This window comes from Vibrio sp. 2096, assembly GCF_033339595.1.
GTDB classification, from domain to species: Bacteria; Pseudomonadota; Gammaproteobacteria; order Enterobacterales; family Vibrionaceae; genus Vibrio; species Vibrio alginolyticus.
In genome coordinates, this window is sequence record NZ_JAWOUX010000001.1 from 723,051 (window position 1) to 763,686 (window position 40,636).

The following is a 40,636-nucleotide window of genomic DNA, read 5'->3' on the forward strand; positions in this document are numbered from 1 at the left end:
AAAACCGCTGCTTTTTCGCTGCCAATCTTGCAAAAAATTGTTCAGCAAGACGAATCAAACAATCGCCGTGGCAACTTCGTTTCCCACCTGATTTTAGTACCAACTCGTGAGTTGGCATCACAGGTGGCATATAACGTCAAATCTTACTCATACCATCTCAGAGATAAGATCAAAACGGTTGCCGTATTTGGTGGTGTATCGGTGAACCCACAAATGCTGGCGCTTCGTGGTGGCTGTGACATCATTGTTGCAACGCCGGGTCGATTACTTGATCTGGTATCCAGTAACGCGATTAAGTTGGACCAAGTAAAAACGCTTGTTCTTGACGAAGCCGACCGTATGTTGAGCCTCGGATTTACCGAAGAACTGAATAAGATTCTTGCGTTACTCCCAGAGAAGAAACAGACGCTGTTATTTTCTGCAACTTTCCCTGATAAAGTGACGACGTTGGCTCAGCAGTTGCTCCGCGACCCTGTTGAAGTTCAGTTGCAGAGCGCAGAAGCCAGCACTTTGGTGCAGCGCGTGTTTAGTGTAAATAAAGGTGAGAAGACGGCGGTACTCGCGCACTTAATCAAACAGCATCAGTGGCGACAGACTCTGATTTTTGTGAATGCTAAGAATGCCTGTAATCATTTAGCTCAAAAGTTGTCAAAACGCGGTATTACCGCTGAAGTTTTCCATGGTGATAAAGGGCAGGGCGCTCGTACTCGTGTCCTTGACGGTTTTAAGTCTGGCGAGATTCAAGTTCTTATTGCCACCGATATCGCAGCACGCGGCCTTGATATAGAAAAACTTCCAGTGGTGATTAACTTCGATCTTCCGCGTAGCCCTGCTGATTATATGCATCGAATCGGTCGTAGTGGTCGTGCTGGTGAAGTAGGTTTAGGGTTATCTCTTATCGATTACGACGACTACCACCATTTCAAAGTGATAGAAAAGAAAAATAAGTTCCAACTTGAACGCGAGCAGGTAGTCGGTTTTGAAGTGGAAGACGATCAGAGTGAAGCCTACTTTTTACCAATGAAGCCGCGAGCAAAGCCGGCAGGTACGGGTAAAAAGAAGAAAAAGCGTAATCAATAGAAAACGTAAACTACATGTGAGTTTACTTACGGGAGTTGTTAGAGAAAAGGAATGCTCACTAGCTTGAGTCTTCGCTTCTAGCCATTCCTTTAAAGAACAATAGAGCCCTGCTGGAGCTACCAGTAGGGCTCTATTGCTTTTCAAGATAGTGTTATTGGCGACGAGCAGGGCGTCCGCGAGGTGAACGCTTTTTAAATGCAGACGCTGCTTTGGCTTGTGACTTAAGAATAGAGTCAACGGTTAGCGGCATTGGCTCTTTAGGTTCAAGGCCATGAGGGAAGGTACGAGCTCTTGGTGGTAAGTTGTATTCTTCTTCGCTCGCGCGTGGCATGCGCTTAAAGCGATAAAGGTAAAAGTTTTCTAATTTTTCTCTCGCCCATTCGGTTTTCTTTAAATACTTCACGCTACTTGCAATCGAAGGCTTAGTGTTAAAGCAATTAAAACGCATTGCTGTATCTAGAATGTCCCAGCCGTAAAAATCCACTAACTCTTGCAACATAGTCTCTAGCTTTAATCCGTGCAGTGGATTGTTCTGTTGCAGCTCGATTCTCTCTTCGTCAGTCATCATTTTTAAGGGCCTTACTCATTAAAGGGCGGAGTTTAACAAAGTATACAATGTAGAGATATCGATAGTTACTTTGCGATGGATGCGAGCACAGTGCTCTCTACCTTGAAAGTATAAATCGGAATTAGCCGTTCTACTTGGCTCTCTGCTCAAAAATGACTCATAAAAGTTCAAGCGTCCTAGCTCGATGTTAAATTATTGTGTAATAAGTGAGATTTTTGTTGTTCTTTTACTAATGTCTAATATTCCTACCCATAGCAACACATGCTTAATAAGATCAAAATCAAAATTGGTTCATGCCGCTTTCTTAGTATGGCCTAGAAGTTTGATGTGGGTGTTGTCTCGTATTGGTCGAAGGCCTGTCTACCAAGCGAAACTCTAGTTGACGTAGTTCAACGTTGAAACATAAAAGGATGACTCAATGTCTGACAAAAGTAAGACTTTTTACAGGGATGTGCGCAAAAAACCGCATGAATTTGAAAACCGAGAAGACTTTCTAAATCATGATTTAACCGTCATGAGTTTCCGTCGCTGGGGAATTCATTTGCCCTCACGTGATTACAGTATTGAAATCGAAGACTGGGTACCGGCATTAGCAGCAACCATTGGTAAAGTGGTTATGGTCACTGCCATGGTTTCCGCTTTTGCTGCTCAGTTTGGTTTATCTCCGGAATTCATTGCAGAAAACGTGCGTTACGAATTACTTATCGCTGGAGCCCTGTTCGTCATCCTGTTTTCTGCCATCCTAAACCCGAATGCAAACTTAGCGGGAACCCATGGCCCAATGATACCGCTGATTCCTATGATTGCAGCTGCAGGAGGGCACCCTCTCGCGCTAGGTTTGATGGTATGTGTTTTTGGGTTAATTCTCGCCTTAACCAAAGGTGGCTCTAAACTCATGACTCTGACTGGTATCGGGGTTCGAGGAGGGTTGTTGATCTACCTTGGTGCCGTTGGGTTGCTCGGGCAAATTAATAAGACGGAAGCGTGGGCTGCAAGTACGGACCAAGGTTACATTTCGTTTGTGGTCATAGGCCTAACCGTTATGGTTTACGCTTACTTAGCCAAGATCAATAAACGTTGGCTCGCTATCCCATTGTGCTCTGCACTCGCGGGTATTGTTGCTTATTTGATGGGCGCTGAGTTTGCCTTTACCACAGAACCGGGCCTGCCTAATTTCAGTCCATTCTACTGGTGGGGTGAAGATACAGGCTGGCAGCTAGGCTGGCCAACCCTAGAGCACTTTATTGCCGTGACTCCATTTGCTCTACTGGCAGTCGCTATGTGGTCCCCTGATTATCTCGGCCATCGTGTGTTTCAAGAACTTAACTACCCAAAAGAAGCGAAAGGTGTACTCATGGATGTCGACGACACGATGGTCGGAGCATCTGTTCGTCAGGGGGTTGGTTCACTCTTAGGGGGCGGAAACCTAGCTTCTTCTTGGGGAACGTACATGATTCCTGCCGCAATTGCCAAGCGTCCTATTCCAGGTGGCGCTCTGTTGACGGGTTTCATGTGTATTGCGGCGGCGGTAATTGGCTACCCAATGGATCTAGCAATGTGGGAACCTGTTCTGCGCGTTGCTTTGATTGTGGGTGTATTCTTACCACTCCTTGAAGCGGGTATGCAGATGATCCATAAGCATAAAGATTCACTCAGTGCAGGTATCTGTATTTTTGCCTGTGCATTCGTTAATCCAGTCTTCGGTTGGGCAATCACGATGCTGTTGGATAACCTCGGGCTTATCGGCGACCATGAGCGTGCTAACGAACTATCGCGCAAAGATAAATATCTGATTCCTGGCACTGCGTTTATCGTTTGTGCAGGCTCCCTTGCTATTGTTGGTCAGCTTCCAGGCATTCCAGCTCTTATCGGTTAATCGAATTATGCTCTAAAGGTATAGTGAGAGCAGTGAGTAAAGGGACTTGCTTCTTAAAATAGTAGACAAAAACAAAAAGCTACCTAGTACCAGGTAGCTTTTTGCATGTAGGGTTAGGCTACGGAGTTAGGCTATATGAGTGATTCAATGCCGTATTTTGCGCCGTAGTGTTCAACGACAAAATCAATGTCTTTGTCACCACGGCCTGATAAGTTGATCAAAATCGAGCCGGTTTCTCCTTGCTGTGCGAGTTTAATTGCGTAAGCGACAGCGTGTGAGGATTCAATAGCAGGGATTATTCCCTCTTCACGAGACAGCTCAAAGAAGGCATCAATCGCTTCGTCATCACTGATTGAGCCGTAATTGACACGGCCAATGTCTTTTAAGTAACTATGCTGAGGCCCAACCGATGGGTAATCCAAGCCACTTGCTACAGAGTACACTTCCTGAGGTTCGCCTTGCGCATCTTTAAGCATGTAAGACTTAAATCCGTGCATGATACCTGGCTCACCGAGTGTGAGTGTTGCAGCATGCTCGCCAACCTTTTGCAAAGAGCGGCCCGCAGGTTCAACGCCGTGAATGGCGACTTGTTCATCCTCTAAGAAAGCAGTAAATAGCCCCATCGCGTTAGAACCACCTCCAACGCATGCGACGAGATTATTGGGTAACTTGCCGGTCATTTCTTTGAATTGAACTCGTGCTTCGTTACCGATAATTGATTGGAAATCTCGTACCATTTTAGGGAATGGGTGAGGGCCAACGACAGAGCCTATCGCATAAAGCTGTGTATCAGGATCTTTCAGATAAGCTTCGAATGCAGAATCTACCGCTTCTTTGAGGGTTTTGCGCCCATGAGTGGCAGGAATGACATTAGCACCAAGGATTCTCATGCGGACGACATTCGGATGTTCTTTGGCGATATCAACTTCACCCATGTAAATATCGCATTTCAAACCAACCAATGCCGCGGCTGTAGCAAGCGCAACACCGTGTTGCCCTGCGCCAGTTTCTGCAATTAGTTTCTTCTTACCCATCTTTTTAGCGAGAATGGCTTCTCCTAAGCAGTGGTTAATTTTATGTGCGCCTGTATGGTTTAAGTCTTCGCGCTTTAGGTAGATGTCTGCTCCGTATTTTTTAGACAAGTTTTCCGCATGGAAGATTGGGCTAGGTCGTCCAACAAAGTGCTTATACAGGCGAGCGAGTTCCGCTTTAAATTCAGGATCTTTGCTGCATTCCTCATAAGCTGCGTTGATGTCATGCATGATTTGTTCAAGCTCAGGTGGAACAAAGCTACCACCGTATTCACCAAAGTATCCTTCTTCGTTGGGCATAGTGAGATCAAACGAGTTTTTCATTATTTACATCCTAGTTAACGAAAGTATTGATACTTTTATACCCAAAATTTAGAAGTGGTTGTGTGATCAGTTGCTTAAATCAGAGTTCGCGATCTAGTGCACTAGTTAAAAAGTACAGCTTGTGTAGGGGATAATAGTTGTGATGTAGAATCAGGTGGTTTGAATAGATGCAAAAAAGCCTCGAGAGATCCTAGGCTGTCATAAGAACCTCTCGAGGCAAACAGAATGCTGGAAATACACTCTGCGATGGTGTCTGGAAACAAAAATTAGATTCGTTTCCTTTGTCAGATATTAGGGTTTTAGAATGAGTCGATGTCAGCGAAATGTCACAAGTTAATTGCGGTATTAAAAGCTTATTTTTTATTTTTGATTAATGGATTAGAAAGTAACCTAAAACAGGCTAACCTACCGCGTGTTCCGCGTCTTTTAAGTTGGACATGATCTTTCTTTGTCTCTAATCGGCGTCTTTAACCAACACGTGCACTTTGGTCCCTAAAGTAAACGTGGCGCTCTGGCTGGAAATTTTTTGTTTGACTGCATCAAATTCGAACTCACCATTTTGGAAACTTGATAAAGGAATGAGACCTTCGGTTCGGTTCCTCTAACTCAACAAATACCCCGAAGTGTGTGACTCCACACGCTGTCCCTATGAAGTGTTGTCCGATAAATGGCTTCATGTAATGACATTTCAGTGCTGACTCAACCTCTCAGCTAGGGATTATGTGCTCGTAGTTATTAGAATTTATTGATTGAGCAGATATATTTAATTTCATTTTTTCTCTTATATTCGCCAATCGCTTTTATTTTATAAACTTTATTTTTATGAGCAAAGCATGAGGCGAAGTGATTCAGATATGAATGAGATTAATTTAATTCCAAACTGGAATTGCAAGGTAGGTTGTGTGATTACCTAAAGATGTATACCAAAGTGACTTTATTGAAAGTGATTAATGATGGTGTGGGAGAGGTAAGTGATTTGGCTATATAAACTTAGATAGAGAATAGTAAGGGCAGTAACAAGTGGAAGGGGATTGTGGCACCAACAACATTGATGCCACACAAAGAATTACAGTGCAGTTACTTCAGCTGCTTGTAAACCTTTGTTACCTTGTTCAACAACGAACGATACTTTTTGGCCTTCAGTAAGAGTTTTGAAGCCTTCAGAAACAATAGAACGGAAGTGAACGAATACGTCATCACCGCCATTGTCTTGAGAAATAAAACCAAAACCTTTAGTTTCGTTGAACCATTTTACTGAACCAGTTAATTTATTAGACATAGATACCTCTATATTTGATTGTTTTAAATATTGAATTTTTAGCTAATATCAAGTGCTACTATATGATTTTAGAGATAACTATTTTGTCGCAGGAACGTAAACGAGGAATTCGATGTGGAACTGAGAGAAACTTTGATCTTTAATTACATTAATAGCTCTTTCCGTAAGAGCTGATGTGCAGTATACCGACAAAATTAATAAAGGCTAGCCTTTTCTTTTTTATTTTTTGAGTACACCAAGCGCATTGCTTTCAAAGCATACGCTTGGTGTATAAGACGGCGTGATGTTATAGGTGGCGTCGAGCGCTTAGTGTTTTCTGGTTGGGCCGTTACGAACGATGTCTTTACCATTGTCATATACGTGCTGCGAAACCCAGCGGCCAAGGAGCAATTGGTGCTTTTCTCCTAATACGGCAACAAATGGACGACCATCGGTATTAGAGGTGGCTAGCGCAACGCCAGTGACACCTTCAAGGCCAAGAGCGCCGCTTTCTACTAAATGCAGAAATGCCTCTAACTCTTCAATCGTTTCGATTACATGGTTATCAATATTCATTGTATTCAATCTCTTCGAATTGCATTGCGGTCGCGTACTCTACCTAAGTTAAGCGTGGAAACCAAGCTTCTACGTGCGTCATGTAATGAGAGAACCTTGCCCTGCCACTAATCATCAATAAGTTAGTCTCGATAGTCCGGAACTTGCCTAGATTCAATGAGGCAGAAAACACTCTCTGGTTAGACATGAGTCACATAATGTTGTCTGGTTTATCTCATCAATACTTTTGCTATTGGATGGGGTGAAGGGGAGTGCAATAATTTGTGAAACTCTTTTCCTAAAGGCTGTTATGAAGAAAGTCCTGATTACCGGTTTTGAACCTTTTGGTGGTGACGCCATTAACCCCGCCTTAGAAGCGGTCAAGCAATTAGAGGCCGCGGCCATAAAAGGAGGTGTGATAGTTACTTGCCCAGTCCCCGTAGTTCGATATGACTCGGTGAAAGTCGTTATTGAAGCAATAGAAGCGCACCAGCCAGACTGTGTGATTACTGTAGGGCAAGCGGCCGGGCGTAGCGCGATAACCCCAGAGCGTGTCGCAATCAATGTCGATGATTTTCGTATTCCAGATAACGCTGGTCATCAACCGATTGATGAACCCGTGGTGGCTGATGGTCCTGATGCTTACTTCTCGACACTACCGATAAAGCGTGTTGTGCAAACATTGCAAACGCAGGGTATACCTAGCCAGATTTCCAACAGTGCTGGAACATTTGTATGTAACCACCTTTTTTATGGCATCCAACATTACTTGAAAGACAATCCGATTCGTCACGGGTTTGTTCATATTCCATTATTGCCAGAACAAGCAGCAGATGGCAGTCAGCCTTCTATGTCTCTGGAGATGATAGTCGAAGGGCTAAGGCTGGTGGCGCAAGTTTGTATTGCCAATGAAAACGACATATTGGTCAGCGGCGGGTCGATTTGCTAGTAAGTGTTTTAAAATCCAGTAAGTATATGAAAGATAATAATAAGCTCGTCGTTTGATGTTGTAGTAAATGTTAGCTTTGTCAAATTTCACAAGTAGCGAAAGGAGTAGCATTGAATAGTCAGGTTGGATGTTGTTCAAACTGACATTCCTCTAGTACAGGAGGTGTTAGGGGGCTAACTTTACGAAAGGCGAGTTATTATGAAAAGCAACAAAAGTAAGTCAATCGCACTTATCTCTGTCGTTGTTTTCGCGTTGGCTATTGCTGCGCTTAAATTCGAAAACACGCTCGGAGTTCTTCCCATCGTAGTCGCTATTATCGCGTTTTTTACCTGCGTTATTTATACCGGTAGGTACTTGTCCGATATGAAGCGTTCAGAGTTGATAAGTCAACCCAAACAAGCTCGAAAAATGTGTGCCAACGCATCACGCAATGAGCTTGATGAGTGCGATAAAAAGCGTTGAAGCGAGTCACATTCTCCGTATACTTTGCTGGAGCATTAATGCACTAACGTGTCGGAGATAAGCATGTCAAATCGAGTACCAACCAACATACTGACCGGATTTTTGGGTGTCGGTAAAACGACCACGATTTTAAATCTACTGAAGAACAAACCGGAAAAAGAAAACTGGGCGGTTTTGGTCAATGAATTTGGTGAGATTGGCATCGACGGTGCATTGATGACCGACCAAGGCGCGCTGATTAAAGAAGTGCCAGGTGGTTGTATGTGCTGCACTGCGGGTGTGCCGATGTCGGTAGGTATCACCGCATTATTGCGTCAAAAACCGGACCGTTTATTGATTGAGCCAACAGGCCTTGGTCATCCAAAACAGGTTATCGCGACGCTTACCTCACAGCAGTATGAACCTTACGTTGATCTTAAAGCGACGATTGCCTTGGTTGATCCGCGTAACTTAAGTGATGAAAAGTATCTTTCTAACCAAAACTTCGTGGACCAGTTAGACAGTGCAGATGTGGTTATTGGTAGTAAGGTTGACCTATGTTCCAGCCACGATCTTGATGTGTTTAATGACTGGGTGACGGACCAATCCCCTTCAAAAGTATTCAGTAAGCTTATTCATGACGGTGAGTTACCGATAGAAGTCTTGGATATCGAGCGGGTTTACGGCAGCGCTTCTTCCCATATCGAGTCACATCATCATGACCACGCTCATCAAGAGCCTCAATTCCAGTTGGCGCCTGGTGAAGCCTTTGTGCGCAAAGAGAACAAAGGGCAGGGTTATTTTAGTTGTGGGTGGTTGTTTGGGGCAGAGTATAAGTTTGATTTTGAAAAGCTTTTCTCTATGCTTTCGGACTTGACCGCAGAGCGTGTTAAAGCAGTGGTCAATACGGATCAAGGTTGTTACGCGTTTAATGTTGCCAACCGAGTCGTGTCGGTGAATGAAATCAGCTTAGAAGGGTTTGAATCACGATTAGAAGTGATAGATTCTCAGCTGTTGCCATGGGATGAGCTTGAGCGAATTCTCCTTCAGTTATCTGGCATCAAACATTAAATTGCGCAAAGGTTAAACGAAAACGGTGAACCACTGATATATCTGTGCTCACCGTTTTTTCTTTTGTAGGATTTCAATGAGAAAAGTGAGATAAATCACTCAAATTCGGGTATAGTGCACGGCTAAATTTTTAAAGCTATTTTTAGTGGTTTGTTTAAGGAATACGCTCAATGTCATTTTCATCTCAAGGTTTTGCGCCAGAAGTGGTTAAAGCACTGGCAGAATGCGGTTATGAAAAGTTAACGCCAATTCAGCAGAAGGCGATTCCAATGGCTCGCAAAGGCCATGATATTTTCGCTACAGCACAAACAGGCACTGGTAAAACGGCTGCGTTTTCTCTGCCTATGATTCAGCAGCTGCTAGACAGTAACCGTAGCGCTTCTCGTAAGACTGCTCGCGCACTTATCTTGGCTCCAACTCGTGAGCTTGCTGAACAAATTGCTGACAACATCAAAGCTTACACGAAGTACACGAACCTGTCGGTGGCTGCGATTTTCGGTGGCCGTAAAATGTCTTCTCAAGTAACGGCATTAGAAAACGGTGTAGATATCCTAGTGGCTACACCAGGTCGATTGGAAGAGCACATTGAACAAGGTAATGTCTCGGTCGCACACTTAGAGTTTTTAGTGTTTGATGAAGCAGACCGTATCTTGGACATGGGCTTTATTCACGCAGTACGTAAGATCATGCTAGATGTGGATACTGATCCGCAAATTATGATGTTTTCCGCAACGACTTCGAGCCAACTAAATCTGTTAGCAAAAGATATCCTGCGTAAGCCTAAGCGTATTGAAGTTGAGCGAGCGAATACGACAGCACAGACAGTTGCTCACGTGTTATATCCAGTTGATCAAGAGCGAAAAACGGAACTGCTTTCGGAGCTGATTGGTCGTAAGAACTGGAAACAAGTGTTGGTATTTGTGAACTACAAAGAGACCGCAAACGAAGTGGTAAAAGAGCTGAAACTTGATGGTATCAAAGCGGTGGTTTGTCATGGTGACCGTGCTCAAAGTGCTCGTCGTCGTGCGTTAGAAGAGTTCAAGTCCGGTAAAGCACGTGTCATGGTGGCTACCGATGTCGCTGCTCGAGGTCTAGATATTGAAGATTTACCTCACGTTGTGAACTATGACATGCCTTTTCTAGCGGAAGATTACGTTCACCGAATTGGTCGTACAGGCCGTGCAGGTAAACAAGGTCATGCCGTTTCATTTGTAAACCGAGATGAAGAGCTCACGGTTGTTCAGGTTGAAAATCTAATCCAGCAGCGAATTCGCCGTATTGAGCTTGCAGGCTATGAACCAAAACAGCGTGAATCTTACATTGAAAAGCTGCACTCAAAACCAGCGTTTAAGAATCGTCAAGGTCGTCGTAATAACCCGAACCAGTCGGCAACAGACCAAGGGTCGGCAGAGCGTCGTCTTGCTATGGTGAAGCGCCTGAAAGCGCGTCGTGGCGCAAAGTAAATTACACAGTCTGTGTGAAAAGAGCCCCTCAATTGAGGGGCTCTTTTTGTTTTGTCGTTTCGCGTTAATTTAGGCCAAGCATATTCGGTTCACCACGATAAATAATGCGATCGTTTCCTCGGTGAATACCAAACGTAACAATGACGGGTGGGTTTTCCTCTTCACTTGTAGAGCTATCCCAATCGTATTTCAGCCAAGGGATGCGATTGCCTGAGCTGTCTAAATCTAGGTGGAATTGTATTTGCTCGCGCGCTGAGTCAATTTGGCTTGCAACGATATCGGTTATCCTGCCGATACTCATCGTTCCAAGGCCAGAAAGCAGGGCGTTGTTTGCAGGCGCATGCGACCAAATTGGCGTGCTGAAGTAATATTCACCATTCGCCGTTGTTGAGCTGTCATCGAAGTTAGTCGTAAATCGACCGTTTTGCCAAATTTCCACATCAAGTGGCACTTTGATCACCATGCCTTGGTTGCCACCTACATCTTGAAAGTTCAAACGACCGAATCGAATGTCTGGTTGTTTTGTGAGCACTTCGCTATCGTCGAAGAAGTTTACCTCATCAACGGCTTTTACTGAGACTAAACCTATTTGGCTGCTGTCACTATTAGTCTCGGTATTGAATGGACCATCAGGATATTGCTTATCTGTCGTGTTCTTTTTCCAGCATGGGCTATTGTTACAAGCCGCATTGGTCGAGGGCTTCTCTATAACAAACGTTCCAACACTCGCGCTACCCAGTAGTTTCCAGTCTACCTTCTTAGGCTTAGGCGGCAAAAACCGATCGGAGTATGAGCTTAGCTCGCCTAAATCGAAATGTTGTTGAAGGTTAGACGAAAAGTGGACGTAATTCTTCACGTTTTCCTTATTCGCATTGAGTGCGACAACATCGTAAGTGACTTTCTCAAAAGGTTGATTCATGTAAGCAAAAGTTTGGCCATGTGGGTAGTGCCATTCTTGGTCTTGCACTTGAAAATATTTTGGGTAAAAACGACCAACGTAACGATAGCCTTCGTTCACAGTCATACCTAGATATTTACTTTCTAGGTTTGCTTTTACTCTCAAGCTCCCGACTTCTTCCCAATATAATCCATTAAAGAAGAATTGATCATTCTTGGCTGAATTATGCGCCTGAGCCAGTGAGTCACTACTTTTTAGCAATTTTGAGGTTTGGTTCGCTGTCTCTGATGGCGTATGTTGCTCACTCGACAAGACAACCGATGCTGCTGGAGCGTCATCAAGCGTAAAATTACGGGTGATAGAAGCATCACAATAGCGTGCTGATTCAACAGACCCACTTACAGAGCCGTCAGGTTGCCAAATGATTGGTTTCACCGTTAGAGAGAAAAGTTCTCCGGCAGCAAGAAACCCTTCTCCTTGTTCAGAGGTGCCAGAAGGCAAAGCACGTTGGTTGTCACAAATAGCGAGTGTCCATGGTCGCGAGTGCACATTAAATGTTCCTCTCACTTCCACTTTGCCTTTTTCTGGGCACTCTTCAAATCCCTCACATTCAAAATGATCGGACAGTGTCACTTCAAATATGCCGGATTCGTTCGTGATAAGGCCATGTTCAGACAAGCCATCTTCAAACTCTGCTGAATAGCTAAAGTTTCCTTCACTTCCTCCTAATGGTTGAACCAATGGATGAAAAACTTTAGGCGTACCATTGTAGTTGCTTGCTACTACAGGTTCGCCTGTGGAGGCACAAGCCAGCAATCGCGTATGCACGTTTTCTGGTTTACCTGCAATAACGCGTATTTCATTTAAAGTGGCGCTTTTCGTCTTTGAGTAGGCCTCAAACATAAATGGCGTAAACATAAAGCTAACCGTTTGATGCTTGCTGGTGTCTTCTGCCATAGTGAAAGTCAGCGTGTAGTTAGTACCTAACGCGATGGTATCAATATCGTTCGGGACCACTCGAACAACGAGCTCACCATTGTCGTCAGACATAAATTGGTTTGCTTTTAATGTCTGCTGACCTTTGATCACCTCTAAAGTGAATAAGTCAGGGTGTGATAGGACGGCACTGACTTTTGCGCTTACAACTACTCGATTATTGGTTGTTGTTACTGTAAATTGCGGAAGATCGTCGCCGCACATCAGTGCCATGTCGTCCGATGGTGTGACGCTGAGGTTTAAGTCGTTCTCCGATGGAGGCTGCATGCTGCAATTCGGAACATCTTGAGGGGTGATTGGACAGACTTGGGAAGAGTAGTGACAATCAGCCTCGCCCAATCCACAGTATTGCGTGTATTTGTTGTCTTGTGCTTTCGTTTGTGCACTTCCTGGCGTTTGTTGGATTTCACCACAAACTTGACTAGGCTGATTTGGAGCGTTGTTGAAGTTCAATGTTTGGAAGTATTTAATTGCTGCGGTGGAACTATAGAATGAGCCACTTAATGTAGCTGACGATCCTACAGATTCAGCCGTACCATAGATCGACATATCTTTTATAATCAGAGATTTGTGCGCAGAAACATCACCGACGACAAAATGGTCTTGTAAAGGATGGTTTGTTTTTAGGTGTAGTGTTTCGCCTTGTGATTCGACCTTACCACAGATGTTTGTATTAAATATATTGGTCGTGCTGTGAGTCAAAATGTCACCAATAATGGTGTTGTACTCACCATTAATATGAAGGGCCTCACCTGTTAGCTCTATATCCCCATCGATGAGAACGTTATGCAGCTTTGTTGGATAAGCCGATAGAAGATCACCATAGATAACAGTGTGCTTGTTTTGGTAATCGTCAATGCTTGATGCTTTCTCATTGTTAACCGTTAATCCGGTAGCGAGTGCGTGGAGAGAGATACGCTTATTGGGTTCACCAATCGTATTGTTCCCCTCTAACACAATTCCATAATCTGCTTTTAACGTTATCTCTTTGTCCGGTAATGAGGAGACAATTTTATCACCAGCGGGTAGGACTAGTTTCCCTGTACAGCGATAAGTCGTGCCATCGCTTTCGATACTAAAACTCTTGTGTGAGCAAAGTTGACCTAACTCAGATAGATCTTTTACGTCATAAGTGGTGGCGTGTGAGGTTAGCGGTAAAAAAAGAACCGCAGTGAAAATACTGCAAAGACGCATCATCAAATGTCCTAATGAGTGGAACAAGATGGCATCAAGCGAGCGTGAGCAAATGCTCACTGAAATTGGAATAGCTGCGGTACTTTTTGTTTTGAAGCCGCTTAGTTATTGAACTTTGGTTGTTTTTTATTTCGTATGTCATACCAAAGTTTAGCGGCCTTATTACAACGTAAGTGTCAGGTTAGTTCAAGAGGCAAGTGTGATGTGTGTCGATTTATATGTGTAACTATTTGTTAGTTAAGGATAATAAGTAAGCATGTTGGTTCAGAATCAGGAAGGACGCGATCCTGATTCTGAATGTTTATAACGCTAGGCAGCGTGAACGATGAGTGGAGCCATCTGATATAACTCTTCTAGTATGGCTTTCGTTTGTCTCGAATAGACCAGGCAATCTCGATCGCCAACGAGCTGAATTGCTCTCACTTTACCTGCAACCAAACATTGCCTAATCGTGCGTAGAACCATTTGGATATCAATTTCTGACGCGCCATCAAGGCTGTTTTTGGTTTTTAGAGATCCAAGGTCGATACTAATGATTATTTGGTCGCAGTGGTCTAGGTAATTGCCGATCTGTTGCTTAACATTATTGCGATGACGAAAAGAAAACTCTTTATCGGTTACCCAGTCACAACCTTGATCCTCCGCGTATTCCCACGTTTCTTGCTTTGTATCTTGTTCGCTAACACCAGCAAAAAATAATCGCACGTTTTGATAGCGAGAAAGAGCAAAATGGAATGCCGAGCCTAAACGTGGTTCAAGTGTTGGTTTCAAGTTCATGTCATGTCCAATATTTACCACACCCACTTCGTCTCGATAGGACACGACCACAGGTAACATGGACAAGATTGCCTCGGTACAGTTAGTTACTAAAACAGGAATTGAGTGGCGAGAAAGCGAAAGGCTTAATGCTTCCTGAAACTCGCCATTTTCCAGCTTGTCGTGGTTGAAGTGACCAAAGTTTTCAGCGGTTTCATGATCATGCTGTTGGTATAGCCAATCGCTAGCATTTTCCAAACTTTGATCAGCTAATTCAAACGCGCCCTTAGACATGGGTGGCAAATACTCACACACTGTCATAAAAGAAAAAGGGTAATGCTGTGGCTGTTTCACGGTGTGGTGGAGTTTATAGCGTTTGAAAAAGCTTAACATGATGAATTACCTTTCTGGTGGTAGTGCCCTTGCCGCTTGCAGTACATGTAAAATAATGCGCTGCTTATCCTTTTCGACTCGGTGGGCCGGAGCCATCACCGAGACTGCGCCAATCAGTTTGCTTCCTTTCATTACCGGTGCGCTAATACCTGAAACACCAGGGTCAATCTCAGAAGTACTGACGGCATATCCGTGTTTACGGATGGTTGTGAGCTCTTTTTCCCACTCGTCACGTCGGTGATCTTGATTAAAATATCTCAAGATTTTCTCGCATCGACTTTGAGGCATAAAAGCAAGCATCACTTTAGATGAGGCACCGCGCAGCAGAGGTTGACTTTGACCCTGGACGAAGCTGCAACGCAGCGCCTGCATACTTTCTTTCTGTCTGACACAAAGCGCACGATAACCCGCTGGTACCATATAAGCGGCCATTTCCCCGGTTTGTTGTACCAACCTAGCCAGTATGGTTTCGACCATGTCGAGCCCATGTTGCGCTGTCTCATAGCTGTGCATGAGTAATAATGCCGCCGGACCAACTACAAATGTCTTGTCGTGAACGCTTTCTTCGATCAAGTTCCACTCTTTAAGCAGTTTTAAGTGTCGGTAAAGGCTGCTTAAAGGAACGTTCAATTGCTCGCTTAGCGTTTTCGCAGAAACTGGGAACGGACTAACTGCAACTTGCATTAACAACTGCAGTGATTTTTCGTTTACCTGGTTAGCATTAGCTTTGTTTGTCGTCATGAGAGTGTTGTAACGTGTTGTAGGAGTTACGACAAATATAATTCTTAATCACTGAGAAAAGAAAAATAATTTTAATGGGTAATTCTTACATGATGAGAAACAGACAGGTAAAGACTTTCGCAAGTACCGATAGACATAACATGGTGTCGAATTAAAGTCTCAGGTTTGAGGCGCTTGATACTAAATTGGAACAGGAGTGAATAAGACATTGTTTAGTTTGCGGTATTACTCAGCGTTTCGCATACTGAGTTAATCCAAACAAATAATGTTAAAAAACGTGAGTTGCTAGCGGGTATCGGAATCGAGGTACCATCTCAGTAAATCGGTTTTATAAAAGGTTACTTTTATATGCTGAATAAGGCGATTTTTAAAAAAGCCATCATTTTCCTTCTGCCTATTCCCTTGGTTATTGGAGAGGTTTTGTATTTAGCTCGTGAAAGCGTGCAAAACAATCTCAATCATTTATTAGAAAAAAATGTGCAAATTGCAGATGAAATTTTATTCCAAATAGAGACAGAAAACCGCACGGCGTTGCTACACCCTGAACGATGTGAAGAGCTCCAGCAAAGCTTAATGTTTGAACGAGATATTGAAGAAATGCTCATTGTGAAAGAGGGAGTCATTACTTGTTCTTCGAAATTGGGAAGTATCTCTAAACCGTTAGCTGAGCACATCACCTTTCCTAAGGGACAAACGCTAGCGTTTGGTAGTGTTGATAGCTTGTACGATCAGTTCTTGCTTGTGGTAACGGAGGGAGAGCGGGGTTATCAAGCCGTAACGATTATCGATCATGACTACTTTAATGCGACAATAGGGTTTAACAACGATTTACGCCTAAAACGCTCTGCGCTGTTTATCCATGATCAAGTTTCACCTGAAGGAGCATTAAGAGCGGGAAGTAATCCTATCGGTATCAAATCGTCGCAAATGTTTGAGTATGAAGCTTTGAGCGAAGCCAGCGATCTTTTCGTCAAACAGAGAACACTTTCCTATTTTTTGTACTCAATTCCAATTATTTTCGTTATCTACCTTTGCTTGTATGCGTTGAATAAGTTTATTGATCCCCATCGCAATTTGATACTGGATCTTAAAAGAGCGATAAAAAGAGGAGAGTTGACCCTGTATTACCAACCGCAAGTTAACGTTGATACCGGCCAGTTATTCGGGTTTGAAGCGCTTGTGCGATGGGAGCATCAAAGTAAGGGGTTCATTTCTCCGGATGAGTTTGTCCCTGCGGCAGAGCAAAGTGGATTGGTTTTTTTACTTACTGATTTCGTTCTGGATAAAGCGGCAGAGGACTTCAGTAAATTAGGCTTTGACCAGCCTGTCCACCTTGGTATTAACGTGCCGCCTGGTTATTTAGTCGGACCAAACGCGATCAGAAAAATTCAATTGCTCGACAGACAGTTGAGCCGAAACAAAGTCTCATTAGGGGTAGAGATAACGGAGCGTCAGCTCATTGATTCAGAGGCGAGAAAATGCATTGCAGCGCTGCGAGTGCATGGTATTGATGTGCTGATCGATGATTTTGGAACTGGCCAAACCTCGTTAGCATTTCTACAGCACATGCGCATAGATTACTTAAAAATCGATAAGTGTTTTGTCGAAACTATTGGTATTCCTAGCCTTAGTGCTTCTGTCTTAAAAGCGATGGTTCACTTCGCGGAAGAATTACAAGTACAATTGATCGCTGAAGGCGTGGAAACCATAGCGCAAGCTGAACACTTAAAGCAGATGGGAGTGAGATATCATCAGGGATACCTGTACTCCAAACCATTACCTTATGAGCAGCTTGCGCAGCGAAGTCATTATGATTGGTAGACGTTAGCTCTATAACACTGAGCATTTTCATCAAACACAAACTCTAACTCATTTTTGATGCTATCTAAGCGGTCTTCTTGGTAGTGAGACACATACAATAGTTGGCTTAAATTCTCTCTAGCGATGAGTTCAAGTGTGTTCTTAACTAACCGTCTACCCAAAAAATCTAACCCTTGATACGGCTCGTCCAAAATCAATAATGTGGGTTGTTTCACGATGGCTCTTGCAATCAGTAACAGTCGCTGCTGGCCGTACTCTAATTGCTTAAATGAGGTTTTTTTGTACTGGCTCATATGTAAGATATCGAGCCACTCGTTTGCAATATCCATTTCTTTGCGAGTTGGCTGGTTATACAACCCAATCGAATCGTAAAATCCTGACAAAATGACTTCTAATGCGCTGCAATTGACTCGATATTGGAGGTGTAGCGCTGAAGACACCATACCGATATGCTGCTTAATTTCCCAGATTGTCTCGCCAGTACCACGCTTTTTACCAAAAATATCAATGTCATTGCTGTAGCATTGCGGATGATCGCCAAAGATCAATCCAAGTAAGGTACTCTTTCCACAACCATTTGGGCCTTTGACCTGCCAATGTTGGCCCTTGTCTATGCGCCAGTTCAAGTCAGTAAAAATCTTCTTATCGGTGTATTCAACAGTCCCATTCTTTAGTTCAAATATTGGGTTGTTGAATGGTGTCGAGTGCTGATGCTGACGTATCAAGCTCATCATTTCTTCACTCTGTTGCTTTGACTGAGATTTAATTTGTCCAATGATTGGATGATTATCCCAACTGGACTTATCCATTGTACTATCAAGCTTTCCTGCACTGAAAAGCGCGATGCTATTGATCCACTCAGGCATGTCAGATTCGCGAGAGAAGGTTATGAGTAGTTGCACATTTTGAGAAAGCGAGTGTAAATAGCGAGCGAGAGCAGCTCGGTGCGCAATATCTAAGCCAGTAAATGGATTATCGAGTAATACTAAGTCAGGTTGTGTGGCTAAAGCTCGGGCGAGCATTACTCTTCTGGTTTCTCCGGTAGAGAGAACACGGAAGCCACTATCTCTAAGATGACTTAGGTCGAGATCATTAACTAGCTGTTCAGTTAAGTTAGTGTCTTGGCTCTGTTCTAGGATTAATGAATAAACAGTGCTTCCTTGGTCGATACGATCAAGAAAATCCGTATCATCTTTTTCTAATTCTCTTTCCAGTAATCGCTGTTGCTCTGATAACGACACTTGCGCAACGGACAGCCCATTTAGCTCAATTTCCCCACTATTTGGTGATATTTCATCACAAATAAGGTCTCCAAGCAGAGAGCCAATATCTCCATCCGCGCTGAATATCCCCCAAGACTGCTGAGTGTTAATTTTCCAATCGTCAATAAACAAGTGTGTCGTGTTTCTCTTAGCTGCAAGCTGACGAAAGTGAATAGTCATTGTGTTTGTCTTCCTTGTTTTCGTTTTAGTGGATTACTTATAACAATTTACGAACTCAGTACGGAAGCGCTTTTGTGTATTAATTTTGAACAGTGCTCAGTCTTGTGCATATTAACGAAGCCTTGTATTAGAGGATAAAAATGCGACTAGAGTCATTAAGTAACAAGTAAGCTTGTCAATAATTTTGTTTTATTTTTGAATCAACCTATCATTATGCATGTAAATGTTATGCTGATAAATTCATATTTGCCGTTTGTTAATTAATCAATGTAAGGACACATGTTTATGAGTGAAACGGAATACGATTACCCTTCGAGTTACAGCCTAGTTTCCATTACCGATACCTCCAGTTACATCAAATATGCCAGTGAAAACTTTAATGAAGTAGCGGGGTTTGATGAAGGGGAGCTTATCGGTAAACCCCACAATGTTGTGCGTCATCCTGATATGCCAAAACAGGCTTTTAAAGATTTATGGACTCACCTGAAAACTGGCAAACACTGGATGGGAATGGTCAAAAATCGACGTAAAAACGGCGGCTATTATTGGGTTGACGCGTTTGCTTCTCCTATAAAATCTAATGGTGAAGTTGTGGAATACCAATCAGTGAGATTTAAACCTGAGCGTATACACATCCAGCGAGCGGAAAAAGCGTATTCGAAGCTTCGAAATAATCGTAAGCCGTGGAAAATGTATCTTCCTCGTACACGTTTGTGGATGAGATCGGCCTTCTTCCTTTTAATTTCAAACCTTCTTGGCTTACTCATTCTACAAATGAATCAATCACCAGTGATAGCGTTTGGCGTTGTTGCGTTACTTTCCGTTTTCTCTATTTATGTATTAACCAGACCAGTTGAGAAGCTCGCTAAACAGGCTAGGCAAGACTTCAACAATCCACTCATGGAATATATTTATTGCGGAAGAATCAACGATCTGGCTGAGATTGAGCTGGGTATGAAGATGCGTAAGCAATTTGCAAGTGCGCTATTGGGGCGCGTTGGCGTGTCTGTAAAAGACTCTTGCGAAGAAACGCGCGCAAGTGCTAACAGTGCTGCGACAAATAGCCAGCAAGTGACGGAGAACTTAAGCGCACAGAAAGTGGAGATTGACTCGGTCGCAACAGCGGTCAACGAGATGCAAGCCTCTTCATCTGAGATATCAAATAATGCTCAAGCGACCGCCGAGGCTACGTTAGAAGCGCAAAATACGATGATAGACAGCCGTAGCGTTATCGATAATGTTAACCAATCGGTTTTAGAGTTGGTGGGTGAGCTCGGCGAAATATCTAAAGTGGTCATACGTTTGAACCAACAAACCGAGCAAATTGGAACCGTTGTTGAAGTCATCAATGGTATTGCCGAACAAACTAATTTATTAGCGTTGAACGCTGCAATTGAAGCCGCGAGGGCAGGCGAACAAGGCAGAGGGTTTGCCGTTGTAGCAGATGAAGTGAGAACCTTAGCTAAAAGAACTCAGGAATCGACAACAGAGATTAAATCGGCCATTGAAGGGATTCAAAATGGGAGCAAATCAGCGGTTTCTGCGTTAGAGAAAGGTAATGAAATGTCGACCGGAACGGTAACATTGTTAGGTACTGCTTTGGATAGCATTCAACAATTGGAATCCCTTGTTCAGGACGTCGTCGAACGAAACCAACAAATTGCGGTCGCGATAGAAGAGCAGGTTTATGTAACGGATGAAATAAATGAAAACATCCAGTCGCTTAATTTAAAGTACAGTGAATCGTATGAACTGATGACTGAAACGAATCATATGAACACCAAAGTGCAAAATTGCACCAATGACCTGTCTGAAATGATTAAGAAGTTTGCTTAAACTTTAGAAAATCGAAGTTAAAAGCCCGCTAAACATTAGCGGGCTTTTAACTGGAATATAGTGAAGTGCCGGATTCGTTTACGAGCGAGGATTTCTAAATCTCGTTTTTTAAGAGCTAAAACGACGAAAGCTCGCAATAAATGCGAGCTCTCTAAATAAGTGGCGGAGAGATAGGGATTTGAACCCTAGATACGCTATTAACGTATGCCGGTTTTCAAGACCGGTGCTTTCAACCACTCAGCCATCTCTCCGTTGTGGGCGGTATATTAAGGAGCATAGTCCGACTTGTAAAGTGCTGAATTATAATAGAAGTACTGTTTGCTTGTTTTATGATCACTGATGTGATGTTGGACAGTTTGAAAACGGAGTGAAAAAGGGACAAAAAGTACCAATTTATAGAGTTTTTACTTTATATTGGCGCACGTCAATAAAATGGTGTTTTATTGTTATCTTGCTGATATATAAGACATAACATGCTTTTAGGGTACATGTGTTCGCCCGAAAGTATTTGCAAGACTTTGTGAACTAATTCAAAATTAACTGGTATAGCCAGTTGTGCTTAGAATTCTTAAGGGTGTTTATGAAGGTCACAAATCTATTTAAAGACAAAGTTGATGCGATTTCTGCTCATCAATCCGAGTTTATGAATTGGATGTCTCCAACGTTACGCGATTATTGGAGTGACTTTTTGGGGAAAGCTCAAAATAGCTTTCTTTTCTCAAAAGTTCGTGATCACCAGCAGCCAGCCGTCAACGAAGAAGTTGCACCTCAACCTGCACCGATCGTAATGGCACCTGAGGCTCAAAAGCTTTATGACGAGTTAAGTGAAAAAATTGGCGAAGTTATTCACACTGGTGATTGGGTTCATGTGTCTCAAGAACGTATTAACCAATTTGGTGCGGTAACGGAAGACATGCAATGGATTCATACTGATCCAGAGCGTGCTTCAACTGAATCTCCATTTAAGACAACTATCGCTCATGGCTTTTTAACATTAGCATTGCTGCCTAAACTGACGGATTCAGTCGATCCAGACAAGCCAATGTTCCCAACAGCTAAAATGGTAGTTAACTTGGGTTTAAACCAAGTCCGTTTCCCTTACCCTGTCAAAGCAGGCAATAATGTTCGTGCAGTCAGCACGTTAACAAAAGTAACGCCAATCAAAAAAGGTTTGGAGATTGAGCGCGAAATTAAAGTGGAAATTGAAGGTATTCGTCGACCTGGTGCGGTTGTGGTCTCTGTAATTCAACTGCATTTCTAATTCCGAAACCGGATAGAACACGACATAGTAAAAGAGAGCATCAGGGTGCTCTCTTTTTCATTTTTACTGATTAAAGTTTTTTACTGGTGTATAACCGTAATCTGCAATCGCTTTTTGTCCCTGCTCTGAACGAAGGAAAGCGATAAAACCTTTACCTGCATCGCTAATCTTATCTACTTTGTATAGCACTAGGAATGGTCGCGCCAACTTGTACTTATGATTGCTAATGTTTGTCGAGGTTGGGTCAATACCATCTAACTGAATCGCCTTGATCGAGCGATCTACTGACCCTACAGAGATAAAACCAATGGCGCGAGTGTTATGGTTAACAATGGTTTTTACCATGCTGTTGCTGTTTACAACCAAGTTGTTTGGGCTGATATCCGAGACAAGGCGATCATTAACGATTTTGGTCAGTCCCAGCAAGCTTTCGAAGCTGTAACGTGAACCTGAAGACGCTTCTCTAGTAACCACCGCGATAGGCTGATCTGCGCCCCCGACCTCTTTCCAATTCTTAATCTTACCTTTGTAAATATCAAACAGCTGTTGCTGAGAAAGGTTTTCTACAGAGTTGGTACGGTTTACAACAACAGCGAGGCCATCATAAGCGATAGGGTATACATTGAGATCTTCACCTTTTTCGCTTTCAGTCAGATAGCGAGAGCTCATGCCTATTTCGGCTACTCCTTTATTGACCATGGTGATACCAGCACTCGAACCAATGCCCTGAACAGCAACGTAATCGTCTGGGTGTGTTTTGTTGTATTCCTCAGCAAGTACATCCATCACACGAGCAACCGACGTTGAACCCGAGATGTTGATTTCTTTTGCAATGGTAGGGAGGGAGACTGCTATGGCCAATAACGTCGCCACAGTAAAACGTAACATATTAAACTCCATATACGGGATAAAGCAGAGTTTATGATATTGCGTTCAGGTTACACTTTTGTGAACTGTTAGCGCTAAACAGGGGAATTGTTTCTAGTCAAGAGGTGATGGAGCTAGCGTTTCCAAGTGGACTGAGATGATAATCTGGGCAAATGATAATATAGCTATCTTATACTTGAGTTAGGTAGATAACTACCATCGGTGATGATGTAAAGGTTATATACTAGGATCGACAGCTCTAACTATCATCCATCGGGAGAACGTTGATGTCAGTGTCCCAAATGGCGACAAGTCGTTTATACAAATCAGTTCAATCGCTCTGCTCTGCGCGTAATGCTAACTTGCCTGTCGAACAGGGCAAGTGCCTCTATGAGCTAGTAGAAAATGGCGTTGAGCTTCATCGGGCGCATTTTCTCCTCGACTCCCAGCATAGCGAGTATACTTCTCCCGTCGCGAAGATCATGTTTGATGAGGAAAACCAACTTTGGTATTTCTATGTTCCCACATATCACAACGAGCTGTTAAGGTGGGTGCCTTATAAGCCACTTCCATTTAGCCGAATGCTTGAGGACTTACTCAACGAGTTGGAGCGCGATCCTCAAGCGTGTTTTTGGGAATAGGGCGAGCCCAACGGATGCGAATGCCGACATGATTTATACTTTAGGCCTAACAACTTGGTTTCTAAAGTCTTTGGGGGTCATGTTGTAAACGGATTTAAATGCTGTACTGAAATGCGCTGCACTTTTAAAGCCAGACTCAAACGCTATTTCTGTTATTGATTTTTCTGACTTGCGCAGTTGGGTTGCTGCGAAGTTTATCCGTTTCACCTTTAATATCTGAGAAAACGAAAGATCATCTGCGGCGAGGCGACGTTTTAAGGTTGCGATGGACATGCTCATATGAGCCGCTAAGCCTTCTAGCGTGATGTCTTTTTCAATATTACCCTCAATGTACTTAATGGCTTTTTGAGAGTCGCTCAGGCTACTTGCATCATCTATGATAGATAGGATGTTTGGCTCTACCTCAACCATCAACGACAGCAATGCCATTGCGATATGGCTTTGTGTGTAGTCTGGAGCATTGCGACTCGCTAACTTAACCAACATGTCCTTCAATTGTGCTACTTCGCTACTGGATTGCGTTGAAAAAGGATAGAAGCGCCTTTCTTCCGTTTTGGAACGTAGCATCGGGTGCGCTTTCTTAAAGTCACAGAATATATTTGGATTGAAGACTAAAGCCAGTGCTTTAAAGCCTCCGTCACTAGAGACGGCTTCTGCACTGCTCAGATCTGCGGAGTTATAGAGTGTGAAATCTCCGGCTTTAAGTTCAAATTGCTCGCCATTAGGTTGATGAACTAATAGGGCACCTTCTTCAACAATATATAACCCATTATGTGTTGCAGTGTAACGCTCACTTTTGCGCGCAGTGAAGTGATTAAAGCGAATGATCTCAATGTTCGGCATACTCTTTCTTATCGTTTTACATAACAAATAAAAAAGGCGCTCAATAGAGCGCCTTTTAACTTCATTCGGTATTACTCACTTACAGTCTGTTCTGTTTGTGCTGCTGGCTGTTCAGCGAATACCTGGGTTGGCTTTGCAACTAAACTGCGGTTTTCTTGGTTTACGTCCGTAAGGACAATTTCCAATGTATCCCCAAGTTTGTATACGATCTCTTTATCGATAGAGATGGTACCGTTGTCGCCATTGCACTCAATTCTTTCTTTATTATCAAGAATTAGTGCACCAGGAATAAAGGCTGCTGCGCCATTTTCGAGAAGTCGGACACGTGCGCCTGCACGATTAATATCGAAAATCTCACCTGTGAAACAAGTTTTCTTACTCGGCTCATCAGCAAGCGTGCGTGCATATAGCCAATCTGAGACATTTCGCTCAGCGATTTTATGATGTTTACGATGTAGAGCTAGCTCTTCGCCTACTTGGTCATCTGGTTTTTGTACGGGTTCTTTACCAAGGATGACGGCCTTCAACATACGGTGGTTGATCATATCACCGTATTTACGAATTGGTGATGTCCAAGTTGCATAGATGTCTAAACCCATTGCGTAATGAGGCAGAGGCTGATTACCCACCTCACTGTATGCTTGGAACTTACGAATGCGGTTATCTAGATAAGACGTTTCTTGAGCTGCCAACCAGCGGCGCAACGCAGCAAAGCCTTCTAGCGTAGCAATAGACTCCGCTGTGAACTCCAACTGGCCTTCTGGATTGACAAGTTGAACCACTTCTTCAATCTTCTCGTTCTTGATACCTGCATGCGTATTGAAGACACCTGTTTCAAATTTATCGCGTAATGTACGACCTGCACAGATGTTTGCGGTAATCATGGATTCTTCAACAAGACGGTTTGCACTGCGGCGCATGTCTGCGTGGATAGCGATTACATCGTTATCTTCACTGAGCTCAAAACGGTAGTCAGGACGATCAGGGAAGACCACTGCGTTTTTCTCACGCCATTCAGCGCGAGCAAGAGAGAACTCATAAAGATCACGAACGATGGTCGCGATCTCTTCAGATGGCGTCCATGCTTCAGAGCTGCCGTTTTCTAACCAATCAGACACGTGATCGTATGCTAGGCGTGCATGTGATTTGATGTTTGCCGCGAAGAATTTAATATCGTCGCCAATCACACCATCTTTACTTACCGTTACGGTACAGCAAATAGCAGGGCGGGTTTCACCTTCAATCAGAGAACATAGGTTGTCCGCTAAATCGCGAGGTAGCATCGGGATGTTGCGTCCTGGAAGATAGATAGTATAGCCACGCTCACGCGCTACTTTATCCATTTCATCTTCAGGTGTGATGTAAGCGGTTGGGTCCGCAATAGCGATGGTGAGTTCGAAATCGCCAGATACGGTTTTCTTCGCGTACAGCGCATCGTCCATATCTTTAGTCGATTCACCGTCGATAGTGACGAATGGAACATGAGTCATGTCTACGCGTTCTAGCTCCGCGTCGTCTTTCAGTTCCCAGTTATCGATGCCTGCTGGCTCAGAGTTTGGTAGATCGTTTTGAGCAAGCGTTACCCACCAAGGCGCAATTTTATCATTCGCGTCAGTGATTTTTTCAGAAATTTCTACGAAGAAAGAGTTATCGCCTTTTAGAGGGTGGCGAATAAGATGTGCGACAACCCAATCACCTTCGGCGAACTCGTCAGGTTTTAGACCTTTCTTTAGTTTCGCTTTAAGAGATAGCTTTTTAAGCTGTGGGTGATCAGGTGCTACGTTGAGCTTGCCTTTGAACATTTTTACTCGACCAATAAAGCGAGTCACGGCTTGTTCTAGCAGCTCTTGTGGCTCTGCAACTTCGCGTTCATTTTCGGTGCGGATAATGGCGATGACTTTGTCACCGTGCATGCACTTTTTCATGTACGCAGGCGGGATGAAGAAGCTCGTCTTACTGTCCACTTCCAAAAAGCCAAAGCCTTTATCTGTGGCTTTTATTGAGCCTTCTTTTTTAGGCAGGTTTTCTTGGATTTGCTGCTTAAGCTGAGCGAGTAGTGGGTTATCTTGAAACATCTTTTCTTAAATTACCTATGGAGTTGGGCACACTATAATCATTGCGAGCTATTATTACTACCTGTGGAGCGTAATTTCGCCGTGAATTTTGCCAATTTAACCACGAGAAATTGGCTTAAATATTGATGAAATTCTCATCTGTGAGTTACGCGAATCTACGGGGAATGGTAGGGTTGGTGGAAAAATATGCTAAAAATACCATTGTTGAGAATAAATTGTGATGTAATTCAATTTTTTCTGGATTTTTTTATGCTTTTAAGGAATAATCCGCCTCCCTTAGTCGTCCCTAATGGCTTATCGCGGTTGTGTACTGTGCTGTGTTCCCGTCTGAATGGAATCAGTATCTGGATGGATCAGTATCGAATTGGAAGAGCATATGGGACTGTTTTTTTGTTTAATTAAGTAGGATCCCAATGCAAGATTCTGTTATTCAATTCAGTGATTTATCTCTGAATGATTCTATCCTTTCTGCTCTAGACGGAATGGGTTTCGTGTCACCAACTCCAATTCAGGCTGCGGCAATCCCACACCTATTGGAAGGTGCTGACGCGCTGGGTAAAGCTCAAACAGGTACAGGTAAAACAGCAGCGTTCTCTCTGCCTCTTCTCAACAAACTCGATCTAAACCAACGCAAACCGCAAGCGATTGTACTTGCTCCGACTCGTGAGCTGGCAATTCAGGTTGCAGCGGAAATGAAAAACCTTGGTAAAAACATCAAAGGTTTGAAAGTTCTAGAGATTTACGGTGGCGCATCTATTGTCGACCAAATGCGTGCTCTTAAAAGTGGCGCTCATGTAGTTGTCGGTACTCCAGGCCGTGTTCAAGATCTTATCAATCGCGAACGTCTACACCTAGACGAAGTTAGTACTTTCGTTCTTGATGAAGCAGACGAAATGCTAAACATGGGTTTCGTAGATGACGTAACTGCGATCATGGAGCACGCTCCAGAGTCAGCACAACGCGTTCTGTTTTCTGCAACTATGCCTCCAATGCTGAAGAAGATCGTTGAACGTTTCCTTCGTGACCCTGTAACGGTTGACGTTGCTGGTAAAAACCACACTGTAGACAAAGTTCAACAACAGTTCTGGGTAGTGAAAGGTGTAGAGAAAGATGAAGCAATGTCTCGTCTTCTTGAAACTGAAGAAACTGACGCGTCAATCGTATTCGTACGTACTCGTCAAGATACTGAGCGTCTGGCTGACTGGCTATCTGCACGTGGCTTCAAAGCAGCTGCACTGCACGGTGACATTCCTCAGTCTCTACGTGAACGTACTGTTGATCACATCAAACAAGGTGTTATTGACATCCTAGTTGCAACTGATGTTGTAGCTCGTGGTCTTGACGTTCCACGTATTACGCACGTATTTAACTACGACATCCCATTTGATGTTGAGTCATACATCCACCGTATCGGTCGTACTGGCCGTGCTGGACGTAAAGGTAAAGCGATCCTTCTAGTTCGCACTAACCAAATTCGTATGCTTCGCACTATCGAGCGTGTAACTAAGTCATCTATGGAAGAAATCCAACTTCCTCTACGTGACCAAGTTGCTGAAGCTCGTCTAGCTAAGCTAGGCGCTGAGCTTGAAGCAGAGAAAGAGCACAAAGCACTAGACAAATTTGCTGAGTTGGTAGAGAAACTACAAACTTCTCTAGACATCGACCCTGCAACACTTGCTGCTATGCTTCTTAAGCGTCAGCAAGGCAAACGTCCTCTGTTCTATATTGGCGAAGACCCAATGGTTGAAGCAATTGAGCGTGACAAGCAACGTCGTAAAGAGCGCCGTGAAGGTGGTCGCGACGGCGGTCGTAACTTCAACAACCAAGACTGGGATACTTACCAGCTTCAAGTTGGTCGTGAGCAAGGCGTTCAAGTTAAAGACATCGTTGGCGCTCTAGCAAACGAACTAGGTCTAGGTAAAGGTTCTATCGGTGCGATCAAACTAGCTCAAGGTCACACATTCGTACAGCTACCTAAAGCAATGACTTCAGACGCGGCGAACAAGCTAAGCAAACTACGTATCCGTCAACAAGATGTTGGTGCTGTAGTATGTGACTTCGATGATTTCCGCGAGTCTCGTGGTGGTCGCCGTGACGGTGGTCGTCGCGATGGTGGTCGTCGTGATGGCGGTGGTTACCGTGGCAACCGCGAAGGCGGCAATCGTGGTGGTGATCGTCGTGAAGGCGGTCGTCGCGAAGGTGGTTTCCGTGGTAACCGTGACGGCAACCGCGATGGTAATCGTGAAGGTGGCGAACGTCGTTTCGATCGCAACCGTGGTGGTGATCACCGTGGTGCACATCGTGGTGAACGTGGTCACGGTCGTGGCCGTCGTACAGACGCATAATCACGAGTGATTAAAGCGACGGTTTAAGTTGCTACAAAAAGAATTGAAAGCCGAGCAAAGCGCTCGGCTTTTTTATGCGCGTCTAATACGGTTTTGCTTTTCATCGTGTTTGTTTACCCAACTTATTACTTCGTCTAAGGGCAGGGCAGAACAAGTAACCCTGAATGATGTCACAGCCTCGACTTCTCAAAAAATGCAGTGTGTCCATGTCTTGAACGCCTTCTGCTACGACCGAATACCCTAATCCATGTGCTAGCGCAATCGTGTTCTCAACGATAGAGCGGGAGCCTTCAGTGCGGCTTGCTGTGAAAAGAAATTAACCAGCTTACCTTGAAACGTATTATCAATCTTTCGACGTTTTTGAGGTTATCTCATAATTTGAATCAGTCATTGGCCTTCAGGTTGTGTCATGTCTTCGATAGACTCAAAGTAGTATTTACGATAAGGGAGCCCAGTAAGAGCGTCATGGACGGCATTGCGCTTCTCTCTTTCAGCAACAGTATGAAGCTTTAATATCGAATCGTTGCTCCACTTAATCACCAGCACGACAAAGATACTGCCGCCAAAAAGTATAAGAGAAACCCCCGTTTCTAAGAGAGAAGTAATAGTTTTTTGCATGATAGCGTGCAAAAAAACGGCATAAGCAAAAATGAAACAGCTGATTAACAATAATAGGAAAGTCCACCCGGTTACGTCAGTTTTCGAGCAGATGTTTTTTGTCATCTGCCATCCCCAGCAGAGCAAAATCAAACCTAAGATCACTAATAGAAATGCAATAGTGGGCACATTATTACCCCGATTTATTGATTGGTTTGTTATTTTTGTTCACCCAATAAACAACGTAGCTTATATATCTGACTTTGTACAAATTGACCTATTCATAAATTATGTTTAACAAGTGATATTTTTTAGTCTTCAAATAAAATCAAAACTTGCTACAGATCAACAAAATTTGTTCAATCAAATCGCTTTTACTAAAAGATTGTTGAAAGATTAAAAAATTATTGAATAATAGAGGGGCAAACAAGAAGTACGCAGCGCACAAGCGCTATTACAACCTCTGCTCTACAACAGGATAACTATTTCATGTCTAATTCGTTTGTACTGGTGATCAACTCTGGTAGCTCTTCATTAAAATTTGCTGTTATTGATTCTGAAACCGGTGAAGCTTTGGTATCAGGTATTGGTGAGTGTTTTGGCCTACCTGAAGCTGAAATCAGTTGGAAATATCAGGGAGAAAAAACCGTTGAAGCAATTCCAGCTGGCGGTAACCATCATCAGTACGCTGTTGAGCGAGTGGTAAAACTACTCGAAACTCTAGGTTTGAGCTCAAAATTTGTCGCTGTAGGCCATCGCATTGTCGCAGGCGGTGAAACCTTTAAAGGAACTGTGAAAGTTGATGAAACAGTTATTCAAGAAGTAGAGCGCCTTGCTGAACTTGCACCACTTCATAACAAAGCGAACGCTGAAGGCATGAGAGCGGCAATGGCGGCGTTCCCTTCACTGCCTCAATTTGCTGTATTCGACACTGCTTTCCACCAAACAATGCCAGCCAAAGCCTTTATGTACGCACTTCCTTACGAGCTTTACGAAGAGCATAAAGTGCGTCGTTACGGTGCTCATGGCACAAGCCACTACTACGTAAGCCGTGAAGCAGCGAAAATGCTAGATAAGCCGGTTGAAGAAAGCAGCTTTATCACTGTGCACTTAGGTAACGGTGCATCAGTGAGTGCGGTTAAAAATGGCGAATGTGTTGATACAAGTATGGGTTTGACGCCGTTAGCTGGCCTAATGATGGGCACTCGCTGTGGTGACCTCGACCCAAGTGTTATCGAGTTCCTTTTCCGTAAAGGCTGGGAAAAAGACGAAGTGTTCGAGATGATGAACAAGAAGTCAGGTTTCTTAGGTGTATCTGGTGTGACAAGTGATGCTCGTGGCGTACTAGAAGCAATGGAAGCGGGGAATTCACGTGCGAAGTTGGCATTTGAGATCTTCACTTACCGCGTTGCGAAATACATTACATCCTACCTCGCGGCTCTGGATTCATTAGACGGCATCATCTTCACTGGTGGTATTGGTGAAAACTCACTACCAATTCGTCGTGAAATCTTGAAAAACCTAAAACTGTTAGGTTTTGTTGAAGATCAGAAAGGTAACGAAGATGCAAGATTTGGTAACGCAGGTGTTATTGCAACATCTGAGTTGTTAGGTGCCAAAGCTCTTGTTATTCCTACTAACGAGGAATTTGTGATAGCCAAACAATCGGTTGAGCTATTGTAATATATAACGAAAACAGAAAGTTAAAAGCGAGCCTCGTGCTCGCTTTTTTTACTTAAAGCAATTTGACAATTACTCTTTGGGTTTCAGAGCTTCGCGCTTTTCGATTAAAAAATCCATCAAGACGCGGATTTTTTTCGGCATATGCTCTCGTGAAGGTATATACAAATAAAACCCTGGAAACTCTTTGCACCAAGGTGTCAGAACTCGGGTCAATCTTCCCTCATTTATGTGCTTTTCCACCCATAAATCAATATGCTTCACTAAACCCACACCCTGTATTGCAGCTTGTAACATACTATAGTCATCATTAAAAATAGCATTGCCTTTAGGCTCGAAAACGAGGGTGCGCTTTGCAACATCTGGAGAGGTTAGCGACCAATGATCAATTGTTCCGCTAGAGGTAAAACGATAAGCAAGGCAATTGTGATCTTCTAAATCCTCAGGAGTTTGAGGTAGTCCATTTTGCCTAAAGTATTCAGGAGAGCTCACTATTGCCGTTGTTAACGGCGGAGTAATAGGGATCGCAACCATATGTTCATCTAAGCTTAATCCTAAGCGAATGCCAGCGTCAACGCCTTCTGCGACGATGTTAGAAAACCCATCATCCATGATTAGCTCTAGGCGTATTTTAGGATAACGAGAGAGGAACTCACCTAGATAGGGCTCAATAAGCAGCCGAGCAGCGGTTCTTGATACACTGATACGGATTAATCCCGAAGGCTCAAGATGAGAGTCGTTCAATTCGTTAACGACCTGCTCAATGTTCACCAATGAAGGTTGCAAAATATCAAGCAGACGTTGGCCTTCTTCCGTCAGCGACATACTTCTGGTGGTTCGATTAATTAACCGAACTTGTAGCTGTTGTTCTAACGCTTTTAGGTGTTGTGATAAGGCAGCACGGGTTACCCCCATTTCTAAGGCTGCTTTAGTGAAACTGCGATGGCGAGCAATATGTGCAAACCACGTCAGTGATGAAATTAAAGAAGGTTCTATTCTCATTTGTTAAGTATAACTAAACAGTCATGTAGATAAAACGATATTTATCCGAAACAGTGTGTTGACTAATATTACATCGAAGCTTAGGTCAGCCTGAGATGAACAGTTAACCTCTAATGGAGAATGTCGCTATGTCTAAAGTCACTTTCAAAAATCTCAATGGTCAAGGTATTGAGATTTCAGCGGTTATCAACTTCCCTACAGATTTTGATGCAAGTAAACAATATGCGGCGGTTGTTGTTTCACACCCAGGTGGTGGCGTAAAAGAGCAAACCGCAGGCCTATATGCGAGTAAACTTGCAAAAAGCGGCATAATTGCCATTGCGTTTGACCGTTCGTATCAAGGTGAAAGTACAGGTGAGCCTCGCCAAATGGAAAACCCTTACACGAGTACTGAAGACGTGAGCGCAGTCGTCGACTATCTGACAACGTTAGAGTACGTCGATAACGATAAAATTGGCGCAATGGGGATTTGTGCTGGTGCGGGCTATAGTGCAAATGCAGCGATCAATGATCGTCGAATCAAAGCACTGGGTATGGTTAGTGCCGTAAACATTGGCCAAATGTTCCGTAATGGTTGGGATAATTCGGTTAACGATGCTGACGCTGTTGGTTACTTAGAATTTGGTTCGAATGCTCGCACAACCGACACGAATGGTACAGAATTCGCGACTATTCCTCTAGCTCCGATGCGTGAAGAAGATGCCTCAAATGCAGAGCTACGCGAAGCTTGGGAGTATTACCACACACCACGTTGTGAACATCCAAATGCGCCGGGTTTTGCTCTAACTCGTAACTTAAACCAGATCATTACTTACGATGCGTACCACAAAGCGGAAGCATTCCTAACTCAGCCAATTCTTGCTGTCGTTGGTAGTGACGCAGGCAGCAAATGGATGAGTGATGACCTGATAGAACGTGCAGCGAGTTCAGATAAAACCTTGTATGCCATTGATGGTGCAAACCATATGTCGCTTTATGATGTTGCCGAATACGTCGATGACGCAGTATCCCAACTCGCATCGTTCTTCCAACGCACTCTTTAATATTCCCGATGAAAGGCTCAATTGCTTCGAGCCTTTCTGCTCTCAAGGCTTTTTACTCTTAAGGTATTGATTATGAATATGCAAAAAATCACTTTTAGAAATGCTGATATGGCTTGGGATATGTCTGCATTAATTTTATTTCCAGAAGGCTTCAATGAATCGAAACGCTACCCAACAATGATAAGCGTTCATCCTTTTGGTAGTTGTAAAGAACAAACATCCAGCGCTGTCTATGGTAAAGCCCTTGCTGAGTTAGGTTACGTCGTGATCGCATTTGACGCGAGCTTCCAAGGAGAATCGGGAGGATTGCCTCGCTACGTAGAAGACCCAAGTCAACGTGTTGAAGATATCAGTCGCGTTATCGACTATGCAGTAACTTTACCATATGTCGATGAGAATAGAATTGGTGGACTCGGTATCTGCGGCGGTGGTGGTTACATGATCAATTCAGCCCTAACCGAAAAGCGCTTGAAAGCTGTCGTAGGTATTACGCCTGTTAACTTAGGCCGCTTGTTCCGTGAAGGCTTTAGTATGTACGACCCTATCGCCAATCTTGAAGCTATGGCTGCACAGAGAACAGCCGAAGCTCGCGGCTCAGAGCTGAAAATCGATGAACTTCTTCCTCCAAATATTGAATTTGCAAAAGAAAATGGATTAACAGAACGAGACGTGTTCGAAGCTACTGAATACTACAAAACATCACGTGGACAAACCGAAGGTGGTGCAACTCGTATGCTGTTTTCACATGCACAGAAAACACTGAGCTGGGATGCCTTTGCATTTGCCGAAACGTTATTGACTCAGCCTGTTATGGCCGTGGTAGGGCAAAAAGTCGGGGCGTTTGGTGCTTATCGTGATGGGCAGGAAATTTATGGCCGCTCTGTTCAATCAAAAGACCGACAGCTGGTTAATTTGGAAAATTGGTCTCACTATGAACTGTATGACCATCCAGAAGCAGTCGGCATTGCAATGGACAAGGTTTCTGCATTCCTTGAAACACACTTAAAATAATCTAATAAGTTAGAAGCGTTTTGTAGAGTTGCAAAGCGCTTATTTTTAACAGCGTAAGATGTAGTTCGAAGCGAGTAGGTCGGTAAATCTTCGTGCGAATAACCTCATCTACAGGCTATTGACTAAATACCACTGCCAAATACTGTTTAAGACAATGTAGACTGAGACCTAATTAAAGGCGTTAGATAGGAAGGCAGTTTAATTCATGCGCAAATCAGATAAGAAGGTCGAGAATCTAATTAGAGAAGTGTTGACCGAAGTTTGTGAAGATACGCTAAAAGGCTACGATGGCTTTCTTTGGGTGACTCATACCGTCAAATTCTCTTCTTTTCCACAAAGTTTAGAAATAGTCTGTGTATTCGAAACGAAGCAAGATCGAGCTAACTTTTTTGAAGGAGAGGGCCGCCAGCATGTTTCCACAACTATTCAAAAGGCATTTAATAAGGTAGGAGTGCAACTAAAGAACGTCAGTAAGCAAATCAGTTACGATACAAAACAAAAGCATTAGCGCAGGCAGCAATGGTCCGTAATAAAATGGTGCTTGGCTACCTTGCTATAAAAATGCAAAGGGCACTGGATGGGCAATTAAGCTTCAGCTCACTTAGATATACATCGGTGTAACTATGAGTTATGGAGTTATGGAGTTATGGATTGTGAATACGGTTGGTTTTCTAATGTTGCCTTAAGAGGCCATGATTAGTCGTTTACAATGAGTAAAGTACAAACTTCTGCATGGTGGATATCCGCAGAAAATTATTGAAAAGAAAGGCTCTAGCTGGAGCGGTCTATCATTTTCTTTGGGTTACCTCGACTATGAATAGCTTAATTGCTATGTTTCGCAAAATATATGGATATTCTTCTGCTCGTTATCTTCAGATGCCGTGCAGAAGAATGTGTTTGCCGGCTGAGGGAAAAATGAAAACCAAAATAATAATGTCTTTTCTACTCGCTACATTATGTGTCAGTGTCAGCGCCAGTACGAATGAGCCGAAATACCATTCTGCGCTAACAGTCAAAACGGGATTCAGTGAAGACAGAGACAAGCCTGTGGAAGTCTATTATTGGTATCCCACAACGAACGAAAAAAACAACTTCTCGTTTGGTAGGGGGAACATTTTTAAATCAGTCGAAACGCAGTTAGATGCCCCTTTAGCAAGTGGAAAATTTCCCGTTGTGCTTTTGTCGCAGGGCGGAACACGGTCAGCGTTTTCCCACAGTGGTTGGATAGCCTCGAGCCTGGCGCAACAAGGTTATGTCGTTGTGGTACCAAAGCCTCCTGCACCGAACGAAATCAATGCAGAAATGGCTGTTGATGAAATCACATTCAGAACCAGTGATTTGGTGCTTGGGCTGAACGAATTAAGTTCGGTCGGGATACTGTCCGGAGGCGTAGATACTGATGCAGTGCAGGGGGTCGGCTTTTTTCTGGGCGGCACATCTATGCTGATGCTCTCCGGAGCGCAAATAAGCCCGGAGAAATATCGAACATCGTGTCACAACGCCACCAATGTAGACTGTCATTGGTTACGTGAAAATAACGTTGATATTACCAGCATCCCGGATCAAAAATTTCCCCGATTTCAGTCTGAAAACAAACTGAAATCGGTCGTCGTTATCAACCCTGAGCTAACGAAAACTTTTGTCCCTGAAACTCTGGCCTTGATGAACAATGCTATCACCGTGGTGGCGCTCTCTGATCGGCTATATCCCGCACTGACACCAGCCGAATCACTTGTTGCTCTTCCCAATGTAACATTTCAAGAGATCCCCAGTGCGAGTCAGTTTAGTGCGTTCGCAGAATGTACTGAGCGTGGCATTAAAATTCTCGCATCAGAAGGGGAGGAAGCACTTTGCCAGGAGCGTGACGAGGTTTCCAGAAAGGACAATCATCAGCACATTTTGGATGTAATTCTGGCCAGGTTAACAAAGTCATAAGAGTGCAACAATGAGGAGCTTTCTTACACATTGTGTGCTTGGACCAGCAAAGCGAGAAGTAAGTTTTTGCAGGCTTATCCTTTCACCATAGTGCAAGGCCTACTAGTGACCGTGTTATTTGCTCTAACTAAGTACTTGTACCAACATTTTGAAACTTAGAAGAACACACAAAATACCAACGATTTTCTTAAGAACTTTATTTGGGAAATACTCTGCACAACGCACGCCGAGGCTAGTAGTTAAGTAGCTACTAATGGAGAAGCTGAGCATTGCAGGAAGGTATATGTATCCTAAGACTAAGTTGTTCCAATCTGTATTTTCCCATCCGTTTAACATGTAACCGAGGCTTCCTGACAGCGCGATAGGGAAACCTATCGCAGCAGAGGTTCCAATAGCACGTTTTACTTCAAAATTTTGCTGGACAAGATAGGGGATTATCAACCCCGCACCGCTTATAGAGACAAGTGCTGATACAGAGCCAATGACCGAGCCTACAGTGATATTACCGATAGCCCCATGTGGGTTAGGGTTGTACTCATTTTCAGTGTTGAGAAACATCTTATAAGCAACATACAACATGAATACGCTGAAAAAGCCTGCCAGATAGACTCCTTGTAGATACGATGCTACGAATGTGGCGCAAAATGTTCCGACTAGAACTCCGCTCAACATTTTTACTACCATTGTCGAGTCTACATTCTCTTTTTTGTAGTGAGCGCGCATGCTGCCCAATGTTGTAACAATCATCGAAGCCATTGATGTCCCCAACGCAAGATGCACTACTTCCGTATTAGCTATTCCCTGTAGTGAAAATAGAAACGCAAAAATAGGGACGGCCATTCCACCACCACCCACACCAACGAGTCCTGCGAGAAAGCCAATGCCCAAGCCTGCCGTAATGTAATAGATAATAAAGATAGGTTCGTTCATGATGGTTCTGCCTTCGATAAAATGGTCGTTGCTAAAATGTTACTCGAACGCTAACTTGCTATGGTAACGTTAAGAGGACAGAAAATAATGAATAATGGCCAAAATGGAATTGAGTAAATAAAGTGACAAACTCTGATTACAGCGAATGGAAAAATGGCGCCGCACTGATCGTTAAGGAGTGGCAGCATGAAAGGAGCGACTTCAACCATTTGGATCAACGGTCACATAATTGGCACAGTCATCATCGAGGCCAGTTACTGTGTATAGATGAAGGGCTAATTCAGGTCAAAACCGATGAAGGAACGTGGATACTACCACCTCACCGAGCTGGTTGGATCCCCCCGGGTGCGATGCACAGTGTTTATTTTTGTGGTTCTCTGAAAGGTCGTTCATTACTGTTTACTCCAGAGAGTTGTGAGCGGTTTCCAATGAGACCTTGTGTTATCCAAATGAGCGATGTGTTGAAAGCCCTATCGGTTAGAGCATCGATATGGAGCAAAACAGACGATCTATCCATACAGTCTTTACGTATTCTTGCCGTAATATCCGATGAAATCGTCAATAGCCCTCATGAGTCACTCCACATCCCACTGCCCAGAGATCCGAGACTGCAAAAAGTTACTCAAGCAATTTTAATAGACCCAAACAGCAAGCATTCTGTAGAGCATTGGGCCAATATTGGGGCAGTCTCATCTCGGACGTTAAGACGATTGATTCGAAGTGAGTTAAACATGAGTTTTAGTGAATGGCGGCAACAAGTACTGCTAATACATTCATTAGAAATGATAGCTAGAGGGGAATCGGTGGGAGATATTGCACATGCTTTGGGTTATTCGACGCCCAGCAACTTTATCGCGATGTTTCGTCGGGTCTATGGCGATTCACCTACGCGTTACTTTTCTAATCGCGGAATATAATTTCCGTGCTCGCATGCTCATGATGTTCCCCTAATTATTTTTAATCAAAAAAGGTAAATATTGAAAAGATCAATTGTTATGTTATAACATTGCTTTGCTTGGGGCTACAATTTGTTGTTTAAAGAATTGATCTCACAACCAGTAGTCTCCTATTGAGAGAGAGTAAACGTTGATTTCTTCACAAGCGTTGTCTGACTTGACTCTACATGGGGTGGGACTGTGTCAATATGTCCGTGAACTAGAGCGAAATCGTAACGATTACTAGGTCTCATAGCCGTAGAAAATCAACGTTATTAAAACCTTTACCTGACCTTTTTAACGCTTGGGAGGAAGATATATGAGCATTGATGTAGTTGAGAACCCGCTTCGTGTCCAAACAACATCATCGTTGGCGATATCGACATCAGCGAACATACTTAGCGACATCTACAAACCAGAGCACAATATTGCCATATGGCAGCGAACGCTCTCGAAAGAGTTGACGAAGGACATTAATCTGATGCTGGCACAGGAGCCTAGATTGGCACTGGTACAAAGTGTCACGCCAGATGATGCTGCACAATGGGTACGAAGCAAGTTAGAGGGCTATGCGTGTGCTGATGCGCTGAGTGAAGATGTTGCTTTAATCGTCGATATGTTCTGCTGTTTGTTTGAGGTTAAAGAAGCAGGTTTGAGGCTAACTCGCCTAGACAGCCCGATGTGCCCGAAATTTCACTTTGATCGTGTGCCTTGCAGACTTGTCATAACTTATACCGGCCGAGCGACCGAATGGTTAACCAACGATACCATTGATCGCACTAAACTCGGTGCCGGTAGTCTTGGTCAACCTGATCACCTATCGGGATTATACGACTCTGAAAGTGCAATACGACGAATGCAGCCTGGCGATGTTGCCCTGCTCAAAGGAAGTGGTTGGGAAGGCAATGAAGCCACTGGACTTATACATCGCTCTCCACATGTTGCAGACAATGAACGTCGCTTACTACTCACATTGGATTTCATCTAGAGATATGAGAAAGCTCAAAACGGTAGATGACGTCATGAAGCAGGTAGAGAAAATCTGCCTGCTGCGAGGTAAACAACTTACTACTAAACGGAAATTGATACTGACTTCACTGCTATATGCGGAGAAGCCGCTTTCTGCCTACGAACTAGTTGACTACTGCAATCACAACTTTTCTCAAAACATTCAAGCGATGTCGGTTTATCGAATACTCGATTTCCTTGAAGCAGAGCACTTTGTCCATAAGCTCAATACATCTAGTAAATACGTCGTTTGTTCTCAAATCGCGTGCGATCAGGAGCATGGCGTTCCACAGTTTTTGATTTGCTCTCAGTGTGGAAAGGTTAGTGAAATAGCGGTTGAAGCCAATGTTATTTCTAGCGTATGTGCGAAAGCCATACAAGAAGGCTTCACTGTTCTTAGCCCACAATTTGAGATTTCCTGTGTTTGCGATGAATGCGCAAAGCGCCCGCTATGAGGCGGACACACGATTTCCCCTTATAGCTTCACAAGGTGACCGAGTATTAGCCACCTTTTCAAATTATCTAAAGAATGAATTATGTCAGCAACATTGATTAAAAACGCTCGGGTGGTCAACGAAAGAGCCATTACCGAAACAGATTTACGTATTGTTGATCAAAGAATTGACAAGATTGCTACTAATATATCCGTACAACACGGAGATATTGTAATTGATGCTAAAGGGGCTTATTTACTGCCAGGCATGATTGACGATCAAGTGCATTTCCGAGAGCCAGGGCTGACACATAAAGGCACAATTGCAAGTGAGTCGCGGGCAGCGGTGGCCGGCGGTATTACAAGCTACATGGAAATGCCCAATGTTAGTCCGGCTACAACGACTATTGACTCGTTAGAGCGCAAGTTCGCTCTCGCTAAAGAAAGCTCGTTTGCGAATTATTCTTTCTACCTCGGTGCAACCGAAGACAATCTTGAACAGATTAAACAACTTAACCCCAAACAACATTGTGGTGTGAAAGTATTTATGGGGGCATCAACAGGAAATTTGTTAGTCGAAGATCCGCAAGCGTTAGAGTCAATTTTTCGTGACTCTCCAGTACTCATTGTTACTCATTGTGAAAGTGGGACTGTTATTAAACAAAACCAGCAAAAGCAAAGGCTTAAGAAGCCAGGTTTCACTATCGAAGACCATCCCATTTTGCGTGACGAAGAGGCCTGTTACGCTTCATCTTCTTATGCGGTAGAACTTGCCAAAAAGTATCACAGCCAACTGCATGTGCTGCACATCACAACGGCGAAGGAGCTAGCACTTTTTGACGAGGGAGACATTCGAGATAAATCAATCACCGCGGAGGCTTGTGTTCACCATCTTTGGTTCAGCAACAAAGATTATGGCGCTCTTGGTAATTTGATCAAATGTAATCCTTCAATCAAGTTTCCTAGTGACCGCGATGCGTTGTTAAAAGCGTTAAATACGGGGCAAATAGATATCATTGCAACAGATCACGCTCCTCACACTTGGCAAGAAAAACAAGTGCCTTACGAGCAGGCTCCAGCCGGACTGCCGTTAGTTCAGCATGCGTTACTTACTCTCTTCGAGCATGTCCGTTTAGGTCATATGAGTTTGACTCAAGTAGTCGAAAAAACTGCGCACAACCCGGCCATTCGCTATGGCATTCAAGGCCGAGGTTTTATTCGTGAAGGTTACTACGCCGATTTGGTGTTGGTTGATGCTCATGTCGAGTAGACGACACCTGTTACCAAGTGTCGTCCCTCTAAGAACCCAGCGTGCAACTTTCACCGCACTAAGCTCA

General features: G+C 43.6%; 33 protein-coding genes, 1 tRNA gene and 3 pseudogenes (1 of these 37 running past the window's edge). 20 read left to right on the forward strand and 17 right to left on the reverse strand.

Annotated features, from left to right (window positions below; all coding sequences use genetic code 11):
• On the forward strand, positions 1–1,080 hold the 3' portion of the coding sequence (locus tag R7Q41_RS03140; RefSeq protein ID WP_005375545.1) for a DEAD/DEAH box helicase. Its footprint begins 171 nt before the window's first position; the window shows 1,080 of its 1,251 coding nt (coding positions 172–1,251); its start codon lies beyond the left edge, outside the window; its stop codon occupies positions 1,078–1,080.
• 151 nt (positions 1,081–1,231) lie between these two features.
• Here R7Q41_RS03140 and R7Q41_RS03145 read toward each other — a convergent pair whose 3' ends face one another.
• Complete coding sequence (locus tag R7Q41_RS03145; protein ID WP_005375544.1) at positions 1,232–1,648, reverse strand: VF530 family DNA-binding protein; 417 nt, start codon at positions 1,646–1,648, stop codon at positions 1,232–1,234.
• A 418-nt stretch (positions 1,649–2,066) separates the two neighbouring features.
• Here R7Q41_RS03145 and R7Q41_RS03150 point away from each other — a divergent pair, with 418 nt between their 5' ends.
• Positions 2,067–3,524, forward strand: coding sequence for a DUF3360 domain-containing protein (locus tag R7Q41_RS03150; RefSeq protein ID WP_005375642.1), 1,458 nt, complete (start codon positions 2,067–2,069; stop codon positions 3,522–3,524).
• A 131-nt stretch (positions 3,525–3,655) separates the two neighbouring features.
• Here R7Q41_RS03150 and trpB read toward each other — a convergent pair whose 3' ends face one another.
• From trpB to R7Q41_RS03170, 4 genes and pseudogenes are all read right to left on the reverse strand, one after another.
• Complete coding sequence (gene trpB / locus R7Q41_RS03155) at positions 3,656–4,879, reverse strand: tryptophan synthase subunit beta (RefSeq protein ID WP_005375643.1); 1,224 nt, start codon at positions 4,877–4,879, stop codon at positions 3,656–3,658.
• A 454-nt stretch (positions 4,880–5,333) separates the two neighbouring features.
• Positions 5,334–5,586: pseudogene (locus tag R7Q41_RS03160) on the reverse strand (S1 RNA-binding domain-containing protein); the annotation flags it as partial.
• Between the two features lie 359 nt (positions 5,587–5,945).
• Positions 5,946–6,158: a cold-shock protein gene (locus tag R7Q41_RS03165; protein ID WP_005375644.1), complete on the reverse strand. Its 213-nt coding sequence runs from the start codon at positions 6,156–6,158 to the stop codon at positions 5,946–5,948.
• A gap of 306 nt (positions 6,159–6,464) precedes the next feature.
• The gene (locus R7Q41_RS03170; RefSeq protein ID WP_005375646.1) at positions 6,465–6,713 is read right to left on the reverse strand and encodes a hypothetical protein; all 249 of its coding nucleotides are present in this window, start codon (positions 6,711–6,713) and stop codon (positions 6,465–6,467) included.
• Between the two features lie 289 nt (positions 6,714–7,002).
• On the opposite strand from R7Q41_RS03170, the gene pcp reads away from it, so the two are divergent.
• The 4 genes from pcp (at position 7,003) to R7Q41_RS03190 (ending at position 10,616) form a co-directional block, all read left to right on the forward strand.
• Positions 7,003–7,641 (forward strand): pyroglutamyl-peptidase I, encoded by a 639-nt coding sequence (pcp, locus tag R7Q41_RS03175; RefSeq protein WP_017821091.1) that lies wholly within the window; start codon positions 7,003–7,005, stop codon positions 7,639–7,641.
• Positions 7,642–7,839: 198 nt separating this feature from the next.
• Positions 7,840–8,103: a hypothetical protein gene (locus R7Q41_RS03180; protein WP_053303741.1), complete on the forward strand. Its 264-nt coding sequence runs from the start codon at positions 7,840–7,842 to the stop codon at positions 8,101–8,103.
• Between the two features lie 63 nt (positions 8,104–8,166).
• Positions 8,167–9,153: a CobW family GTP-binding protein gene (locus tag R7Q41_RS03185; protein WP_017821090.1), complete on the forward strand. Its 987-nt coding sequence runs from the start codon at positions 8,167–8,169 to the stop codon at positions 9,151–9,153.
• 170 nt (positions 9,154–9,323) lie between these two features.
• Complete coding sequence (locus R7Q41_RS03190) at positions 9,324–10,616, forward strand: DEAD/DEAH box helicase (RefSeq protein WP_005375652.1); 1,293 nt, start codon at positions 9,324–9,326, stop codon at positions 10,614–10,616.
• A 64-nt stretch (positions 10,617–10,680) separates the two neighbouring features.
• Here R7Q41_RS03190 and R7Q41_RS03195 read toward each other — a convergent pair whose 3' ends face one another.
• The 3 genes from R7Q41_RS03195 to R7Q41_RS03205 form a co-directional block, all read right to left on the reverse strand.
• Positions 10,681–13,707, reverse strand: a complete 3,027-nt coding sequence (locus R7Q41_RS03195; RefSeq protein WP_213961761.1) for a DUF6701 domain-containing protein — start codon at positions 13,705–13,707, stop codon at positions 10,681–10,683.
• Positions 13,708–14,013: 306 nt separating this feature from the next.
• On the reverse strand, positions 14,014–14,853 hold the full coding sequence (locus R7Q41_RS03200) for an arginase family protein (RefSeq protein ID WP_025768977.1): 840 nt from the start codon (positions 14,851–14,853) through the stop codon (positions 14,014–14,016).
• 6 nt (positions 14,854–14,859) lie between these two features.
• The gene (locus tag R7Q41_RS03205) at positions 14,860–15,594 is read right to left on the reverse strand and encodes an IclR family transcriptional regulator (RefSeq protein ID WP_005386192.1); all 735 of its coding nucleotides are present in this window, start codon (positions 15,592–15,594) and stop codon (positions 14,860–14,862) included.
• 348 nt (positions 15,595–15,942) lie between these two features.
• Here R7Q41_RS03205 and R7Q41_RS03210 point away from each other — a divergent pair, with 348 nt between their 5' ends.
• Positions 15,943–17,415: an EAL domain-containing protein gene (locus tag R7Q41_RS03210; RefSeq protein WP_054574374.1), complete on the forward strand. Its 1,473-nt coding sequence runs from the start codon at positions 15,943–15,945 to the stop codon at positions 17,413–17,415.
• On the opposite strand, the gene modF is transcribed toward R7Q41_RS03210, so the two are convergent.
• A complete protein-coding gene (gene modF, locus R7Q41_RS03215) occupies positions 17,403–18,857 on the reverse strand; it encodes a molybdate ABC transporter ATP-binding protein ModF (RefSeq protein ID WP_104976535.1) in 1,455 nt (484 codons plus the stop codon). The two genes, R7Q41_RS03210 and modF, sit on opposite strands and share 13 nt — an antisense overlap.
• A 285-nt stretch (positions 18,858–19,142) precedes the next feature.
• On the opposite strand from modF, the gene R7Q41_RS03220 reads away from it, so the two are divergent.
• Positions 19,143–20,693, forward strand: a complete 1,551-nt coding sequence (locus tag R7Q41_RS03220) for a PAS domain-containing methyl-accepting chemotaxis protein (protein WP_318107816.1) — start codon at positions 19,143–19,145, stop codon at positions 20,691–20,693.
• Positions 20,694–20,853: 160 nt separating this feature from the next.
• On the opposite strand, the gene R7Q41_RS03225 is transcribed toward R7Q41_RS03220, so the two are convergent.
• A tRNA-Ser gene (locus R7Q41_RS03225) sits at positions 20,854–20,944 on the reverse strand.
• 329 nt (positions 20,945–21,273) lie between these two features.
• Here R7Q41_RS03225 and R7Q41_RS03230 point away from each other — a divergent pair.
• Positions 21,274–21,954 carry a MaoC family dehydratase gene (locus tag R7Q41_RS03230; RefSeq protein ID WP_005375670.1) on the forward strand — a complete coding sequence of 227 codons (681 nt, stop codon included), beginning with the start codon at positions 21,274–21,276 and terminating at the stop codon, positions 21,952–21,954.
• Between the two features lie 63 nt (positions 21,955–22,017).
• On the opposite strand, the gene R7Q41_RS03235 is transcribed toward R7Q41_RS03230, so the two are convergent.
• Positions 22,018–22,842, reverse strand: a complete 825-nt coding sequence (locus tag R7Q41_RS03235) for a phosphate ABC transporter substrate-binding protein (protein WP_017635752.1) — start codon at positions 22,840–22,842, stop codon at positions 22,018–22,020.
• Positions 22,843–23,108: 266 nt separating this feature from the next.
• Between R7Q41_RS03235 and R7Q41_RS03240 the strand changes: the two genes are divergently transcribed.
• Positions 23,109–23,462: a DUF3024 domain-containing protein gene (locus R7Q41_RS03240; RefSeq protein ID WP_017821084.1), complete on the forward strand. Its 354-nt coding sequence runs from the start codon at positions 23,109–23,111 to the stop codon at positions 23,460–23,462.
• A gap of 33 nt (positions 23,463–23,495) precedes the next feature.
• On the opposite strand, the gene R7Q41_RS03245 is transcribed toward R7Q41_RS03240, so the two are convergent.
• Positions 23,496–24,305 (reverse strand): helix-turn-helix transcriptional regulator, encoded by an 810-nt coding sequence (locus R7Q41_RS03245; protein ID WP_017635750.1) that lies wholly within the window; start codon positions 24,303–24,305, stop codon positions 23,496–23,498.
• A gap of 71 nt (positions 24,306–24,376) precedes the next feature.
• The gene (rnb, locus tag R7Q41_RS03250; RefSeq protein WP_171344110.1) at positions 24,377–26,380 is read right to left on the reverse strand and encodes an exoribonuclease II; all 2,004 of its coding nucleotides are present in this window, start codon (positions 26,378–26,380) and stop codon (positions 24,377–24,379) included.
• Positions 26,381–26,793: 413 nt separating this feature from the next.
• Here rnb and R7Q41_RS03255 point away from each other — a divergent pair, with 413 nt between their 5' ends.
• Positions 26,794–28,725 carry a DEAD/DEAH box helicase gene (locus R7Q41_RS03255; RefSeq protein ID WP_005375680.1) on the forward strand — a complete coding sequence of 644 codons (1,932 nt, stop codon included), beginning with the start codon at positions 26,794–26,796 and terminating at the stop codon, positions 28,723–28,725.
• 72 nt (positions 28,726–28,797) lie between these two features.
• Here R7Q41_RS03255 and R7Q41_RS24475 read toward each other — a convergent pair.
• Both R7Q41_RS24475 and R7Q41_RS24480 read right to left on the reverse strand, forming a co-directional pair.
• A pseudogene (locus tag R7Q41_RS24475) lies at positions 28,798–29,041 on the reverse strand (EAL domain-containing protein); the annotation flags it as partial.
• Between the two features lie 71 nt (positions 29,042–29,112).
• Entirely contained in the window at positions 29,113–29,343 is a 231-nt protein-coding gene (locus tag R7Q41_RS24480) for a hypothetical protein (protein WP_411978716.1), read from the reverse strand.
• Positions 29,344–29,811: 468 nt separating this feature from the next.
• On the opposite strand from R7Q41_RS24480, the gene R7Q41_RS03265 reads away from it, so the two are divergent.
• Positions 29,812–31,005, forward strand: a complete 1,194-nt coding sequence (locus R7Q41_RS03265; protein ID WP_017821080.1) for an acetate/propionate family kinase — start codon at positions 29,812–29,814, stop codon at positions 31,003–31,005.
• A 69-nt stretch (positions 31,006–31,074) separates the two neighbouring features.
• Here the strand turns inward: R7Q41_RS03265 and R7Q41_RS03270 are convergent, their stop codons facing one another.
• Entirely contained in the window at positions 31,075–32,004 is a 930-nt protein-coding gene (locus tag R7Q41_RS03270; protein WP_017821079.1) for a LysR family transcriptional regulator, read from the reverse strand.
• Between the two features lie 128 nt (positions 32,005–32,132).
• Between R7Q41_RS03270 and R7Q41_RS03275 the strand changes: the two genes are divergently transcribed.
• From R7Q41_RS03275 to R7Q41_RS03290, 4 genes are all read left to right on the forward strand, one after another.
• Positions 32,133–33,047, forward strand: coding sequence for an alpha/beta hydrolase (locus tag R7Q41_RS03275; RefSeq protein WP_017821078.1), 915 nt, complete (start codon positions 32,133–32,135; stop codon positions 33,045–33,047).
• 72 nt (positions 33,048–33,119) lie between these two features.
• On the forward strand, positions 33,120–34,058 hold the full coding sequence (locus R7Q41_RS03280; RefSeq protein ID WP_005375705.1) for an alpha/beta hydrolase: 939 nt from the start codon (positions 33,120–33,122) through the stop codon (positions 34,056–34,058).
• A 205-nt stretch (positions 34,059–34,263) separates the two neighbouring features.
• Complete coding sequence (locus R7Q41_RS03285) at positions 34,264–34,566, forward strand: hypothetical protein (protein WP_005375707.1); 303 nt, start codon at positions 34,264–34,266, stop codon at positions 34,564–34,566.
• A 407-nt stretch (positions 34,567–34,973) separates the two neighbouring features.
• Positions 34,974–35,993 (forward strand): alpha/beta hydrolase family protein, encoded by a 1,020-nt coding sequence (locus R7Q41_RS03290; protein ID WP_213904520.1) that lies wholly within the window; start codon positions 34,974–34,976, stop codon positions 35,991–35,993.
• Between the two features lie 123 nt (positions 35,994–36,116).
• Here the strand turns inward: R7Q41_RS03290 and R7Q41_RS03295 are convergent, their stop codons facing one another.
• The gene (locus R7Q41_RS03295; RefSeq protein WP_230238072.1) at positions 36,117–36,923 is read right to left on the reverse strand and encodes a sulfite exporter TauE/SafE family protein; all 807 of its coding nucleotides are present in this window, start codon (positions 36,921–36,923) and stop codon (positions 36,117–36,119) included.
• A gap of 122 nt (positions 36,924–37,045) precedes the next feature.
• Here R7Q41_RS03295 and R7Q41_RS03300 point away from each other — a divergent pair, with 122 nt between their 5' ends.
• The 4 genes and pseudogenes from R7Q41_RS03300 to R7Q41_RS03315 all read left to right on the forward strand — a co-directional run.
• Complete coding sequence (locus tag R7Q41_RS03300; protein ID WP_270049715.1) at positions 37,046–37,840, forward strand: AraC family transcriptional regulator; 795 nt, start codon at positions 37,046–37,048, stop codon at positions 37,838–37,840.
• Positions 37,841–38,177: 337 nt separating this feature from the next.
• A complete protein-coding gene (locus R7Q41_RS03305; protein WP_025767648.1) occupies positions 38,178–38,846 on the forward strand; it encodes a DUF1826 domain-containing protein in 669 nt (222 codons plus the stop codon).
• Positions 38,847–38,850: 4 nt separating this feature from the next.
• Positions 38,851–39,321, forward strand: a complete 471-nt coding sequence (locus R7Q41_RS03310) for a Fur family transcriptional regulator (RefSeq protein WP_025767649.1) — start codon at positions 38,851–38,853, stop codon at positions 39,319–39,321.
• An 81-nt stretch (positions 39,322–39,402) separates the two neighbouring features.
• A pseudogene (locus R7Q41_RS03315) lies at positions 39,403–40,554 on the forward strand (dihydroorotase); the annotation flags it as partial.
• Between the last annotated feature and the right edge of the window lie 82 nt (positions 40,555–40,636).

Coding starts and splice junctions, on each gene's coding strand:
- R7Q41_RS03145 (WP_005375544.1), bottom strand. CDS start 1,648: ATGATGACTGACGAAGAGAGAATCGAGCTGCAACAGAACAATCCACTG.
- R7Q41_RS03150 (WP_005375642.1), top strand. CDS start 2,067: ATGTCTGACAAAAGTAAGACTTTTTACAGGGATGTGCGCAAAAAACCG.
- trpB (WP_005375643.1), bottom strand. CDS start 4,879: ATGAAAAACTCGTTTGATCTCACTATGCCCAACGAAGAAGGATACTTT.
- R7Q41_RS03165 (WP_005375644.1), bottom strand. CDS start 6,158: ATGTCTAATAAATTAACTGGTTCAGTAAAATGGTTCAACGAAACTAAA.
- R7Q41_RS03170 (WP_005375646.1), bottom strand. CDS start 6,713: ATGAATATTGATAACCATGTAATCGAAACGATTGAAGAGTTAGAGGCA.
- pcp (WP_017821091.1), top strand. CDS start 7,003: ATGAAGAAAGTCCTGATTACCGGTTTTGAACCTTTTGGTGGTGACGCC.
- R7Q41_RS03180 (WP_053303741.1), top strand. CDS start 7,840: ATGAAAAGCAACAAAAGTAAGTCAATCGCACTTATCTCTGTCGTTGTT.
- R7Q41_RS03185 (WP_017821090.1), top strand. CDS start 8,167: ATGTCAAATCGAGTACCAACCAACATACTGACCGGATTTTTGGGTGTC.
- R7Q41_RS03190 (WP_005375652.1), top strand. CDS start 9,324: ATGTCATTTTCATCTCAAGGTTTTGCGCCAGAAGTGGTTAAAGCACTG.
- R7Q41_RS03195 (WP_213961761.1), bottom strand. CDS start 13,707: ATGATGCGTCTTTGCAGTATTTTCACTGCGGTTCTTTTTTTACCGCTA.
- R7Q41_RS03200 (WP_025768977.1), bottom strand. CDS start 14,853: ATGTTAAGCTTTTTCAAACGCTATAAACTCCACCACACCGTGAAACAG.
- R7Q41_RS03205 (WP_005386192.1), bottom strand. CDS start 15,594: ATGACGACAAACAAAGCTAATGCTAACCAGGTAAACGAAAAATCACTG.
- R7Q41_RS03210 (WP_054574374.1), top strand. CDS start 15,943: ATGCTGAATAAGGCGATTTTTAAAAAAGCCATCATTTTCCTTCTGCCT.
- modF (WP_104976535.1), bottom strand. CDS start 18,857: ATGACTATTCACTTTCGTCAGCTTGCAGCTAAGAGAAACACGACACAC.
- R7Q41_RS03220 (WP_318107816.1), top strand. CDS start 19,143: ATGAGTGAAACGGAATACGATTACCCTTCGAGTTACAGCCTAGTTTCC.
- R7Q41_RS03230 (WP_005375670.1), top strand. CDS start 21,274: ATGAAGGTCACAAATCTATTTAAAGACAAAGTTGATGCGATTTCTGCT.
- R7Q41_RS03235 (WP_017635752.1), bottom strand. CDS start 22,842: ATGTTACGTTTTACTGTGGCGACGTTATTGGCCATAGCAGTCTCCCTC.
- R7Q41_RS03240 (WP_017821084.1), top strand. CDS start 23,109: ATGTCAGTGTCCCAAATGGCGACAAGTCGTTTATACAAATCAGTTCAA.
- R7Q41_RS03245 (WP_017635750.1), bottom strand. CDS start 24,305: ATGCCGAACATTGAGATCATTCGCTTTAATCACTTCACTGCGCGCAAA.
- rnb (WP_171344110.1), bottom strand. CDS start 26,380: ATGTTTCAAGATAACCCACTACTCGCTCAGCTTAAGCAGCAAATCCAA.
- R7Q41_RS03255 (WP_005375680.1), top strand. CDS start 26,794: ATGCAAGATTCTGTTATTCAATTCAGTGATTTATCTCTGAATGATTCT.
- R7Q41_RS24480 (WP_411978716.1), bottom strand. CDS start 29,343: ATGCAAAAAACTATTACTTCTCTCTTAGAAACGGGGGTTTCTCTTATA.
- R7Q41_RS03265 (WP_017821080.1), top strand. CDS start 29,812: ATGTCTAATTCGTTTGTACTGGTGATCAACTCTGGTAGCTCTTCATTA.
- R7Q41_RS03270 (WP_017821079.1), bottom strand. CDS start 32,004: ATGAGAATAGAACCTTCTTTAATTTCATCACTGACGTGGTTTGCACAT.
- R7Q41_RS03275 (WP_017821078.1), top strand. CDS start 32,133: ATGTCTAAAGTCACTTTCAAAAATCTCAATGGTCAAGGTATTGAGATT.
- R7Q41_RS03280 (WP_005375705.1), top strand. CDS start 33,120: ATGAATATGCAAAAAATCACTTTTAGAAATGCTGATATGGCTTGGGAT.
- R7Q41_RS03285 (WP_005375707.1), top strand. CDS start 34,264: ATGCGCAAATCAGATAAGAAGGTCGAGAATCTAATTAGAGAAGTGTTG.
- R7Q41_RS03290 (WP_213904520.1), top strand. CDS start 34,974: ATGAAAACCAAAATAATAATGTCTTTTCTACTCGCTACATTATGTGTC.
- R7Q41_RS03295 (WP_230238072.1), bottom strand. CDS start 36,923: ATGAACGAACCTATCTTTATTATCTATTACATTACGGCAGGCTTGGGC.
- R7Q41_RS03305 (WP_025767648.1), top strand. CDS start 38,178: ATGAGCATTGATGTAGTTGAGAACCCGCTTCGTGTCCAAACAACATCA.
- R7Q41_RS03310 (WP_025767649.1), top strand. CDS start 38,851: ATGAGAAAGCTCAAAACGGTAGATGACGTCATGAAGCAGGTAGAGAAA.